General features: G+C 71.6%; 38 protein-coding genes. 21 read left to right on the top strand and 17 right to left on the bottom strand.

All coding sequences use genetic code 11. From position 1 onward, the window contains the following. Together ACFWPS_RS43160 and ACFWPS_RS43165 are read right to left on the bottom strand one after the other, a co-directional pair. The coding region (locus tag ACFWPS_RS43160; RefSeq protein WP_383716637.1) for a tetratricopeptide repeat protein at positions 1-3,230 on the bottom strand (3,230 nt) is incomplete at its 3' end. A 112-nt stretch (positions 3,231-3,342) separates the two neighbouring features. Next, a complete protein-coding gene (locus tag ACFWPS_RS43165) occupies positions 3,343-3,747 on the bottom strand; it encodes a hypothetical protein (protein WP_383716639.1) in 405 nt (134 codons plus the stop codon). A 230-nt stretch (positions 3,748-3,977) separates the two neighbouring features. Here ACFWPS_RS43165 and ACFWPS_RS43170 point away from each other — a divergent pair, with 230 nt between their 5' ends. The 6 genes from ACFWPS_RS43170 (at position 3,978) to ACFWPS_RS43195 (ending at position 13,079) form a co-directional block, all read left to right on the top strand. After that, positions 3,978-4,646: an ArsR/SmtB family transcription factor gene (locus ACFWPS_RS43170; protein ID WP_383716640.1), complete on the top strand. Its 669-nt coding sequence runs from the start codon at positions 3,978-3,980 to the stop codon at positions 4,644-4,646. Then, complete coding sequence (locus tag ACFWPS_RS43175) at positions 4,627-6,663, top strand: thioredoxin domain-containing protein (protein ID WP_383716643.1); 2,037 nt, start codon at positions 4,627-4,629, stop codon at positions 6,661-6,663. Before ACFWPS_RS43170 ends, ACFWPS_RS43175 begins: the two co-directional genes overlap by 20 nt. A gap of 384 nt (positions 6,664-7,047) precedes the next feature. After that, positions 7,048-8,343 (top strand): glycosyltransferase family 2 protein, encoded by a 1,296-nt coding sequence (locus ACFWPS_RS43180; protein ID WP_383716646.1) that lies wholly within the window; start codon positions 7,048-7,050, stop codon positions 8,341-8,343. Positions 8,344-8,347: 4 nt separating this feature from the next. Beyond that, positions 8,348-10,300 carry a right-handed parallel beta-helix repeat-containing protein gene (locus tag ACFWPS_RS43185; protein WP_383716648.1) on the top strand — a complete coding sequence of 651 codons (1,953 nt, stop codon included), beginning with the start codon at positions 8,348-8,350 and terminating at the stop codon, positions 10,298-10,300. Further along, on the top strand, positions 10,297-11,595 hold the full coding sequence (locus ACFWPS_RS43190; RefSeq protein WP_383716651.1) for a right-handed parallel beta-helix repeat-containing protein: 1,299 nt from the start codon (positions 10,297-10,299) through the stop codon (positions 11,593-11,595). Before ACFWPS_RS43185 ends, ACFWPS_RS43190 begins: the two co-directional genes overlap by 4 nt. 140 nt (positions 11,596-11,735) lie before the next feature. Beyond that, positions 11,736-13,079 carry a UDP-glucose dehydrogenase family protein gene (locus tag ACFWPS_RS43195; RefSeq protein ID WP_383716654.1) on the top strand — a complete coding sequence of 448 codons (1,344 nt, stop codon included), beginning with the start codon at positions 11,736-11,738 and terminating at the stop codon, positions 13,077-13,079. A 44-nt stretch (positions 13,080-13,123) separates the two neighbouring features. Here the strand turns inward: ACFWPS_RS43195 and ACFWPS_RS43200 are convergent, their stop codons facing one another. The 4 genes from ACFWPS_RS43200 to ACFWPS_RS43215 all read right to left on the bottom strand — a co-directional run bounded on the left by ACFWPS_RS43200 (position 13,124) and on the right by ACFWPS_RS43215 (position 16,952). After that, a complete protein-coding gene (locus tag ACFWPS_RS43200) occupies positions 13,124-13,846 on the bottom strand; it encodes a Mut7-C RNAse domain-containing protein (protein WP_383716656.1) in 723 nt (240 codons plus the stop codon). A 33-nt stretch (positions 13,847-13,879) separates the two neighbouring features. Further along, positions 13,880-14,521 carry a TetR/AcrR family transcriptional regulator gene (locus ACFWPS_RS43205; protein ID WP_383716659.1) on the bottom strand — a complete coding sequence of 214 codons (642 nt, stop codon included), beginning with the start codon at positions 14,519-14,521 and terminating at the stop codon, positions 13,880-13,882. Further along, the gene (locus ACFWPS_RS43210; RefSeq protein ID WP_383716661.1) at positions 14,518-16,086 is read right to left on the bottom strand and encodes an MFS transporter; all 1,569 of its coding nucleotides are present in this window, start codon (positions 16,084-16,086) and stop codon (positions 14,518-14,520) included. The genes ACFWPS_RS43205 and ACFWPS_RS43210 overlap by 4 nt, the downstream gene beginning before the upstream one ends. A 149-nt stretch (positions 16,087-16,235) precedes the next feature. After that, positions 16,236-16,952 (bottom strand): hemolysin III family protein, encoded by a 717-nt coding sequence (locus tag ACFWPS_RS43215; RefSeq protein WP_383716664.1) that lies wholly within the window; start codon positions 16,950-16,952, stop codon positions 16,236-16,238. A 356-nt stretch (positions 16,953-17,308) separates the two neighbouring features. Between ACFWPS_RS43215 and ACFWPS_RS43220 the strand changes: the two genes are divergently transcribed. Beyond that, positions 17,309-19,132: a phosphoenolpyruvate carboxykinase (GTP) gene (locus tag ACFWPS_RS43220; protein WP_383716667.1), complete on the top strand. Its 1,824-nt coding sequence runs from the start codon at positions 17,309-17,311 to the stop codon at positions 19,130-19,132. A gap of 388 nt (positions 19,133-19,520) precedes the next feature. Further along, positions 19,521-21,491 (top strand): calcium-binding protein, encoded by a 1,971-nt coding sequence (locus ACFWPS_RS43225; protein WP_383716669.1) that lies wholly within the window; start codon positions 19,521-19,523, stop codon positions 21,489-21,491. 48 nt (positions 21,492-21,539) lie between these two features. On the opposite strand, the gene ACFWPS_RS43230 is transcribed toward ACFWPS_RS43225, so the two are convergent. From ACFWPS_RS43230 to ACFWPS_RS43260, 7 genes are all read right to left on the bottom strand, one after another. Next, a complete protein-coding gene (locus ACFWPS_RS43230; RefSeq protein WP_383716670.1) occupies positions 21,540-22,142 on the bottom strand; it encodes a hypothetical protein in 603 nt (200 codons plus the stop codon). Beyond that, a complete protein-coding gene (locus ACFWPS_RS43235; RefSeq protein WP_383716673.1) occupies positions 22,129-23,667 on the bottom strand; it encodes a substrate-binding domain-containing protein in 1,539 nt (512 codons plus the stop codon). Before ACFWPS_RS43235 ends, ACFWPS_RS43230 begins: the two co-directional genes overlap by 14 nt. 26 nt (positions 23,668-23,693) lie before the next feature. Continuing rightward, entirely contained in the window at positions 23,694-24,893 is a 1,200-nt protein-coding gene (locus ACFWPS_RS43240; RefSeq protein WP_383716725.1) for a toxic anion resistance protein, read from the bottom strand. A 30-nt stretch (positions 24,894-24,923) separates the two neighbouring features. Continuing rightward, positions 24,924-26,000 (bottom strand): hypothetical protein, encoded by a 1,077-nt coding sequence (locus ACFWPS_RS43245; RefSeq protein WP_383716676.1) that lies wholly within the window; start codon positions 25,998-26,000, stop codon positions 24,924-24,926. A gap of 109 nt (positions 26,001-26,109) precedes the next feature. Beyond that, entirely contained in the window at positions 26,110-26,694 is a 585-nt protein-coding gene (locus ACFWPS_RS43250; RefSeq protein WP_383716728.1) for a Uma2 family endonuclease, read from the bottom strand. 86 nt (positions 26,695-26,780) lie between these two features. Then, positions 26,781-27,188: a hypothetical protein gene (locus ACFWPS_RS43255; RefSeq protein WP_383716678.1), complete on the bottom strand. Its 408-nt coding sequence runs from the start codon at positions 27,186-27,188 to the stop codon at positions 26,781-26,783. A 93-nt stretch (positions 27,189-27,281) separates the two neighbouring features. Continuing rightward, positions 27,282-28,493, bottom strand: coding sequence for a pyridoxal phosphate-dependent aminotransferase (locus ACFWPS_RS43260; RefSeq protein ID WP_383716681.1), 1,212 nt, complete (start codon positions 28,491-28,493; stop codon positions 27,282-27,284). A gap of 159 nt (positions 28,494-28,652) precedes the next feature. On the opposite strand from ACFWPS_RS43260, the gene ACFWPS_RS43265 reads away from it, so the two are divergent. Together ACFWPS_RS43265 and ACFWPS_RS43270 are read left to right on the top strand one after the other, a co-directional pair. Beyond that, positions 28,653-29,294 carry a hypothetical protein gene (locus ACFWPS_RS43265; protein WP_383716684.1) on the top strand — a complete coding sequence of 214 codons (642 nt, stop codon included), beginning with the start codon at positions 28,653-28,655 and terminating at the stop codon, positions 29,292-29,294. 378 nt (positions 29,295-29,672) lie between these two features. Further along, positions 29,673-30,506 (top strand): trypsin-like peptidase domain-containing protein, encoded by an 834-nt coding sequence (locus tag ACFWPS_RS43270; protein ID WP_383716686.1) that lies wholly within the window; start codon positions 29,673-29,675, stop codon positions 30,504-30,506. Positions 30,507-30,596: 90 nt separating this feature from the next. Here ACFWPS_RS43270 and ACFWPS_RS43275 read toward each other — a convergent pair whose 3' ends face one another. After that, the gene (locus tag ACFWPS_RS43275) at positions 30,597-32,213 is read right to left on the bottom strand and encodes an amidohydrolase family protein (RefSeq protein WP_383716688.1); all 1,617 of its coding nucleotides are present in this window, start codon (positions 32,211-32,213) and stop codon (positions 30,597-30,599) included. 10 nt (positions 32,214-32,223) lie between these two features. Beyond that, positions 32,224-33,507, bottom strand: coding sequence for an amino acid deaminase (locus tag ACFWPS_RS43280; RefSeq protein ID WP_383716691.1), 1,284 nt, complete (start codon positions 33,505-33,507; stop codon positions 32,224-32,226). A gap of 206 nt (positions 33,508-33,713) precedes the next feature. On the opposite strand from ACFWPS_RS43280, the gene ACFWPS_RS43285 reads away from it, so the two are divergent. The 5 genes from ACFWPS_RS43285 (at position 33,714) to ACFWPS_RS43305 (ending at position 38,407) form a co-directional block, all read left to right on the top strand. Beyond that, positions 33,714-34,886: a sugar kinase gene (locus tag ACFWPS_RS43285; protein ID WP_383716730.1), complete on the top strand. Its 1,173-nt coding sequence runs from the start codon at positions 33,714-33,716 to the stop codon at positions 34,884-34,886. After that, positions 34,883-35,650 (top strand): IclR family transcriptional regulator, encoded by a 768-nt coding sequence (locus ACFWPS_RS43290; RefSeq protein WP_383716694.1) that lies wholly within the window; start codon positions 34,883-34,885, stop codon positions 35,648-35,650. Before ACFWPS_RS43285 ends, ACFWPS_RS43290 begins: the two co-directional genes overlap by 4 nt. Then, a complete protein-coding gene (locus ACFWPS_RS43295; RefSeq protein WP_383716697.1) occupies positions 35,647-36,057 on the top strand; it encodes a RidA family protein in 411 nt (136 codons plus the stop codon). The genes ACFWPS_RS43290 and ACFWPS_RS43295 overlap by 4 nt, the downstream gene beginning before the upstream one ends. 120 nt (positions 36,058-36,177) lie before the next feature. Then, a complete protein-coding gene (locus tag ACFWPS_RS43300) occupies positions 36,178-37,659 on the top strand; it encodes a GntP family permease (RefSeq protein ID WP_383716700.1) in 1,482 nt (493 codons plus the stop codon). 88 nt (positions 37,660-37,747) lie between these two features. After that, positions 37,748-38,407: a hypothetical protein gene (locus ACFWPS_RS43305; RefSeq protein ID WP_383716702.1), complete on the top strand. Its 660-nt coding sequence runs from the start codon at positions 37,748-37,750 to the stop codon at positions 38,405-38,407. 84 nt (positions 38,408-38,491) lie between these two features. Here ACFWPS_RS43305 and ACFWPS_RS43310 read toward each other — a convergent pair whose 3' ends face one another. Continuing rightward, positions 38,492-39,847, bottom strand: coding sequence for a M14 family metallopeptidase (locus ACFWPS_RS43310; protein WP_383716706.1), 1,356 nt, complete (start codon positions 39,845-39,847; stop codon positions 38,492-38,494). A gap of 451 nt (positions 39,848-40,298) precedes the next feature. Here ACFWPS_RS43310 and ACFWPS_RS43315 point away from each other — a divergent pair, with 451 nt between their 5' ends. The 3 genes from ACFWPS_RS43315 (at position 40,299) to ACFWPS_RS43325 (ending at position 44,182) form a co-directional block, all read left to right on the top strand. Then, complete coding sequence (locus ACFWPS_RS43315) at positions 40,299-42,659, top strand: ATP-binding protein (protein WP_383716708.1); 2,361 nt, start codon at positions 40,299-40,301, stop codon at positions 42,657-42,659. Between the two features lie 15 nt (positions 42,660-42,674). Beyond that, positions 42,675-43,595: an anti-sigma factor RsbA family regulatory protein gene (locus ACFWPS_RS43320; RefSeq protein ID WP_383716710.1), complete on the top strand. Its 921-nt coding sequence runs from the start codon at positions 42,675-42,677 to the stop codon at positions 43,593-43,595. Positions 43,596-43,699: 104 nt separating this feature from the next. After that, positions 43,700-44,182: an ATP-binding protein gene (locus ACFWPS_RS43325; RefSeq protein WP_383716713.1), complete on the top strand. Its 483-nt coding sequence runs from the start codon at positions 43,700-43,702 to the stop codon at positions 44,180-44,182. Between the two features lie 55 nt (positions 44,183-44,237). Here the strand turns inward: ACFWPS_RS43325 and ACFWPS_RS43330 are convergent, their stop codons facing one another. After that, a complete protein-coding gene (locus ACFWPS_RS43330; protein ID WP_383716716.1) occupies positions 44,238-45,962 on the bottom strand; it encodes a chitinase in 1,725 nt (574 codons plus the stop codon). A gap of 314 nt (positions 45,963-46,276) precedes the next feature. On the opposite strand from ACFWPS_RS43330, the gene ACFWPS_RS43335 reads away from it, so the two are divergent. The 3 genes from ACFWPS_RS43335 (at position 46,277) to ACFWPS_RS43345 (ending at position 49,178) form a co-directional block, all read left to right on the top strand. Next, positions 46,277-47,104, top strand: coding sequence for a hypothetical protein (locus ACFWPS_RS43335; RefSeq protein WP_383716732.1), 828 nt, complete (start codon positions 46,277-46,279; stop codon positions 47,102-47,104). A 97-nt stretch (positions 47,105-47,201) separates the two neighbouring features. Beyond that, on the top strand, positions 47,202-47,903 hold the full coding sequence (cpaB, locus tag ACFWPS_RS43340) for a Flp pilus assembly protein CpaB (RefSeq protein WP_383716719.1): 702 nt from the start codon (positions 47,202-47,204) through the stop codon (positions 47,901-47,903). A gap of 12 nt (positions 47,904-47,915) precedes the next feature. Beyond that, on the top strand, positions 47,916-49,178 hold the full coding sequence (locus ACFWPS_RS43345) for a CpaE family protein (protein ID WP_383716722.1): 1,263 nt from the start codon (positions 47,916-47,918) through the stop codon (positions 49,176-49,178). Positions 49,179-49,273: the final 95 nt, after the last annotated feature.

The following is a 49,273-nucleotide window of genomic DNA, read 5'->3' on the forward strand; positions in this document are numbered from 1 at the left end:
CCCGGCCCCCCGCCCGGGCCCGCCGGCCGCACCCCCGGGGCCGTCCCCCCCCCCCCCCCCCCGGGGGGGGGGGGGGGGCCCCCCCCCCCCCCCCCCCCCCACGCCTGCCACCCCGACTCCAGGTGCACCCCGCGCTCCAGGAGCAGACCGTGCGCCGTGACGTACTCGGTCAGCTTCTCGTCGCGCAGCGGATGGGCGGTGCGGGCCAGCTGGGCCAGGTCCTCCTGGGCGACGGCGGTGCCCACCTCGACACCGCCGGGCGCGGCATAGGGGAGCAGGGTGCACCGCAGGAAGCGGGCCCAGTCCTCGCCGCGCCGGTCGCCGTACGACGTGAACAGGGTGACCGCCTCGTCGCACAGGGCGAGGGCCTGCTGGGTGCGGGTGTTGCCGGCGTCGACGACGGCCAGCTCCAGGCAGGTCCAGGCCTCGCCGTGGACCACGCCGATGCGCTGGAAGTCGGCGCGGGCGTCGACCAGGAGCTGGCGGGCGAAGCCCGAGTTGCGCAGCGAGCCGGTCTGGGACGCCCGCTGGTCACGGGTGACCCGGGCCGAGTGGTGGCGGGCACAGGCCAGGCCGTAGACGTCCCGCATCCGGGAGAACATCGTGCGCGAGCGCTCCAGTTCGCGGACCGCCTGGTCCAGGGCGCCGGTCTCCTCCAGGGCCTGGCCCAGGTAGTACACCGTCCAGGCCTCGCCGCGGGCGTCCTCGTTCTCCCGGTGCCGGGCCGCCGCCCGGCGCAGTCCGTCGACCGCGGGGGACGCGTCACCGTCCACCAGCCGGGCCCGGGCCAGCTGGGTCAGCGCCCAGGCCTCGCCACGGGCGTCGCGGGTACGGCCGTACCGGTCCAGCGCGGCCCCGAGCTCCCGCTCCGCCCGCGATACGTCGCCCATGCGCAGCGCCAGCTGGCCGAGCTGGAAGTGCGCCCAGGCCTCGCCGTGCACCGAACCGCCCTCCCGGTGCAGCACGAGTGAACGGGTGAGCAGGTCGAGGGCCTCCGGCAACCGGGCGCGGTCGCGCTGCACCGCCGCCAGCGCATGCATCGTCCACGCCCGGTCGGTCGCCAGCTCGGGGGGAGCCTGCAGGTCCAGCGCCTCCTGGAGCTTGGCCGCCGCCTCGGTGAGATTGCCCTGATGGTGCAGGGTGATCCCGAGCGAACACAGCGCGCGGGCCGCACCGGCGTCGTGATGCGCCTCCAGGTACAGGTCGACCACGGAGGTCAGGGTGGTGCGGGCCTTGTCCAGCTCGCCCAGCTGACGGGCCGCGATACCGGTACGCCACTGCACCGAGCGCACAAGGAGGCCCTGGTCCACCGCCTGGGCCAGCTCGCTGATCTCACCGAGCCGGTAGAGGTCGCCGCGCAGCAGGCAGTAGTCGCACAGCGCGCCCAGCAGGTTCTGCACGGCCGCCTGGTCGACGCCCTCCGCGTGCCGCAGGGCCGCCGTGATGAAGCTCGACTCGTCGTCCAGCCAGCGCAGCGCCTCGTCGAGCGAGGTGAAGCCGTGCGGGCTGAACCGGTCCGAGCGGGTCGACATGTTCCCGTCGACCAGGCGCAGCACCGAGTCGGCGAGCTCCGCGTAGTTCACGATCAGCCGCTGCTGCGCCGCCGTGCGGTCGGCCGGGGTCTCCTCGTCCAGGAGCCGGGACTGGGCGAAGGAGCGGACCAGGTCGTGCAGGCGGTAGCGGCTGCCGCGGACATGGTCGATCAGACCGGCCTGGGCGAGCGTGACCAGGTGACGGGTCGCCGCCGCCTCGTCTGCGCCCAGCAGGGCGGCCGCGGCCGCCGCCCCCATCGAGGCCCGGCCCGCCAGCGCCAGCCTTCTCAGCAGCCGGCGCCCGGTCTCCGACTGGTCGGTGTACCGCAGCCACAGCACCCGCTCCACCGGCCCGACCGGACCGTACGCGCCCAGATCCGTGGCGAGTTGGAGCGGCGAACGCGAGCCCAGCGACGAACCCGCCACCCGCAGCGCCAGCGGCAGCCCGCCGCACAACTCCCGGATCCGGTCCGCGGACTGCGCGTCGTACGGCCCCGACGTGTCCTGGGCCGCCGCGTCCAGCAGCTCCTCCGCGCCGGCCGCGTCCAGCGCTGTGACCGGCAGCTGGTGCACCCAGGCGGGCAGGTCGGCGGGCAGGTCGAGCTGGTCCCGGGCGGTGACCAGGACCAGGCTGTCGGAACGCTCCGGCACCAGGGTGCGCACCTGCTCGGGGTCCGAGGCGTCGTCCAGCACGATCGTCACCGGAAGACCCGTGAGGTGCTGGTGGTACAGCTCGCTCAGCCGCTTGACCTGCTGGTCGGCGGAGGAACGCTCACGGAACAGCAGCTGCTCGCGCGGGGCGCCCAGCCGGTTGAGCAGATGCAGCAGGGCGTCCCGGGTGGACAGCGGCGGCTCCTCCTGGCTGGCTCCGCGCAGATCCACCACGACCGCACCCCGGAAGAGGTCCCTCAGCTCGTGCGTGGCCCGGACCGCGAGCGCGGTACGGCCGGAGCCGGGCTCCCCGTGCAGCACCACGACCGTCGGACGGGTCTCCGTGGCCGCCCGGGCCGCCTGCGCCCACTGCCGGATCCGCGCCAGCTCCTGCTGCCGGCCTGCGAACGGGCCGTCCGGAGTGGGCAGTTGCCCGAACGACTGCTGCAGCACCGTACGCCTGCGGGCCGCCGCGCTCTTGTCCGCGCCGCGCAGCCCGGGACCCTGCTTCTTCGGCCCGGTGGAGGCACTGCGCACCCGCTGCTGATCGAGGAACGGCCGGATGCCCCGCACCTCCAGCGCGGTCAGCCACTGCAGCCGCAGCTGCTCGGGACCGCCGGGCTGACCGGCCGCGCCCGCGTGGTGATGAGCGGCGGGCAGATGCGAACCTGCGACCTTGACGACCGTGGCGGCCGCGCCGATCACCCCTACGGTCACCCCCGCGCCGAGGGCCGTGGCCGCCCCGGTGCCCAGGGAGAGGTCGGCGACGGTGGCGGCGACCGCCGCGACGGCCGCGACCAGCAGGGGAGTTCCGGAGCCCTCCTTGGCGTAGCGGCGGCCGAAGCTCGGCCGGCCCGCCTCCGTCTCGTCGAGGGCCAGGGTGTACGCCGCGTACTCCTCGGCGGCCGTCCGCTCCATCTCCTCCAGCCCGCCGCGCGCACGGGACAGCAGCACCTGTCCGTCGACACGGCCGCCCGAACGGCGGACCTCCTCCTCCACGGCCCGCACCAGCAGCCGATCGGCTTCCGCCCGATGGGCGTCCCGCATGTCCCGTCCCCCTCCAGCGGCAACTCCTTTGCCTGCAAGTGTCCTTGCGAAGGGTCGCGATGGCGAGGGGGCGACGATCAGGCGATCGGTGAGGGTTCGGTGGTGGTCCCGGCTACCGGGCGGCCCGGGCGGGCTGGGGGACCATCCGGCCCCACCCCTTGGACAGGGCCAGGTACACGCAGGCCGCCGCCAGCCCCGCCTCCGCCACGGCGCTCGCCAGCGCCTCCAGCAGCTCCGTGCCCACCGCCGACGTCGTTATGTCGAACCACGCGTCCAGGACCGCGACCGATGCCGTCGCCGACGCCGTGAGGCGGGCCCGGGCATCACCCCGCAACCCCAGCACGGCCGTCGCCGCGCACCCCGCCGCCATCAGGACGTCCAGCCCGATCCAGGCCACCGACCAGTTGTGGACCTCGGTCTTGGTGGGCAGCGTCAGCGCCAGCACCACCATCCACGGCACGAGCAGCACGGAGGACGATCCGAGAAGGATCAGTGCCCACCGCTTCAGCCGCCTCATCCGCTTCGCCCTTCGGGTCTGCATCGCCGTTAAACGGTTCAACACCTGGTCCCCCTCGTCTTGTTCCGGATCCGTGGCTGTGGAACCTGTGAATCGCCCGGCTCCTGCGCCATGCCCCCACGCTAGACCGCAGAGAAAATTCTGCAAAGAAAACTCGGCGGACATCGGGGAAGGGTCAGGGAGGCTCAGGGATGTCTCAGGGTTCTCGGGGTCGGAGTTACCGTGGCCGCATGACCGACGGCACGCCCCGGACGGCCGGAGCACCCGAGCCCGCCGCACACGCCGAGATGCCCGCTGCGCACGCCGAGATGCCCGCCGCAGATGCCGAGATGACCAGCCTGGAGCGCACCGCCCTCTACAAGTCCCTCGGCAACCCCCTGCGCCGCCGGATCCTCGACTACCTCGGCCGGCACGGCGAGGCGAACTCCACCGTGCTCGCCAGGGAACTGGGGGAGAGCTCCGGCACCACCAGCTACCACCTGCGCAAACTCGCCGAGCAGAAGCTCATCGAGGAGATCCCCGAGAAGTCGGGCGGCCGGGAACGCTGGTGGCGGAGCCTGCCCTTCAGCCACACCACACCCGACCCGGCCACGATGACGACCGAGGAGTACGCGGCGGCCGAGCACCTCGCCCTCCTCAGGATCGAGGTCGACACCAGGCTCTTCCGCCGCGCCCACGAGGAGTACCGCGGCCCGCAGGGCTGGGCCCAGGTGCAGCGCACCGGCACCTGGATGACGAAGACCGACCTCCACGACTTCGTACGCGCCTACCACGACCTCCTCGACCGCTACGGCCACCCCGACGACGCCGTCCCCGAGGGGGCACGCCGGGTGAATCTGCGCTTCTACGCGGCCCCCGACCCCGTGGGAGAGTGGGAGGGTGAACCGACTGGCCCATGAGACGTCCCCGTACCTCCTCCAGCACGCCGACAACCCCGTCGACTGGTGGCCCTGGTCGGCCGAAGCCTTCGAGGCCGCGCGGACCGCGAACAAGCCCGTCCTGCTGAGCGTCGGGTACAGCTCCTGCCACTGGTGCCATGTCATGGCCCACGAGTCCTTCGAGGACGAGGCCACCGCCGGCTACCTCAACGAGCACTTCGTCAGCGTCAAAGTCGACCGTGAGGAGCGGCCGGACGTCGACGCCGTCTACATGGAGGCCGTGCAGGCCGCCACCGGGCAGGGCGGCTGGCCCATGACCGTCTTCCTCACCCCCGACGCCGAACCCTTCTACTTCGGCACGTACTTCCCGCCCGCGCCCCGCCACGGCATGCCCTCGTTCCGGCAGGTCCTTGAGGGGGTCCGGGCCGCGTGGACCGACCGGCGGGACGAGGTCGCCGAGGTCGCAGGGAAGATCGTCCGCGATCTGGCCCAGCGGGAGCTCGGCCACCAGGGCGGCCGCCCGCCCGGCGAGCAGGAGCTCGCCCAGGCGCTGCTCGGGCTCACCCGCGAGTACGACCCGCAGCGCGGCGGATTCGGCGGCGCCCCCAAGTTCCCGCCGTCCATGGTGATCGAGTTCCTGCTTCGGCACCACGCCCGGACCGGTTCCGAGGGCGCGCTGCAGATGGCCGTGGACACCTGTGAGCGGATGGCCCGCGGCGGCCTCTACGACCAGCTCGGCGGCGGCTTCGCCCGTTACTCCGTCGACCGCGACTGGGTCGTGCCGCACTTCGAGAAGATGCTCTACGACAACGCCCTGCTGTGCCGGGTGTACGCCCACCTGTGGCGGGCCACCGGGTCCGAGCTGGCCCGCCGGGTCGCCCTGGAGACCGCCGACTTCATGGTCCGCGAACTGCGCACCGCCGAGGGCGGGTTCGCCTCCGCGCTGGACGCCGACAGCGACGACGGGAGCGGGCGGCACGTCGAGGGCGCGTACTACGCGTGGACGCCCGCACAGCTCCGCGAGGTCCTCGGCGACGACGCGGACCTCGCCGCCCAGTACTTCGGCGTCACCGCGGAGGGCACCTTCGAGCACGGCCAGTCCGTGCTCCAACTTCCGCAGCAGGAGGGCGTGTTCGACGCCGAGCGGATCGAGTCCGTCAAACGGCGGCTGCTGGCCGCACGGGCCGGCCGCCCGGCCCCGGGCCGTGACGACAAGGTCGTCGCCGCCTGGAACGGCCTGGCCGTCGCCGCACTCGCCGAGACCGGCGCCTACTTCGACCGCCCCGACCTGGTCGAGGCCGCCGTCGGCGCCGCCGATCTCCTCGTCCGGCTCCATCTCGACGACCACGCGCGGCTCGCCCGCACCAGCCGGGACGGCCGGGTCGGCGCCAACGCGGGCGTCCTGGAGGACTACGGCGACGTCGCCGAGGGCTTCCTCGCGCTCGCGTCCGTGACCGGCGAGGGCGTCTGGCTGGAGTTCGCCGGGCTCCTCCTCGACCATGTCCTGGCCCGCTTCACCGACCAGGAGAACCCGGAGAGCGGCGCCCTCTACGACACCGCCGCCGACGCCGAGCAGCTGATCCGCCGGCCGCAGGACCCGACCGACAACGCCACGCCCTCCGGCTGGACCGCCGCCGCCGGCGCCCTGCTCGGCTATGCGGCCCACACCGGTGCCGAACCTCATCGCACCGCCGCGGAAAGGGCGTTGGGGATCGTCGGCACGCTCGGACCGCGTGTGCCGCGCTTCATCGGGTGGGGGCTCGCTGTCGCCGAGGCGCTGCTCGACGGTCCGCGCGAGGTCGCGGTCGTGGGGCCGGATGCGGAGGATGCCGGTGCGACCGTCCTGCACCGCACGGCACTGCTGGGGACCGCACCCGGTGCGGTGGTGGCGATGGGAACTCCGGAGAGCGACGAGTTCCCGTTGCTCGCGGGGCGGCCGCTCGTCGGTGGGGAGGCTGCCGCGTACGTGTGCCGCAACTTCACGTGTGACGCGCCGACCACCGACCCGGAACGGCTGCGGGCGGCACTGGGGGGCTGACGTTCTCCGAAGCCCGTGGGCGCGTTGTCGGCTGCGGGTGCGTGGGGGTTGCTCGCGCCCACGCGGCGGCAGCCGCACATTTCGACACAGCCCCGCGCCCCTTACGGGGCGCCAGAGCGCGCTTTCCGGCCGTTGGGCCGAAACATGCCATTTATCAGCCGAGTTCACGCTCTTCACATCCCCCTCATAAGATCCACCCATCGCCGTGACAGGTGTGACACACCGTCACGGTTGGGGCGGGGTGCGCGTGAAGACTCTGTGAGTGAAGTTTGAGCTTTGTGTGATCGCTGTTCACCCAAGGGCCCCTAGCATCGCTGGAGCAGTGCCCGGTTCTGCCTTATTTCGGACCGCGGCAGTCGTGTCATGTGGGGGGAGAGCGCAACTTTGTCCGAGTTCTTCGACCAGGTCTGGTCGTGGATCGTCGAGGCTGTGGGGGAAACTTCGTGGCGGGAGCTGATGCCGCTGGGGCTTGCCGGACTGTTCGTCTGGGCGCTCTGGCTGTACCGAGCGGTGCTCTCGCGGTTCGCCAAGCCGGTCGTCAACAACTTCCGTACCAGCGTGTCCGTGGTGGTCCCGGCCTACAGGGAAGACCCGGAGATCTTGCTGGAGTGCCTGGAGACCTGGCTCGCCCAGGATCCCGCCGAGATCATCATCGTCCCCGACGTCGAGGACCACGAGGTACTGCACCGGCTGTCGCTGGTGGAGGACCCCCGGGTCCGGGTGCTCGCCTTCGAGCACCGAGGGAAACGTTCCGCCCTGGGGGTCGGCATACGGGCCGCCACCAGCGAGCTCCTCGTCCTGGTGGACTCCGACACCCGCTGGGAGCCGGGGCTCCTCGAAGCCGTGCAGATGCCGTTCGCCGATCCGACCGTCGGCGGGGTGGGCACCCAGCAGAACGTCTACCAACGCACCACCAGCGTCTGGCGCCGTATCGCCGACTGGCTGGTCAACCTCCGTTACTACGACTACGTTCCGGCCATGGGCCGGGCCGGTGCCGTGGCCTGTCTGTCCGGCCGTACCGCCGCCTACCGCCGCGCGGCGGTCCTGCCCGTGCTGGAGAACCTGGAGAACGAGTTCTTCCTCGGCCGCCGCTGTGTGGCGGGCGACGACGGCAGGCTGACCTGGCTGGTCCTCGCCTCCGGCTACAAGACCGTGCACCAGTCCTCGGCGCGGGCGATCTCCATGTTCCCGTCGTCCTTCCGGGCCTTCGTGAAGCAGCGCGTCCGGTGGAGCCGCAACTCCTACCGGTGCTACCTCACCGCGCTGTACAAGGGCTGGCTGTGGCGGGTCCCGCTGGTCACCAAGATCACCGTGCTGCAGATCCTGCTGACCCCGGTGACCATGGGCATGGCCCTCGGCTATCTGCTGCTGAGCCGACTGGACTTCAGCGGCCGCGGCATCGTCCTCACCCTGATCTGGCTGCTGCTGGGCCGTGCCGTCCGCGGCTACTCACACCTGCGCAGGCACCCGCAGGAGATCTTCCTGCTGCCGCTGACGGCCCTCGTGGTCATCATGATCTCGCTGCCGATCAAGCTGTACGCCTTCGTCACCATGAACAAGCAGGGCTGGCTCACCCGCAGCAGCACCAGCATCGGAGGCGAGGGCCAGAGCGCGGCCACGCTCTCCGGGTCCGCCGGCGGCGGCCAGAGCCACTCCGCCCTCCAGCCCGAGGTGATCTGACGCCATGGACACCCCTCTCACGACGAGTCTCATGACCAGGAGAAGACCCGGCCCCGGCAGCCGGCTGCGCCGGGCCGGTGCCGGAACGGCGGCCCTGCTGGGCGCCTTCGCGGTGGCGGCGACGCTGCTGCTGGGCACCTCGGCCACGGCCCACGCCGACGGGGACGGCGACAAGAAGCAGAAACTGGCCGCCGAGGACGCGGAGACCCAGGCCGCGCTGGTCGCCGACGAGGACCACCGGCTCAACCAGGTACGGGCGTTCACGTCGGTGGCGCCCCTGCAGAGCACCAAGTGGACCGTGCCGTACCGGCTGGACACCGACAACGGGTACACCCTGGTACTCACCGAGCGCAGCAACGCCTACACCATCGCCGACCTGCTGAAACTCGCCCCGCAGACCTTCCTGCGGCGCAAGGACGGCTCGTATCTGCTGACCGAGAACATCTACCTCAACGTCGGCGCCAAGCTGAAGCTGTCCAACCCGGGCGGCCTCACCCTGCGGATGGCCAGCAACCGCACCGGCTTCGTCTCCATCGTCTCCTTCGGCGGCGAACTGTCCCTCCAGGGCACCTCCCAGGCGCCGCTGACCATCACCAGCTGGGACCCGCAGGCCAACAAGGCCGACAGCGACGTCCGGGACGGCCGCGCCTACATCCGCACCATCGGCGGCCAGTTCGAGATGACGCACGCCAAACTCGCGAACCTGGGGTTCTGGAGCGGGCGCACCGGCGGCCTCAGCCTCACCGGCACCGACCGGCCGAACACCGGCTCGCTGGAGGACACCGGCCAGGTGCACGGCAAGACCGCACGCGAGCGGGCCCGCGCGCAGGACGGCGAGGGCGACCAGAACACCACCAGCGGTGACGTCACGGCCATGCCCTCGGGCGAACTGACGACTCCCGACGCCCGGTTCTCCACCGGTGGCCTCTCCTACGTCTCCGGGTCGATCACGCACTCGACCATCACCGGCAACGCCTTCGGAGTCTTCATCTCCAGCGCGACCGGGATCGAGATCAGCGACACGACCGTGGAGAACAGCCTGGAGGACGGGGTGGTGATGCACCGGTTCGTCTCCAGCTCGCTCGTGCAGCGCACGGTCGCCAAGGACAACGGCGGCGACGGCTTCATCCTCTCCCGGGCCACCCAGCAGGTGCGGGTCAGCGGTTGCACCGCCGAGGGCAACGGCGGCAACGGCTACACGCTCAGCGGCAGGCCGCTCGCCGAGGGGCCCTCCGCCTCCGGGCAGGCCGTCGACAGCTACGGCTCCAACTCGGTCGCCAACAGCGTGGCCAAGGACAACGGCCGCTACGGCGTCGAGGTACTCGGCGGTTTCGACGTCGGCGTGCAGAACAACCGCATCGAGGGCGGTGACATGGGCATCGTGGCCCGCCTGGCCGCGGACAAGGTGTCCATCACCGGCAACCGCCTGACCGGCCAGAACCGGCAGGGCATCTCGGTACGCGACGGGGTCACCGACGCCACCGTCACCGGCAACATCATCGACGGGCCCCAGACCGGCGTGTACGTCCGAGACTCGGCCGCCGAGATACGCGGCAACACCGTCCAGGACGCCACCAACCACGGAGTCAGCCTGGTCGGCGGCGTGGACGGCACGACGGTCTCGTTCAACGTGATCGGCGGGGTCGGCCCCAGCGCGCTGGACTCCAGCCGCTCGCACGGCGGTGCCGACATCAAGGAGAACCAGACCTTCGCCTGGTACGACACCAGCTCCTTCTGGGTCAAGGTCAAGCACTACGCGAGCCCGATGACCCTGCTGTGGACGGGCATCCTGCTGCTCATCCTGTTCTCGGCCGCCATGGGCCGGCGCAGGCGGCGGGCGAGCGGGCGGGGCGCCGGCATCGTCCACCCGTACTCCGACAAGGCGCCGCTGCCGGCCCCGCCGCCGGACGAGATCGCCGTGGCGGGCCGCCGGCGGGAGCCGGTGATGAGCGAATGAGCGACGACATCCCGGCGGCGCCCGGTGGTGACGGCGCACCCGGTGACGGCGGGCCGGGTGACGGTGGCGGCTCTCCGGCGGGCGAGCCCGCCGTGGAGCGGCTGCGCCGGATCTGGCTCTCCGGCGGGCCGCCGCTGTGGGTGGCCTCGGCCGCGCTGGTGATCTCGGTGGTGGCGCTGATCGTGGCGGGGGTCTCCGCCGGTGACGACCGGCCCGTCGTGTACGGCGCCGGTCCCACCACCGGTCCCACCATCCCGGTCGCCGAACCCACGGACGACGGGGACGCCACCGGCGACCCCGGCGCCACGGCCTCCGACCCCGCACCGAGCGGCACGGCCGCCACCGACGGGCCGGCCACGCCCACCGCGACCGGCTCGGCCGCGGCCGTGGCCTCCGGACCGGTGAAGTGCCCGGCCGCCACCGTCACCGTCAGCGACGCCAAGTCCCTGAAGGACGCGTTGGACCAGGCGCAGCCCGGCGATGTCATCAAGATGCAGGACGGGGTCTACTCGGACCGCTTCACCGCCGCCGACCCCGGTACGGCGGACCGCCCGATCTTCCTGTGCGGCGGCCCGGGCGCGGTGATCGACGCCGGGGACGTCGACGGCGGCTACGCCTTCCACCTGGACGGCGCCAGCCACTGGCGGCTGATCGGCTTCACCGTGCGCAACGGCCAGAAGGGGGTCATGGCCGACAAGGTCCAGGGCACCGTCATCCAGGGCCTGACCGTCGAGAACATCGGCGACGAGGGCATCCACCTGCGCGACTTCAGCTCCGGCAACGTGGTCGAGGACAACACCGTCCGCGCCACGGGCAAGCGCAAGGAGACGTTCGGCGAGGGGATCTACGTCGGGTCCGCGGAGTCCAACTGGTGCACCGTCACCGACTGCAAACCCGACAAGAGCGACGACAACGTGATCCGCGGCAACCACGTCAGCGACACCACCGCGGAGTCCGTCGACATCAAGGAGGGCACCACAGGGGGCTCTCTCATCGGCAACACCTTCGACGGCGCCGGCCTCAGCGGAGGTCACAACGACTCCTGGGTCGACGTCAAGGGCAACGACTGGCTGATCAAGGGCAACGTCGGCCGCCACTCGCGTGAGGACGGCTTCCAGACCCACCAGATCCTCGACGGCTGGGGCACCGGAAACGTGTTCCAGGCCAACACCGCACAGGTGGACGGCCCCGGCTACGGCTTCCACTTCGCGCCCGTCGAGAACAACAAGGTCACCTGCGACAACAAGGTCAGCGACGCGGCGAAGGGCCTCGCCAACGTCGCCTGTTCCTCCTGACGGCGAGGGGCCCGGTCCGCACCCGGGCCCCACGCGGCCGCAGTTCCCTCTCCTTCACCGACTTCACCGACTTCACCCACTTCACCCACGCGCTTCTTCGGCATGCGCACTTTCCGCTAGGACATCCCCTCGGAGGCATCATGGACACTCTTCCCGACAGCACCGGCGCTCCCCGTCTCACCGTCATCGGCACCGGCTATCTGGGCGCCACGCACGCCGTGTGCATGGCGGAGCTCGGCTACGAGGTGCTCGGCGTCGACGTCGATCCCGCCAAGATCGAGCTGCTGAGAGCCGGGCAGGTACCGTTCTTCGAGCCAGGGCTGCCCGAACTCCTGGTCAAGGCCCAGGAGTCAGGCCGGCTGCACTTCACGACCAGCCTGGCGGAGGCCGCGGAGTTCGGCGACATCCACTTCATCTGCGTGGGCACCCCGCAGCAGCCCGGTTCCTACGCCGCGGATCTCCGCTACGTGGAGGGCGCGGTGACCGAGCTGGCCCGGCACCTGAACCGCCGGGCCCTGGTGGTCGGGAAGTCGACGGTGCCGGTGGGCACCGCGGCCCGCCTTGCGGAGCTGGTCCGGAGCACCGCCCCGGCCGGGGACGCCGTGGAGCTGGCCTGGAACCCGGAGTTCCTGCGGGAGGGCTTCGCCGTGGACGACACCCTCCACCCCGACCGGCTGGTGTTCGGCACCGAGTCCGCGTGGGCGGAGCAGCAGCTGCGCGCGGCGTTCGCGCCCGTCATCGCCCAGGGCACCCCGGTGGTGGTCGCCGACCTGCCGACCGCCGAACTGGTCAAGGTCGCCGCCAACTCCTTCCTGGCCACGAAGATCTCGTACATCAACGCCATGGCGGAGGTCTGCGAGGCCACCGGCGCCGACGTGCACCGGCTGGCGGAGGCGCTGGCCTACGACGACCGGATCGGCGGCCGGTTCCTGAAGCCGGGTCTCGGCTTCGGCGGCGGCTGCCTGCCCAAGGACATCAGGGCGTTCATCCACCGCGCCGAGGAACTGGACGTCGCCCAGGCGGTGGCCTTCCTGCGCGAGGTGGACGCGATCAACCAGCGCCGCCGGGCCCGCACCGTGGACCTGGTCCGAGAACTGGTCGGCGGCGATCTCGCCGGCACGAAGGTGGCCGCGCTCGGAGCGGCCTTCAAGCCCAACTCCGACGACATCCGGGACGCCCCGGCGCTGGACGTCGCCGCCACCCTGCACCGGGCCGGCGCGCAGGTGACGGTCTACGACCCGGTGGCGATGGACAACGCCCGCCGTGTCCACCCGGAGCTGGTGTACGGGACCGACGCGCTGCAGGCCGCCGCGGGCGCCGATGTCGTGGTCCTGCTCACCGAGTGGACGCAGTTCCGGGAGATCGACCCGGAGGCCATGGGCTCCGTGGTGAACCGGCGCCGGGTCGTGGACGGCCGGCACGCCCTCGACCCCGCCCAGTGGCGCGCGGCCGGCTGGGAGTACCGGGCACTGGGCCGCAACTGACCGCGGGCCGGGGCCGGTTCAGGCGAACTCCGCAGGCGGGCTCTTCAGGCGAACTCGGCGAGGGCGCGCGCCACGATGGCCTCCAGCTGCTCGTGGTGCGCGCCCTTCCAGTACGCCCGGCCGCACTCCTCGCACTGCGCGAAGACGTCGTACGACTTCTGCGTCCCGCCCTTCAGCTGGTCCGCCACCTCTTCCTTCGTCGCCTCCTTCAGCAGGCCGTTGCAGGCCGTGCAGCGGGTCCAGGGGCGCAGGTCGGGGGCGAACCGGTCGAGGACGTCGTGGAGCTGGTCGTCGGGCCTGGTGCTGTAGACGTAGGCGCCCGCCCATAGTTCGCGGCGGCGCAGCAGGCCCCGGTCGCGGCTGAGCAGCACGCGCTTCTCGGCCGCCGAGCGGGCCGCGAGGGCCGGGTCGCCGATGTCCGTCGACTCGTACGCCGTGTCCACGCCGAGGAGGCGGAGGCGGCGGGCGAGGGTGCCGAGGTGGACGTCGAGGAGGAAGCGGAGCGGAGCGCCGGGGACCCGCTGCGGGCGCCGTACCGGGCGTACGGCCACCGACTCGCCGTGCGCCGGGATGTGGGCCGGCGGGACCTCCCGGCCGTCCACCACCAGGGCGCCGACCTCGGTGAGCGGGACGCCGAGGGATTCGATGACGTGGCCGAGGGTCGAGACGCCGTCGACGCTGAGGGGGTGGACGCCGGTGCGGCGGGCGTGCGGGACGAACAAGGCCAGCCCGGGGGCGACTTCGACCTGGATCTCGGGAGCGTTCACCTGGTCAGGATCGCATGGCCGACGGCCGTGACCTCAGTGGTTTTCCGGGGGCAGGCCGTGCTCGATGACGTTCAGCGCACGGTCGATGAGGGCGTCGTAGTCGGGCTCGTGCTCCTGCTCCGCCCAGTACATCGAGGTCTCCAGCAGGCCGCCGACGATGGACATCGCGTAGACCCGTACCTCCAGGCTGTCCGGGTCGAGGCCGGTGCGCTCGCCGATGGCCTGGCGGAGCATGCGGCCGGTGCTCGACATGCTCTCCATCATCCGCGAGCGCACCGCCGGCACCTCGACCATCAGCCGGGTGCGCAGCCGGGAGACCACGGGGTCCTCCTTCATGCCCATCCTGATCGCCCGGTGCATCACATGGCGGAGGGAGACCGGCCACGCCTCGTCGGCGGGGCGCGCCCGGAGCTCCTCCATGATGAGCGGGTCGTACTCGTCCGTGAGGACGATGTCCTCCTTGGTCGGGAAGTACCGGTAGACCGTCGACGGCGACACCTCGGCCCGCTCGGCGATCTGCTCGATCGTCGTCGCGTCGTACCCCTGCTCCGCGACCAGCGCGTACATCGCGGTGCGGATCGCCTCGCGGGTCTTGATCTTCTTCCGTTCGCGCAGGCCGAGCCGGGGGTTGTCGGCGGGGGAGAAGGAGGTGCGCGGTGCCGTCATGCCGGTCATTGTCCGGCATCGGCGGTGGCGGGGGCCACGGCCGGGGACTCGTTCCCCTCGGTACGGTGCTCGGTCGGGGTGTTGGGCAGGAGCGCGGCGGCCAGCAGGGCGGTGGCGAGCGCGGCGATGCCGCACACCGTCAGGACCAGGCCCATGCCGTGGACGTACGAGGCGTTCGCGGAGGCGACGAGGTGGGTGGAGCCCGTCTTCGCTGCGACCAGGTGGGCGGCGACCACCGACTCGCCGGCGGTGTGGCCGAGCGGGGCGGGCAGGCCGGTCACGTCCAGGCGGTCGCGGAAGGTGCCGGCCAGCAGGCTGCCGAGCAGGGCGATGCCGATCGCGCCGCCGACCTGGCGCGTGGTCATCAGCAGCCCGGAGCCGCTGCCGGCCCGGTCCGCGGGCAGGGCGCCGAGGGCGCCGTCCATGGAGGGGACCACCGAGAAGCCGAAGCCGAGGCCCGCGACGGACAGCCACAGCGCGGTGAAGCCGTAGCCGTCGCTCACCGAGGTGCGGCTGCCGAGCAGGGCGGCGAAGGCGAGGACCACCAGGCCGGCGGCGACCACGGCGCGGGCGCCGAAGCGGGCGACGACCGGCTGGGCGGCGCGCGCGGCGACGAGCAGGCCGCCCATCATGGGCAGCAGCCGCAGGCCGGTGCCGAAGGCGTCGTTGCCGAGGACCGCCTGGAGGTAGGGCGGCAGCACGAACATCAGGCCCGACAGCACGAACATCACCAGGGTCGCCGCGAGGGTGTTCAGCAGGAAGCCGCGGTGGGTGAGGAGCTCCATGTCGAGCATGGGGCGGTACGCCCGGCGTTCGCGCAGCACCAGGGCCGTGCCGAGGACGACGGCGACCGCGAACAGGGCAAGGACCAGCGGGTCGCCCCAGCCGCGGCCGGGGGCCTCGATGATCGCGTAGACCAGGGCGCCGAGGCCGATCGCGGTGAGCGCGGTGGAGAGGACGTCGACCCTGGGCGAGGCGGGGTCGCTGGTCTCGGGGAGCAGGAAGACGCAGGCGGCGACGCCGATGGCGGCCATCGGCACGTTGATCAGGAAGACCGAGCCCCACCAGAAGTGGTTGAGCAGGAAGCCGCCGATGATCGGGCCGAGCGGCAGGCCGAGCGCCGAGGCGGCCGAGACGATGCCGACGGCCCGGGTGCGCTCGCCCGGTCCGAACAGCGAGGGCAGCACGGACATCGCGAGCGGCATCACCAGCGCCGCGCCGACGCCCATGGCCGCGCGGGCGGCGATCACCCAGTTCACGTCGCCGGCCAGCGAGCCCAGGACGGACCCGGCCAGGAAGATCAGCAGGCCGACGACGAGCATCCGGCGGCGGCCGAAGCGGTCGCCGAGGAGCCCGGCGGGGAGCATCAGCGACGCGAAGACGATGACGTACGCGTCCGCCATCCACTGCTGCTGGCTGGTGGTGGCGCCGAGCTCCTCGGCCATCGTCGGGAGCGCCACGTTGAGGATCGTCGTGTCGAAGCCGAGCACCAGCATGCTCGCGACCAGGGCACCGAGGGCCCACCAGCGTCGGGGGTTCTGATGTGTCTCTTCAAGGTGAGTGACAGTAGCCATGAAATGAGAGTAACTCTCAAAATCTAGTTGCTGTCAATGGCGAGTCGATGTCGTAATATGGGGACGGGCCTGGGGGGCCATGGAGGAGGGCATGAAAAAAGTGGCCACGGCTCGGAAGCCGTGGCCACTCGGACGAGCGGTGCCGGGAGCTATGCGTGCTGGTACGCCACCAGGGAGATGCCGACGTAGTGGACGACGAAGGCGGCCAGTGTGAGGGAGTGGAACACCTCGTGGAACCCGAAGTAGCGCGGTGACGGGTTCGGGCGCTTGATGCCGTAGATCACGCCGCCCGCGCTGTAGAGGAGACCGCCCACGATCACCAGGACCAGGACCGCGATACCGCCGGTACGCATGAAGTCGGGCAGGAAGAAGACCGCCGCCCAGCCCATTGCTATGTAGCAGGGCGTGTACAGCCAGCGCGGTGCGCCGACCCAGAAGACCCGGAAGACGATGCCCGCGGCCGCCGCGCCCCAGATGCCCCACAGCAGCCACTGCCCCTTGGCTCCGGGCAGCAGCAGCATGGTCAGGGGTGTGTAGGTGCCCGCGATGATCAGGAAGATGTTGGCGTGGTCGAGCCTGCGCAGGATGCCGTCCATGCGCGGGGTCCAGTTGCCCCGGTGGTAGAGCGCGCTCACGCCGAACAGCAGACATGCCGTCAGGGCGAAGATCCCGCAGGCGATACGGCCGCGCGGTGAGTCGGCGAGGGCGGTGAGGACGAGGCCCGCGACGAGTACGGCCGGGAACATGCCCAGGTGCAGCCAGCCGCGCAGCTTGGGCTTGACCTGTTGCGACAGGGAAGAGAGCGCGGCGGGGCCGCGGCCGGCGGCCGGCGAGTCCGTGGGCGCGTCGGGGACGGGCGCAGTCATGAAGGGCATCGTACCTACGGAACCGTAAGTTACGGATCAGTCCCGCTCGATGACCGCCGGAGAGTGGCCATCGTCTCACGGAGCCCCGGTTGCGCTCACGCCGGTCTGCAAAAAGACCTTGAGGCGAACTCAATGTGGACGCAAAGAAACGCAGGTGGGCGCAGAAACCGTGGCCTTCCTCACGTCGCTCATCTGTGACTCCCTCTGGACAGATGGGTGATCGGGTCGGAGGATCAAATGAGTGCGGTCGGCACCGGATGAGCGGCTACGAAGCATCCGGGTCGCAGCCCCCACGGGGCAACAAGGCCTGAAAACACGGCCACAAGATCAAAAAAATCCCTCATTTAGGAGCAACCGTGGCGCGCGACATCGCGGCTCCCACCGTCATCCCCACCCACCATCAGGAACTGATCTCGTGGGTCAACGAGATCGCCGAACTGACGCAACCGGACAGCGTGGTCTGGTGTGACGGATCCGAGGCCGAGTACGAGCGACTGTGCGAAGAGCTCGTGGCGAAGGGCACCTTCAAGAAGCTCGACCCGATCAAGCGCCCCCACTCCTACTACGCGGCCTCCGACCCGACCGACGTCGCCCGGGTCGAGGACCGTACGTTCATCTGCTCCGAGCAGGAGCAGGACGCGGGCCCGACCAACCACTGGAAGGCCCCCGCCGAGATGCGGGAGATCTTTTCGGGTGAGAAGGGCCTGTTCCGCGGCTCGATGAAGGGCCGGACGATGTACGTCGTCCCGTTCTGCATGGGCCCCCTCGGCTCGCCGCTGTCCGCTCTCGGCGTGGAGATCACGGACTCGGCGTACGTCGCCGTCTCGATGCGCACGATGACGCGCATGGGCCGGCCCGTCCTCGACGAACTCGGCTCCGACGGCTTCTTCGTGAAGGCCGTCCACACCCTCGGCGCCCCCCTGGCCGAGGGCGAGGCAGACGTCCCCTGGCCGTGCAACCAGACCAAGTACATCTCGCACTTCCCCGAGTCGCGCGAGATCTGGTCCTACGGCTCCGGCTACGGCGGCAACGCCCTGCTCGGCAAGAAGTGCTACGCCCTGCGCATCGCGTCCGTCATGGCCCGCGACGAGGGCTGGCTCGCCGAGCACATGCTGATCCTCAAGCTCACGCCTCCGCAGGGCGAGTCCAAGTACGTCGCCGCGGCCTTCCCGAGCGCCTGCGGCAAGACCAACCTCGCCATGCTGGAGCCCACCGTCTCCGGGTGGACCGTGGAGACGATCGGCGACGACATCGCCTGGATGCGGTTCGGCGAGGACGGCCGTCTCTACGCCATCAACCCCGAGGCCGGCTTCTTCGGCGTCGCGCCCGGCACCGGTGAGCACACCAACGCCAACGCGATGAAGACGCTGTGGGGCAACGCCGTCTTCACCAACGTGGCGCTGACGGACGACGACGACATCTGGTGGGAGGGCATGACGGAGGAGACTCCGGCCCACCTGACGGACTGGAAGGGCAACGACTGGACGCCGGCGTCCGACGCCCCGGCCGCCCACCCCAACGCCCGCTTCACCGTGCCCGCCGCCCAGTGCCCGATCATCGCGCCGGAGTGGGAGGACCCCAGGGGCGTGCCCATCTCGGCGATCCTCTTCGGCGGCCGCCGCGCCACCGCCGTACCGCTGGTCACCGAGTCCTTCGACTGGAACCACGGTGTCTTCCTGGGTGCCAACGTGGCCTCCGAGAAGACCGCCGCCGCCGAGGGCAAGGTCGGCGAGCTGCGCCGCGACCCGTTCGCGATGCTGCCGTTCTGCGGCTACAACATGGGCGACTACATGGCCCACTGGATCGACGTGGCCAAGGACAAGGACCAGTCCAAGCTGCCGAAGATCTACTACGTCAACTGGTTCCGCAAGAACGACGAGGGCAAGTTCGTCTGGCCGGGCTTCGGCGAGAACTCCCGGGTCCTGAAGTGGATCGTGGAGCGGCTGGACGGCAAGGCCGAGGGCGTCGAGACGCCGATCGGTGTGCTGCCGACCCGGGACGCCCTCGACACCGAGGGGCTCGACCTCGCCGACAGCGACCTCGACTTCCTGCTGACCGTCGACAAGGAGATCTGGCGGGAGGAGGCGTCGCTCGTCCCCGACCACCTGAACACCTTCGGCGACCACACGCCGAAGGAGCTGTGGGCCGAGTACCGGGCGCTGGTGGAGCGGCTGGGCTGAGTCCCCTTCGGAAATCGGAAAGACTCCGCGGCCGGTACTGGGGGTACCTCCCACGCCCTTAAGGCAGTGGGGGAGTGTGCCCTGACCGGCGATCGTCACGACCGGCCGCGGTGTGAACCGGCGAGGCCGCGCACAACGGCGTGTGCGGCCGACAGGCCTGCCGTCAGCTGCGTCCGTCTGCCCCGGCGGATGCGGGGACGGCAGGCCTTCGCCTGTGCGGGTGGGGTCCCGGTCGCCCGCCGGGGTGATTTCCTGCGGCCGGTGAGGGCAAGGCGGCTCGTGGCGCGTCGACCTGTGGACCGGCGCCGGAACGCTGGCGGCCATGTTCACACCACATGTTCGATCGTTCACACCTGGTGTTCGATCACTCACGATCCGGGCCGGAACCATGGCAGCCACCCTCCTGGCGCTGCTTCTGGCCCTGCCGGGCACCGCGGTCGCCGCCCCCGGCGACCTGGACACCACCTTCGCCGGCGACGGCACGGTCCTCACCGACTTCGGAGGCAGCGATTCCGCGGCCGACGTGGCCCTGCAGCCCGACGGCAGGATCGTCTCCGTCGGTGTCACCTTCGACAGCTCCGCGTCGGAGGGCGACTTCGCGCTGACCCGGCACAACGCCGACGGTTCCCTGGACACCACCTTCGACGGCGACGGCAGGGTGACGACCGCCATCAACAACCTGCCGTCGAACGAGGGCCTCCAGTGGAGCGAGGCCCATGCCATGGCCCTGCAGCCCGACGACGGCAACATCGTGGTGGCGGGCAGTAGTTGGCGAGGGCCCGACAACTGCTGCTGGTTCACACTGGCCCGGTACAAAGCGGCCGACGGCTCGCTGGACCCGAGTTTCGGCAACGGTGACGGCCGGGTGTTCACCGACTTCGGCGTCCCCGAAGAGGCCACGGACGTCGTGGCGCTGCCCGGCGGCAAGATCGTCGCAGCGGGTTCCGTCGGCGGCGATGCCGCGGTGGCCCGTTACAACCCCGACGGCACCCTGGACCAGAGCTTCGGCGGTGACGGCAAGGTGACCACCGCTCTGGGGTCGTCCTCCCAGGAGGGCGGCGACGTGCGCGCCCTGGCCGTGCAGCCCGACGGCAAGGTCGTGGTCGCGGGTGAGGTCGGGACGACCCGGTTCGACTTCGTGCTCGTCCGCTACAACACCGACGGCAGCCTCGACACGGGGTTCGGCACCAACGGCATCCAGCGGACCGACTTCGGTGACTACGACTCCGCGGAGGCGCTCGCGGTCCAGCCCGACGGCAGGATCGTCGCGGCTGGTTCGAGCGGCGGCCGGACCGCTCTGGCCCGCTACAACCCCGACGGGACCCCGGACCCGGCCTTCGGCGGCAACGGCCAGGTCGTCACCCCCGGAGCCGGTGCCGAGGACATGAAGCTGCAGAGCGACGGGCGGATCGTCGTCGCCGGCACCGGGCCGGGCGGCTTCACCGTCCTGCGGTACAACACCGACGGCGGCCTGGACAGCGGCTTCGGCAACGGCGGCCGGGTGGCCACGAGCTTCGGCGGCAACGAGGCGGCCCACGGCGTGGCCGTCCAGCCCGACGGCAGGATCGTCGCCGTCGGTCAGGGCGGACCCGGCACCGACTTCGCCCTGGCCCGCTACCTGGGCGGCGCGGGCACACCCCCGCCCCCGCCCAGGGCGGACCTCTCGGTCACGAAGACGGGCCCGTCCTCCGTCACCATCGGCGACCGGGCGACCTACACCGTCCGTGTGACCAACGCGGCCGATTCCACCGCCTCCGCCACCGGCATCACGCTCACCGACACGCTCTCCGGAGCGGGCGCGACCCTGGCCTCGGCCACCCCCGTCCAGGGCAGCTGCACCACCACCGCGACCGGCGCCACCTGCGCCCTCGGCACGCTGGCGCCCGGCACGAGCACCACGGTCACGGTCGTCGCCGAACCCCGCGCCACCGGCACCCTCCGCAACACCGCCACGGTCACCGCCACCCCGGCCGACCCGGCGACCGGCAACAACACCGCCACGGCGACCGGCACCGTCAACAACTCCCGGGGCTGCACCGTCATCGGCACCAGCGGCACCGACACCCTCGACGGCACCAACGGCAACGACGTGATCTGCGGTCTGGGCGGCAACGACACCCTCCGCGGCAACGGCGGCACCGACACCGTCTACGGCGACTACGGCAACGACACCATCGACGGAGGCCTCGGCAACGACACCCTCTACGGCGGTCCGGGCAACGACATCGTGAACGGATCCTCCGGCAACGACCGGGTCGTCACCACCGACGGTGTGTCCGGCAACGACACGGCCAACGGCGGCGTCGGCACCGACACCTGCACCACCGACCCGGGCGACACCCGCATCAGCTGTCCCTGACCCCCGCGCCGGCCTCCCGCACGCGGGAGGCCGGCCCTTCCCGGAAGGTCAGTTGTTGCGGTCCTCCAGATAGCGGGTGTGCGTCTCCTGGCGCCGGGCCTCGGCGTCCCTGAGGTCGGCCGCCAGGCGCTCCGCCTCCTCCTTCAGGAGGGCCAGCTGGCGCTCCAGGTGCCGCTCCGGAGGCTCCTGGCCGGGTGCCAGACGCGTCCACCACCGGGTGCGTACGAAACTGTCGACCGCCTCCGGGATGTCCTGCCGTACCGTCCGCGAGAGGACGTGCACGCCCTCCGGGTCCTGGGCGAGCAGCTCGGCGGGCCGGCCCGGGTCCAGCAACGCGGTCAGCAGGTCCGTCAGTTCGCCGAGCCGCGCCTCGGTCGGGGCCGGCAGCCCCACCTCCGCCAGGTAGGTCTCCAGTTTGCGGAAGTCGGCCCGCACCTCTCCCAGCTGGGCCGACGGGGTCGGGAACGCCGGCAGCGGCGGGCGTTCCGGCGGTGCGATCAGTGCGCCCGCGCCGTACAGGCCCGCCACCACCACCGGCCAGTACGTGCCCGCCACCCCCGTGAAGGTCAGGACCAGGCCGACGAGACCGGCCCCGCTGCCCGTGAGGTTCTTGCGGGATTCGAGGTAGGCGAGGACCTTACTGGTAGCCACGGATCTCCTCGAAGGCGCCGTCCAGCGAGCCCTGCTGGGCGTCGAAGAGACGGCCGCCGGTCAGGTCGGCGATGTGCTGGAGTTCGGTGCGTGAGGAGTCGCCGAACAGGATGGGGAAGACCGGGATGTTCCGCTGCGCGAGGGGCAGGGCGCGGTAGAAGCCGTCGAAGTCGCCGGCCTTGGCGCCCGCGGTGTTCTCGCCGTCCGTCATCAGCACGATCGAGGTGAAGGTGTCCCGTTCGACGCGCAGGTTGTCGTACGCCTTCTCCAGCGAGGTGTAGATGGCGGTGCTGCCGTCGGCGCTGAGGGCCGCGGTGTCCTGGCGGATGCCGTCCAGGCCCGCCCGCTTGTCCTTCGGGTCGACCACATGGGTGCGGACGCTCTTCACACCCGACGCGAACGGCATCAGGGTGATCTCCTCACGGTTGCGGAAGTCGCTGGTGAGGTCGGTGAGGGCCGACTTCAGACGGGAGAGCCGATCGCCCTTCATCGAGCCCGAGGTGTCCAGGACGTAGACCGTGCGGGAGGGGCGGCGCAGGTCGTTCTCGAAGGCCGAGACGAGCCCGTCGGCCACCGACCTGGTGCCGGGGAAGGGGAGTTCGCGGCGCCTGGTGGTGTCCAGGCCGGCGGCCGGCGGGACGGAGGCCACCACCGGGCGGCGGCGGGTGGTGTCCGTGATGAGCTTCTGCACGGCCGTGGTCCGCAGGTCCTCCGTCACCCTGCGGACGTCCTCGCGGGTGGCGGAGGAGGTCGAGGCCAGGGAGGAGAACGGGTAGTCGGCGGTGAGCACGCCGTCGCTCGGGCGGATCACGGTGAGGTCCGGGATGCCCTTGAGGACGGACTCGTAGTTGAGCAGGGCGTCGACGTCGGTGCGCCGCTGGTAGGCGGTGGCCAGCCAGCCGGAGGAGCCCGAGGTCAGGGTCTGGCCCTTGAAGAACTTGCGCAGCCGCGGGGTCGCCTTCGACACGTCGTCGTCCGTGAGCGCCGACTGGGCGCCGGAGAGCGCGGAGGCCACCGAGACCAGGGTGGAGAAGCCGGAGTTGGAACGGGCCGGGTCGGTCATGCCGTACGTCAGCTTCCCGGCTTCGACGGCCTGCTCGATCTGGGACCAGGTGACATCGGCCGGCTTCCAGCCGAGCGCCTTGACGGTGGCCGGCCTGACGCCGATCGCGACCGGGCTGGACATGATCGAGGTCTCGGAGACGACCTTCTTCGCCGCCTCCGGACGCAGCCGCAGATAGTCGTCGGAGGACAGCCAGAGCGCGTCGTACTTCCCGTCGACCTTGCCCTTGGCCAGCAGGTCGATGGCGTCCAGGGTGCCCATGTAGGTCGGACGGATCGTGACCCCGGTGTCCTTGCGGACGCGGTCGAAGACGGCCGTCATGTCGCTGAGTTCGGAGGAGGCGAGGACCCGGAGGGTGCCGGGCCTCGGCGCCGTGGAGTCGTCGCCGTGGTCCCCGGAGGTGCAGCCGGCCAGGACCACGGCCGCCGCCGCGAGGAGGGCGAGGAGAGCGCGTCTGTTCATGCGGCGTCTGTTCATGTGGCGTCTGTTCATGCGAGGCCGCCCTCCAGCGCACCCTTCGCACGGCTGCGCTCCAGGTAGGCGCTCGCCTGCTGGAGTTCGTCCGTGAGGGACTGCACGGTGTTCGCCATCGCCTCGGTCGCCTGCACCTTGTAGGTGTCGATGGCGTCCAGGGTGCGGTAGATCTGCTGGAACGCGGCCCGCAGCGTCTCGGCGCCCACGGCCGGGTCGGCGGCGATGCGCTGGATCTCGCCGCTCTGGCTCGCGAGCATCTCTGCGTTGCCCCGGATCAGGTCCTCGGTCGTCCCGCGCAACGCGTTGACCTGATCGATCACCTTCTTCTGGGTGTCGAGCGCGGAGGCCAGCATCACGGAGATGCGCAGGGCGGACACGGTGGTGGTGGCGGCGCGTTCGACACCCTTGATCAGCTCGTCGTTGTTGCGCCGTACGACGTCCATCGCGAGGTAGCCCTGCGCGGACACCGCGAGCTGGGTGAGCAGGTCCTGGTGCTTCTGCCGGACCGGGAACAGCACGTCCGCCCGTACGGCGTCGGCCTCCTGGGGGTCCGGGATCCGGGCGACGTGCTGCTCGACGGCGGTGTCCAGGGCCTGGGTGAGCACGACGTACTCCTGGAGCTTGCCCATGGTCTCCCAGAGCCGCACCCGCTCGGTCTGCAACGCCGCGTTGTCCCGCCGTAGTTCGTCCTGCCCGCCGCGCAGCGAACCGACGATCTTGTTGAGAGTCCCCTGTGCGGAGGCGTACTTGGCGACATGGTCGCGGAGCTTGTTGCCGCCGGGCAGCCGGGAGAGGAACTTGCGGCCCTTGCCCGCGGGCAGGTCGCGCGGGTCCAGGTCCTCGACGACCCGGCGGAGTTCGACGAGCGAGCCGGCCACCTTGGCCTGGGCGTCGCCGCCCTTGTCGGGCAGGCTGCGGACGGCACGTTCCAGCATGCGGTTGGACTGCGAGGCGGCGGTGCGCATCTCGCCGGCGCCGAGGCCGGTGATCTCGCCTACCTTGCTCGCGAACTCCGGCGACCGGGCGTCCAGGGCGGCAAGGTCCCGGACGTAGTCGGAGGCCTTCCGCGCCATGTCCGTACGGACACCGTCGTCGACGGGCACCAGCCCGCCGGCCTTCTCCCGTGGCACGGGCGCGACCGCCTCCGGCGGGGTCAGCGTGAAGACGTCGTCACCGCTGAGCGTGGGCGTGGGCTCACCGCCGCTCGGCACCATCTTGTCGAAGTTGCTCACAGGGTCCCCCCGTCAGCCGCGCGCCCGGCGGGCCATCTCGTGCAGCACCGCGGAGGTGGGCACGGGCGCCTGCCGGACGCCGGTCAGTGTCTGGTTGAGGTAGGCGGCGCGGTCGGCGGTGGCCCTGACGAACTCGGCGGAGTCGCCCTGGGGCCGGAAGCCGTGTCTGACGGCGAGCTTGCGCAGGGTCGGGTCGGTGCTGAGGAGTTCGCCGAGTGCCCGGCCGGCGTCGTCGAGCGGCACGACGGTGTGGTCGCTGTTGACCGTGGTGTCCGGGTAGAGGACGACGAGGTCGTCGGAGCCGTGCTGCTCCGCGAGCAGCGACACGACCTGTGACTCGTACAGGCACACCAGCGGGTTGCCGGCGCCGCTGATGAAGTCCCGGAACACCGAGTCGCTGCTGGGCTGTTGGGCACCCTGCACGCTGACGAGCTTGTGCAGCAGCGGCGCCGTCCTCCTGACGTCGGCATCACTCGCCACCACCCGTCCGCCATTGGCGACATAGGAGGCGGCGGCGAGGTAGAGGGCGCCGGAGTTGGAGGTCTCCGGGTCGGTGCTGGTGACGTAGAGCGTCCCGGTCAACTCCCCGTGTGCCTTGGCCCCCTTGAGCTGCTGCCAGGTCCGGTCGTGCTCGGCCGCGTCCAGATAGGCGGCCATCTTCAGGGTGCCCTTGCCCTTCCCGTCGAGCACGGCGAGGCCGTTGGCGGCCAGCACCTGGGCCGCGCCGCGGTGGGCCACCACCACGAGGGGTGAGTAGAAGGGCCGGGGGAGGGGCTGGCGGGCGTGGTACTTCTCGGCCAGCGTGTCGGCGGGCGCCGAACTGGACGGGAAGGCGAAGTCGTAGCCCTTCAGGTTCAGATCCTCCATGGCCCAGGATCCGGACGCCTCAGTCTTCACGGTGTAGCCCTTGGCGGCGAGGGCCTTCACCACATCGGGATCGGCGAAGAAGTCCGACTTCTCCGAACCGATCACACCACGCACGGTCTTCGTTGCCGTGCCCTTGTCGTCCCCTTGCCGGCCTGCGACGACGGCAGCCACCACGCCACCGATCAGCAGCACCGCCAGGACGATTCCCGCGATACGTCTCACGAGGGGGAGAGTGCTCCCGGAATCCCTCACTCCTGGGTGGAACGGGTGAACGAGGGGTGAAGGGGGCGCCCCGGAACGAAACCGGAGCGCAGAGCTCCGCCGGGTACCGTCAGGCGGGGTCGTTCCCGGCCTTGCCGTAACGGCGGAAGCCGGAGGTCTCCACCTGCCAGGGGCCGAAGGGCACCACATCGCCGTAGATGTACGGGTCCATGCGCCGGTAGCGGTCCCCGCACGGGTCGGCATGCACCTCGATCGTGCCCTTCCGGGGGTTGACGATCATGTAGTGGGCGATGCCCATCGCCGGGTATTCGCTGATCTTTTCGACGTAGTCGTTGTCCGGGTTGGACGGGGACACGATCTCGACGACGGCCAGCACTTGGGAGGCGTCAACGGCGAGCCCCTCCTCGTCGAGCACGTCCTCGATGATGACGACGGCGTTGGGGCGGCGCATGCGAGCGAGGGCCGGGTGTTCGACCTCGGGGCCGGGGACGCAGCCGTAGCCGGGGTGAGTGGTGAGGAGCTGTTGGTCCAGTTGCTTACAGATGCGGCGGATGGTGCCCTCACGGCGCTTCGACGGGCACATCATCGCCAGTCTCGGGCCGGAGGGACCGATCTCGACGCTCCAGGTCCCTTCGAGCTGCTCCGCGTAGGCCCCGAGTTGCTCGGCGATCGCGCGCATCTTCGGGTAGTCCATGCCCATGACCTCAGCGTACTGACATGTGGCAACCCGGTCCGCGCGTCGCTGCGGGAGCGCGCGGACCGGGGCCGTCGGGGGCGGCGTCAGCCGGCCGTCGTGAGGGCGGTGGCTGCCGCGTGGGCGTCCATGCGTTCCGCCGCGAGGATCGCGGCCGCGGTGTCCGCCCGGGACGCCGCGACCACCAGCGCGCGGCCGGCGAGTGCGTGTGCGCGCCCGTGGAGCGCGGCCGGCTCCTGGACCGCCGTCAGCGACGCGCGGACCGGCGTCCGTCCGCCCCGCAGCCGGGCCACCTGCTCGGCCAGCCGGGTCGCGGCGGCGTCGAGGTCGGTGGACGGCGTGAGTGCGCGCAGCTCGTCGGTGACGGCCAGCAGCGCCGCGAGGTGTCCCGCGAGCTGGATGTCCAGCTCCTCCTCGCGCGTCCGGTGGGGGAAGTCGGAAGGCGTGCCGGCCATCGTGCTGTGGACCGACTTGGTGCGGATCGGTTCGTACATGGGAGATGGCCTCCTGTGCTCTGACAGGAAACCATCCTAGCTTAGATTTCGTCTAAAGTTGACGCGGTTCACGGACCGTGATGCGGCGGCTACCTACGGCTGGCCGTACCCGTCCAGGAACCGCCCGATCCGCGTGATCGCGTCCCGCAGATCCCCGACCGTCGGCAGGGTCACCACCCGGAAGTGGTCCGGCTCCGGCCAGTTGAAGCCGCTGCCCTGGACGACCATGATCTTCTCCTGCCGCAGCAGGTCCAGGACCATCTGCCGGTCGTCCTTGATCTTGAAGACCTGGGGGTCGAGGCGCGGGAAGAGGTACAGCGCGCCCTTGGGGCGCACGCAGCTCACGCCGGGGATCTGGGTGAGCAGGTCGTAGGCGAGATCCACCTGCTCCTTCAGCCGCCCGCCCGGCAGGACGAGGTCGTTGATCGTCTGGCGTCCGCTGAGCGCGGCGACGACACCGTGCTGACCCGGCATGTTCGCGCACAGCCGCATGTTCGCGAGGATCGTCAGGCCCTCGATGTAGGAGTCGGCGTGCGCGCGGGGCCCGGAGATGGACATCCAGCCCACCCGGTAGCCGGCCACCCGGTACGCCTTGGACATCCCGTTGAAGGTGAGCGTGAGCAGATCAGGGGCGACGGCGGCGGTCGGCGTGTGCGTGGCGTCGTCGTAGAGGATCTTGTCGTAGATCTCGTCCGAGCAGACGAGCAGGTTGTGGCGGCGGGCGATGTCGGTCAGCCCGCGCAGCATCGCCTCGTCGTACACCGCGCCCGTCGGGTTGTTCGGGTTGATGATGACGATCGCCTTGGTGCGGTCGGAGACCTTGCGCTCGATGTCGGCGAGGTCGGGCATCCAGTCCGACTGCTCGTCGCACCGGTAGTGCACGGCCGTACCGCCGGAGAGGGAGACGGCCGCGGTCCACAGGGGGTAGTCCGGCGCCGGGACCAGCACCTCGTCCCCGTCGTCCAGGAGCCCCTGCATCGCCATCACGATCAGCTCGGAGACGCCGTTGCCGATGAAGACGTGCTCGACGTCGGTCTCGATGCCGATGGTCTGGTTGTGCATGACGACCGCGCGCCGGGCGGCCAGCAGCCCTTTCGCGTCGCCGTAGCCGTGCGCCGTCGAGACGTTCCGGAGGATGTCCTCCAGGATCTCCGGCGGGCACTCGAAACCGAAGGCGGCCGGGTTGCCGGTGTTGAGCTTGAGGATGCGGTGCCCCGCCGCCTCAAGCCGCATCGCCTCCTCGAGAACCGGGCCCCGGATCTCGTAACAGACATTGGCGAGCTTGGTCGACTGGATCACCTGCATGTCGGTGAGCTTACGGGGCGGTAACGCCCGCCGGGTCGTGTTTTCCACCACGTGAGACACGTGTGGGGGACAGCCGGGACCGGGGCGGGGCTCGGCGATTTGGCCTGTTATCGCCGGTAGCTGTCTCAAAGGCCCCTCCTCTCCCTACAATCCGCGTCCATGCCGAGACCTGCCGAGGACGAGACCGGGGCGCCCAGCGTCTACCGACCCGAGGGCGCACCGGCCCCCGCGTACGAGGAGTACCGGGACCCGGCGACCGCGCACGGCTGGCTCAACGCATACGACGAGACGCGCGAACTGCCCCGGATCACCCCCGCCCCCGCCCCTGCCCCTGCCCCCGCGGGACCGGGCCGCGCCGACCGGCGGCGGGCGGCCCGCGGTGCGAGCGACGTGCGCGGCCGGCGCGGCAGGTACGTGGTGGCCGCGGTGGGCGCGGTGGGCGCCGCGTCCGCGCTCGCGCTGATCGTGGGCCTTCCCTTCTCCTCGTCCACCGACGCCCCACCGGGCGGGCAGGGCGATGCGAAGCGCACGGCCGGCGAGTCGTCGGCCGCGGCGGCGCCCGGACAGAGCCCGCGCACCGAGTCCGTCGCCTCCTCGCCGAAGTCGGCGGCACCGGCCACGGCGTCACCGTCGGCCCGGCCCGACGCGTCGGCGAGCGCCTCCCCGAGCGCCACCGCGACCGGCGGGACGGGCACGACACCTTCGCCGACCGCCACCGCCGGCACGACGCCCACGGCGACCTACCCGGACGGGGGCCACGGCTGGGGGCACGGACGGGGTGGCGGCGGCAAGTCCCACTAGGGGGCGAGCCTCGCGGGCCGTGCGGTGTCCGTACCTCAAGTGGCGTCCGGGGCGGGTGGGTTGACCCATCACCGGACGGAAGGGAGCGGGTGGATTTCTCGCCGCTCGAAGACGAGCCCGTGACCGCGCCGGAGGCCGATCTGCCCGACACCGGGCGGGCCGCCCGGCAACTGGTCACTCCCGTGTACGACTCCCGGTCCGCGACCCCGCCGGCGCTCCGGCGACGGCACCTGCGGCGCCGCCTGTACGGAAATCCGCCAACGCCGGTCCTGAAACAACTCCTTGCCCGCATGGGTCCTTGTGATGAGAATGTGCATGACAAAACAGCGGGTGGCCGGAAGATCTCCGGTCACCTCGTCGTATAGAGGGGACCCCCACATGAACAAGCCTCTCGTCGCCGCGCTCGCCTCCCTGGCCATCACCGGGATCGGCGTGGTTCCGGCCGTCGCCTCGCCGCGGACGGCAAAGGCCGCGGCGGTAACCGTCAACTTCGCGGGCACCGTCTCGCTCAGCAACTGCTCCGGCTCCGTCATCCGCTTCCCGAACTCCGCGGACAGCGACCCCGCCCTGGTCCTCACCAACGGCCACTGCCTGGAGACCGGCTTCCCTGAGCCCGGCGAGGTCATCACCGGCCAGTCCTCCAGCCGTACCTTCGGCCTGCTGAACTCCGCCGGCACCAGGGTCGCCACGCTCCGTGCCAACCAGGTCGTCTACTCCACGATGACCGACACCGACATCACGATCTACCGCACCACCACGACGTACGCGGCGATCAAGAGCTCCTACGGCATCAGCCCGCTGACCGTCAGCGCCACCCACCCCGTCGCCGGCACCGCCATCAAGGTCGTCTCCGGCTACTGGAAGACGATCTACAGCTGCAACATCGACGGGTTCGTGTACCGGCTGAAGGAGGGTGACTGGACCTGGAAGGACTCGGTCCGTTACACCTCCGCCTGCAACACGATCGGCGGGACGTCGGGGTCGCCGGTGATCGACACCAGCACGGGCCAGGTCGTCGCCGTCAACAACACGGGCAACGAGGACGGGGAGACCTGCACCGTCGACAACCCGTGCGAGGTGGACGAGAACGGGAACGTGACGGTCCGGCAGGGGATCAACTACGCGGAGGAGACGTACATCATTCCGGCGTGCTTCACGACGGGGAACGTGCTGAGCCTGAGTGCGAGTGGTTGCACCCTGCCCAAGCCGTAGGGGGTGGCGGGCGCCGTTGTCGGGTGCGGGTTCGTGGGGGCTGGTCGCGCCCACGCGGCGGCAGCCGCACATCGATACAGCCCCGCGCCCCTAAAGACCTTGCGGTGAACGTCGGATGGCTCGTCCCGCCAGTTCGTCAGTTCTCCGGCCGTTCTCGATCACGAAGCGGCCGTCGATCAGGACGTGCGGGATGCCCGTCGGCAGTCGGCGCGGGTTCTCGAACGTCGAGCCTGCCGCCACCGTTCGCGGGTCGAAGAGGACGACGTCGGCCCGGTAGCCCTCGCGCACGAGGCCGCGGTCCGGCAGGCGCAGCCGGGCCGCGGGGCGGGACGTGAGGTGGGCGACGCAGTCCTCCAGGGAGAGGACTCCCAACTCCCGTACGTAGTGGCCGAGGTAGTGCGGGAAGGTGCCGTAGGCGCGGGGGTGGGGTTTCGTGCCCTGGAGGATGCCGTCCGAGCCGCCGGTGTGGACCGGGTGGCGCATGATCGTGCGGACGTTCTCCTCGTGGCCCACGTGCTGGAGGATCGTGCTGCCCAGGCGGTCGGCGACGAGGAGACGGCGGGCCGTCGTCCAGGGGGACTCCCCGCGGGCGTCCGCCGACTCCTGGACCGTACGGCCGACGAAGTCCGTGAGGGCCGGGTCGGCCACGCCCGAGATCTCGATCGTGTCCCACTCGATGGGGACGCCGTGGCAGCCGTCGGAGCCGACGGTCTCCAAGTGGTGGCGGACGCGTTCGGCCGTCGTGTCGTCCGCCAGCCGGGCCAGGGCCGCCGCCGGGCCGCCCTCGTTCGCCCAGCTCGGCAGCATCGCCGCGAGGGTCGTGCTGCCGGGGGTGTAGGGGTAGGTGTCGAGGGTGATGTCCGCGCCGGCGGCGAGGGCCTCGTCCAGCAACGACAGCAGTTCCGGCGCCCGGCCCCAGTTCACGCCGAAGTTCATGGTGGCGTGGGCCAGGTGGAGCGGGCAGCCCGCCTCCCGGGCGAGGGCCACCATCTCCGCGTACGCCTCCAGGGCGCCCGCGCCGTAGGAGCGGTGGTGCGGGCAGTAGTAGCCGCCGTACTCCGCCACCACCCGGCACAGCTCGGTCAGTTCGGCGTCCGGCGCGTACATGCCGGGGGTGTAGGTGAGGCCGGAGGACAGACCGACCGCGCCCTGTGCCATGCCCTCCGCCACCAGCCGGCGCATGTGGTCCAGTTCGGCCGGGGTCGCTCCGCGGTCCTCCCAGCCGACGGCGAGCGCACGGACCGTGCCCTGGGGGATGAGATAGGCCGCGTTGACGGCGATGCCCCGGTCGAGGCGGTCCAGGTACTCGCCCACCGACCGCCAGTCGAAGTCGATGTCGTCACCGGAGCCGTTCCAGCCGGTGACGGCCCGGCGGACCTCCGCCAGCGTGCGGTCGTCGACCGGGGCGTACGAAAGGCCGTCCTGGCCCAGCACCTCCAGGGTCACCCCCTGCGCGGCCTTGGCGCTGTGGTCGGGGTCGCGCAGCAGGGCCAGGTCGCTGTGGGCGTGCATGTCGATGAAGCCGGGGGAGAGGACCAGGCCCTCCGCGTCCAGCTCGCGCGCCGCGCGCGGGCGCCGGCAGCCCGCCGCCGCGGCCTCCTTGACGATCGACACGATCCGGCCGCCGTCGACGACCACGTCCGCGCGGTAGGAGGGCGCGCCGCTGCCGTCCACGACGTCGGTGTCCCGGATGACCAGATCCTCCACGACGGGCTCCCTAGAAGTAGGTGCGGATGTAGTCGACGACCGTGCCGTCCGCCTCGGCGACCGGGATCAGCTGCCACTTGTCGAACGACGTGCACGGGTGGGAGAGACCGAGGCCGATCCAGTCCCCGACCTCAAGGTCGGCCCCGGGGTCCGTGCGCAGCCAGGCGTGCTGGTCGGACAGGCCGGTGACCGAGATTCCGGTCGCCGGGCGCTCCGTGCCCGCCCGGCGGATCACCTGGGCGAAGGGGAGGTCGAGGTCGTAGGCCGCGTCCCGCTTGCCCGCGTTGGCGAAGGCCTGTTCGGGGGAGGGGCGGGAGACGATCTGCGCCCAGAGCCGGAAGGCCGGCTCCAGGGCGCCCTCCTCGGGGACGCGGTTGAAGGGGGTGACCTCGCGGTAGCGGCCGTCGTCATGCGAGACGTACGCGCCCGAGCGCAGCAACTTCAGTACGGGGGCGGACAGTTCGGGGATCCCGGCGAAGACGTCCGCCACCGCGTCGAACCACGCGCTGCCGCCGGCGCTCACGACGATCTCCGCGAGGCCCGCGAACCGGCCCGCCTTGTCGAACTCGACGGCGAGGGCGACCAGCCGGCGCAGATAGGCGTGCACCCGGTCCGGGTCGGCCTGCGGGACCTCCCCCTCGTACCCGGCCACCCCGACCAGCCGCAGGGTCTCCGTCCCGGCCACCGCGTCCGCCACCGCCGCGCACTCCGCCTCCGTACGGACACCGGTGCGGGCGCCCTCCCCGGCGGCGAGCTCGACGACGACGTCCACGGGGCGCGAGGTCCCCGTCGGCTTCAGCGCCGCGTCCATCAGCTCGACCCCGCGCACGGAGTCGACGTAACAGACGAACCGGAAGTCCGCGTCGCGCTCCAGCTCCGCGGCGGTCCAGCGGAGCGCCGCCGCGTCCACGAGCTCGTTCGCGAGGAAGACCCGCCGGGTGCCGAACGCCCGCGCCACCCGCACCTGATGCGGCACGGCGAGGGTGATGCCCCACGCCCCGCGCTCGGTCTGCCGGTGGAAGAGCTGCGGGGCCATCGAGGTCTTGCCGTGCGGGGCGAAGGCGAGGCCGTGCCGTTCGGTGTACGTCTCCATCAGCGCGAGGTTGTGCTCCAGGCGCTCGGCGGAGAGGGCCAGCACCGGGGTCGCGAAGCCGTCGGAGAACAGGTTGCGGCGCTGGGCGGCCAGTTCGCCGACGGTGAGGCCCTCGGCGTCCGGCGGGAGGCCCTTGAAACGGTGGTCGACGCGTTCCTCCGCGAGCCGGGCGAGCGCTTCGGTGCCGGTGTCGAGGGACACGGGGCCTCCCTGATCTGGTGAGTTGCACTCTGTGCAACATCCATTGCGTATATCGCTTACCGCTGTCTAACATCCACGCCAACGCCGGGTCAATGGAGCCCGCAGCGACCCGGACGACGAGACGACGAGGAGCCACCACCATCGTGAAGGCCACGGACGCCGCCCACGTCGTTGACGCCCCGGACGTCGTCGCGCTCGGCGAGTCCATGGTCACGTTCCTGCCCACCCGGCCGGGGCGCCTCGCGGACGTACCGTCCTTCGACCGCGCGATCGGCGGCGCGGAGTCCAACGTGGCCTGTGCGCTGGCCGCCGCCGGGCACGCCGTGCGGTGGGTCAGCCGGGTCGGCACGGACGGGTTCGGCGATCACCTGGTGGAGACCGTCGCGTCGTACGGCGTCGACGTCTCGTCCGTCGGCCGTGATCCCGTGCGTCCTACGGGGGTGTACTTCCGTACGGCCGGGGACCGGGCGACGGACGCGCACGAGGTCGCCTACTACCGGGCGGGGTCGGCCGCCTCCGCCATGTCGGTGGCGAACGTGGACGTCGGCGCGGTGCGCGCGGGCCGGGTCCTGCACCTGTCGGGGATCACGGCGGCGTTGTCGCAGGGGTGCCTGGGGCTGCTGCGGGAGCTGACGGCTTCCGCCGGGGAGCGGCCACTGGTGTCGTTCGACGTGAACTACCGGGCGGGGCTGTGGGGTTCGGGTGACGGCCCGCACGTCCTGCTGGAGCTGGCACGCCGGGCCGACATCGTCTTCGTCGGGGAGGACGAGGCGGAGCAGGCGTGGGGCGTGACGGGAGGGCCGTCGGTGATCCGGGAGTTGCTGCCGGAGCCGGAGGCGCTGCTGGTGAAGCAAGGCGCCCGGGGGGCGACGGCTTTCGTTTCGGCCGCGGGCCGGTGGGGGCTGGTCGCGCCCACGCGGCGGCAGCCGCAAATCAAATACAGCCCCGCGCCCCTGACGGGGCGCCACGGCCGGCCCCCCTTCTCAGCCGCGGGCAGTCGTGCCGCTGGGGCGGCACGGGTGGGCGCGGGCGGCACCCTGCCAGCGCCGCTAAGCGTCCCCGCCCCCCGGCCCCAGCTCACCGGCACCTTCGAACCCGCCCCCACCGTGGACGTCGTGGCCCCCGTCGGCGCCGGTGACGCCTTCGCCGCCGGCTTCCTCTCCGGCACCCTGCGCGGACTGCCGGTCAGGCAGACGCTCAGGCTCGGCCACCTCTTCGCCGCCGCCGCCCTCACCACCCCCGCCGACCTCGCCCCGCCCCCTGCCCGCGACACCACCGACCGCCTGACCGCCCTCGACGACAGCGGGTGGGAGAGACTTCGACTCGGCCCCGGCTGGACGCAAGCCGACGCGGCCGAAGAGGAGGAACGCACCCCATGAGCCAGACCGTCGACCGAGCGCTCAGCATCCTGCCCCTGCTCGCCGAGGGCCCCGCCGACCTCGGCCAGGTCGCCGACCGCCTCGGTGTGCACAAGTCGACCGCACTGCGGCTGCTGCGCACCCTCCATGAACACGGCCTCGTCTACCGCCAGTCCGACCAGCGCTACCGCCTCGGCGCCCGCCTCTTCGCCCTCGCCCAGGAGGCGATGGAGAACCTCGACGTCCGCGAGATCGCCCACCCCCACCTGGCCCGCCTCAACACGGCCTGCGGACACACCGTGCACCTCGCCGTGCTGGAGGAGGGCGAGGTCCTCTACATCGACAAGGTCGAGAGCCGCTATCCGGTGCGCATGTACTCACGGATCGGCAAGCCCGTCGCCATCACCGTCGCCGCCGTCGCCAAGCTGCTCCTCGCCGACCTGCCCGAGCCCGAACGGCGGGCCCTCGCCGACAAGCTCGACTACCCCATGTACACGGCCCGTTCGACGCCGAACGCGGAGGCGTTCCTCAGGGAACTGGCCAAGGTGCGCGAACAGGGCTGGGCCACCGACCTCGGCGGCCACGAGGAGTCCATCAACTGTGTCGCGGCCCCCATCCGCGGCGCCGACGGCCGGGTCGTCGCCGCGATGTCGGTCTCCGCGCCCAACGTCGTCGTCACCGCCGACGAACTCCTCACCCTGCTCCCGCAGGTGCGCCGTACGGCGGACGCGATCAGCGGCGAGTACTCAGGCAGAACCCCGATCAAGGAAGCCGGCAACCGATGACCGAGAAGATCGCCCTCACCCCCACGACCCACACCACCCCGCCCGCCAGGTTCTCGCACGGCGTGCGGAAGGGCAACATCCTCCAGGTCGCCGGCCAGGTCGGCTTCCTGCCGGCCGAGGAGGGCAGGCCCCCGACCCCGGCCGGCCCCACCCTGCGCGAGCAGACCCTCCAGACCCTCGCGAACGTCAAGGCGATCCTCGAAGAGGGCGGCGCCTCCTGGGACGACGTCATGATGATCCGCGTCTATCTCACGGACGTGGACCACTTCGCCGAGATGAACGGCATCTACAACCGCTACTTCGAGGAGCAGGCGCTCACCGCCCCGCCCGCCGCCCGCACGACCGTGTACGTCGGTCTGCCCGCCGGCCTCCTCATCGAGATCGACGCCCTCGCCGTCCTCGGCTGAGGCCGCCACCCCGCCAACTCCCGCACACCGTACGTCTGTCACGGCGCGGCGCCCGCCCGGGTGCCGTACCGCGATGCCCCCTGCCCGAAAGCCTCATGAACTTACGCAGAGGACCCCCACATGTCCCTACCGCTCGCCGCGTCCGCCCCCACCCCCGTAACCCCACCCCACACCGGAGGCCTGCTCCTCCTCCTCGACGGCACCGCCGGGCTCCTCACCGTCGCCGCCATCGGCATCGCCCTGCTCCTCTTCCTCATCATCAAGGCGAGGCTCCAGCCCTTCGTGGCCCTCCTCGCCGTCTCCATAGCCGTCGGCCTGCTGGCCGGGCTCTCGGTCACCGAACTCTTCGGCACCGTCCAGCGCTCGGACGCCGTCTCCACCGTCGAGTCCGGCATGGGCGGCATCCTCGGCCACGTCGCGATCATCATCGGCCTCGGCACCATGCTCGGCGCGATCCTCGAAGTCAGCGGCGGCGCCGAGGTGCTGGCGACGCGCCTCCTCAACCTCTTCGGGGAGAAGCGGGCGCCGCTCGCGATGGGCCTCACCGGCCTGATCTTCGGCATCCCCGTCTTCTTCGACGTCGGCATCTTCGTCCTGGCCCCGCTCGTCTACGCGGCGGCCAAGCGCGGTGGCAAGTCGATCCTCCTGTACTGCCTCCCCCTCCTCGCCGGTCTCTCCATGACCCACGCCTTCCTGCCGCCGCACCCCGGCCCGGTGGCCGCCGCCGCGCTGCTGCACGTCCAGCTCGGCTGGGTCATCCTCATGGGCATCGTCTGCGGCATCCCGGCGGTGCTGGCCGCGTGGGCGTTCTCGGCGTGGATCGGCAAGCGGATCTTCGTCGCCGTACCGCAGGACATGGTCGAGGCGGCCGAGGAGGCCAAGCAGGCGGTCCTGGCGGAGCAGCGGGCCGCCGGGGTGGCACCCCAGGAGAAGCCGGTCCCCCTCGCGACGGTCCTGGCCATCATCGGCACGCCCCTCGTCCTCATCCTCGCCGCGACCTTCTCCTCGATCGCCCTGGACCCCTCCACCGGCCGCTCGGTGCTCGAGTTCTTCGGCACGCCGATGGTCGCCCTCACCATCGCCCTGGTCCTCGCCTACTACCTGCTCGGCATCCGGCGCGGCTGGTCCCGCAAGTCCCTGGAGACCGTGTCGACGGCGTCCCTCAAGCCGGTCGGCAACATCCTGCTGGTGGTCGGCGCGGGCGGGATCTTCGGCGCCGTACTGAAGGCCAGCGGGGTCGCCCAGGCCCTCTCCGACACCTTCAACGGCGTCGGCCTCCCGGTGATCGTCCTGTCGTACCTGATCTCGGTGGTCCTGCGGGTCGCCCAGGGCTCGGCGACGGTGGCGATCGTGACGACGGCCGGCATCGTCGCCCCACTTCTCACCGGGGAACACCACTCCCAGGCCTTCGTGGCCCTCGTCATCATGGCCATCTCGGCGGGTTCGATCTTCGCCTCGCACGTCAATGACGGCGGATTCTGGATGGTCGCCAAGTACTTCGGCATCAGCGAGCGCGACACCCTCAGGACATGGACCGTGCTGGAGACGGTGCTGTCGGTGGTGGGGTTCGGGGTGGCGGGTGTGCTGAGTGCGTTCGTGTAGGGGGTCTCGGCGTCTTCGTGTAGGCGTCTGATAACGAAGTCCGGGGCTGGCTGTGTCCGGCACAGGTTCTTGGACCATACTGCCCGCTGTGGAGCAGCGCATAGGAGCCAACAGCCAGCCCCTGGAAGGCGCCGGATTCGACCCGGCCTTCATCCCCGGGCTCACCTCACCCGCGCCCGCCGAGCCGGCGGACGCGAAGCCGGAGGACGCCCGGCCGGAGGCGGCCGAGGAGGCCGAGGACGTGAAGGCGGCGGCGGAGCCGGTGGCCGAGGCCACGGCGGACGCCGACGACGCCGCGGACTCCGCGGACGACGAGGAGACCCCCGAGGGGCCCGCCTTCGAGGCCGCCGACCGTCGCGCCCGGATAGTGGCCGACCACCAGGGCGTGCGCCTCAGCCTCGACGAGGAGAAGTGCGAGTTCCGCTGGGACGAGATCGGCGCGATCGAGACCGAGGCCCCGCGCTTCGGCAAGCGCTTCACGATCACCGTCCACACCCCGGACCGCCGCTGGTTCCCGATCGAGATCGAGGCGACGTCCCGCTCCCGCTTCAAGGAGTGGGAGGAGCAGCTGGACGAGGTCCTCGACGCGTACTTCGACGAAGGCGCGGAAGAGGAAGAGGAAGACGCCCTGGAGGCGGAGGCGGAGGCGGAGACCGAGGCGGAGGACAACGCCGCGGACGACGCCGAAGTCGACGAGAAGGCCGTCGGCAAGGCCGTGGACAAGGACAAGGCCCTCCGCGAGGAGTAGCCCCGTCCCGTCCACGACCGAGCCGCTCCGGCCCCGGTGGCTGCCCCACCGCCGGAGGGGCTCACCCGTCGGAGTCCCGGTCGGCTAGCTGCAGTACTGCGCTTCCTTCCCGATCGACCGGTACATGCAGTCCGCGTTCTCAAGCAGTTGGAACACCGCGTCCCGGTTCCGGGAGGTCTCCCGCTCGATCACCTCGTCGGGCGGGTAGAAGCCACCCCCGGAACTGGACGTCGGATACATCTCGAAGGTGTAGTCGAAGATCTTCTGGCTGCCCCACAGATAGTCGTCGATCGAGCCGTCGGTGATGTACAGATCGCTCGACTGCTCCGGCGTGTAGCCGTTGCTCGCCGCCATCTTCTGCCCGACCGCCTTGAACGCGGCAGCGTCGTCCGCGGTCATCCCGGTGGCCGTGTCGGCGGTCGTGTAGCCGAACGGCCACAGCACCAGCTCGCTGTAGGTGTGGAAGTCGATCCCCGCCTTGATCTGCTGCTTGCCGCCGACGACCCGGCTGCGCACGAAGTCGGCGACCACCTTCACCTCCGGCGCCGACTCGGCGGCCGCGCCCCGGTAGGTCTCCGAGGACGTCGAGCCCGACGAGCCGCCGCAGCAGCCCCACTTGTAGTTCCAGTTCCGGTTCAGGTCCGTACCGACGTACGAGGAACCGGAGTTGGGCTGCCGGTTCTTGCGCCACGAGCGGTACGAGCCGGTGGCGATGTCGTACTCCCCGCCGTCGGGGTTGAGGTCCGGGACGATCCAGATCTCCCGGCTGTTGACGATGTTCGTGATCCGGGAGTCCGATCCGTATCCCGCGCCCAGCTCCCGCAGCAGATACAGCGCCATCTCCACCGTGAGGTGCTCGCGCGCGTGCTGGTGGAAGGTGAGGAGGACCTCGGGCTCGTTCTCGTCCGTCGCCACGTTGTCGCTGACCTTGATCGCGACGATGTCCCGGCCCTGGTACGACTTGCCGATCACCTGCTTGCTCATGATCGAGGGGTAGGCGGCGAGCCGCTGGTCGATCTCGGCGTTCGCCTCGGCGTAGTTGTGGTACTTCGAGTCGGCCGTCGGGAAGTCGAACAGGCGCAGTTGGTCGGCGGCGGACGACCGGTCCGGGGCCGCGCCGAGGGGCGTGACCTCATAGCCGAGGCGCTTCAGCGCGGCGATCTGCGCGGGCCGTCCGGAGACGACCACCGTCTCCTCGTCGGCCTCGTCCACGGAGACGCCCGCCTGCTGGATCGCCGCGCGGGTCACCGGGGTGGTGCTCTGGTGGATCTCGTACTGCCGGACGTCGTCGGCCGACGGGGCGGCCGGGCGGGCGCTGTCGGCGGTCGCGTGTGTCGCCGTCGCCGACACGGGGGCCGTGAGGGCGAGGGCGAGCAGGGCGCCGAGTGCGGCGGTCCGTCTGCCGCTGCGGGCACCGGAGCCGCGGGTGCGAAGTCGCATGAAGTCTCCTGGGGGAGAGGTGGGGGTTGTTCAGTGCGACGTGCCTGTGCAGGTGCTGTGCGTGGACTGTGCGGGCTGTGCGGTGCCGCCCATCGTCCAAGTAATGGCATGAACAGGTCAAGACCGTAAAACCAGCCGCGCGGATCGGCCGCATGCGGCGGCTGCGTACGGCGGCCACGTGCGGCGGCTGCGTAGGTCGGCCGCGCACACCACCGGCGCACACCACCGGCGCACACCACTGGCGCACACCACCCCGTGCGTCACCCGCGTACGTCACCCGCGTACGACAGCCGTGTTCGCCAGTCCTGTGAACCGGCCGCGCAGTGTACGCGCGTACCCGACGCCGCAAGCGGCCCCCGCCGAAGTGCACCCACCCGCGTGACGTCGGTGTGCGTTCTCCCGGTCCGCCGGGAGACCGTGGTCGGACGGCCAAGAGGAGGGCTGGCTGATCATGGGCGGATCGGCGCCGCGTGGGGGCTGCCATCTGCCGGTCGAGACGACCAGCTTCGTCGACCGGAGAGACGAACAGGCCGCGGGCCGCGAGCTGTTGGCCAAGGCCCGCCTCGTCACGTTCACCGGCCCCGGCGGGGTCGGCAAGACCCGGCTCGCCGCACATGTCGCGGCCCGCGTGGAACGCGCCTTCCCCGACGGCGTCCGCTATGTGGCCCTCGCCGGCCTGCACGATCCGGCGCTCGTCCCGCTGGCCGCCGCCGACGCCCTCGGCCTGCACGACCACTCCGACCGGCCGCCCCTGGACGCGCTGGTGGAGCAGCTCCGCGACCGGCGCCTGCTCCTCGTCGTCGACAACTGCGAGCACCTGCTCGCCGCCTGCGCTGGCCTCGCGGCCGCCCTGCTGCGCGGCACCACCGGCGTCCGCATCCTCGCCACCAGCCGGCACCGTCTCGGCCTCACCGAGGAACACCTCATGGAGGTACGGCCGTTGCCGGTCCCCGACCCGGACGGCGACCTCTCCGCCGCCGAGTCCCAGCCGGCCCTCGCCCTCTTCGCCGACCGCGCCGCCGCCGTACTCCCCGGTTTCCGGCTCACCCCCGCCAACCGCGCCGCCGTGGCCCGCCTGTGCCGCCGTCTCGACGGGCTCCCGCTCGCCATCGAGCTCGCCGCCGTCCGGATGCGCGTCCTCGGCCTCGACCAGCTCCTCGCCCGCCTCGACGACCGCTACCGCCTCCTCACCGCCGGCAGCCCGGCGGCCCTGCCCCGCCACCGGACGCTCCGCGCGGCCGTCGACTGGAGCCATGAACTCTGCACGGCGCGGGAGCAGTCGGCGTGGGCCTGGCTGTCGGTGCTGCCCGGCAGCTTCGACCTGGAGACGGCCGAGGCGGTGTGCCACGAACCCAGCCCGCGCGAAGAGGGCGGGGCCGAGCAGGGGAACCGCCCGCCCGACGTCCTGGAAGCCGTCGCCGGGCTCGTCGACAAGTCCGTGCTCGTGCGGGAGGAGCCCCCGGACGGTGGTGGCGGTGGGGCCCGGTACCGGCTCCTCGACACCCTCCGCCACTACGGCCTCGACCGGCTCCGGGCGCGGCCCGGGGCGGAGGCCGCCGCGCGACGCCGGCACCGGGACCATGTGCAGAGGCACGCGGCGGCCTGCGAAGCCGTCTGGTTCGGGCCCGGCCAGCGGGAGATCGTCGCCCGGCTCCGCGCCGACCAGGACAACCTGCGCGCCGCCCTCGACTTCAGCCTCACCACCCCCGGCGAGGCCGGCGCAGGGCTGCGGCTCGCGGGCACCCTCTGGTTCCACTGGCACGCCTGCGGCGCCCCGCGCGAGGGCCGCTACTGGCTCGACCGAGCCCTCGACGCCAACCCCGAGCCGACCGCCGGCCGCGCCCGCGCCCTCTGGGTCTCCGGCCTGCTCGCCGGCAGCCCCGAGGACCTCACCCGGGGCCTGCGCCGCGCCCGCGAGGCCCGCGCCCTCGCCGAGCGGCTCGGCGACCCGGCGGAGGCCGCGCACGCCGACTACGTCATCGGCGTCGTCCAGCTCTTCGCCGACGACCTGGGCGCCGCCCGCGCCCACTACGAGACCACCGTCGCCCGCGGCCCCGTACCCGGCCAGCATCTCAGTCTGCACGGCCTGGACCTGGTCGAACTGGCCTGCGCGTACGCCTTCCTGGGGCAGGCCGACCGGGCCACCGCCGTCTGCGAGCGGGCCCTCGGCCTGTGCGAGGCGCACGGCGAGGAATGGGTCCGCTCCTACGTCCTGCGCATCCTCGCCCTCGCGCACGCCGTCCGCGCCGACTGGCGCCGCGCCGAGCCCCGAGCCCGCGAGGCGCTGCGCCGCAAACGCGAGGTCCACGACGTCATCGGCATCGGGCTCACCCTCGACCTGCTGGCGAGGATCGCCGACGGCCTCGGCGCGGCCGAGCGCACCGCCGTCCTGCTCGGCGGCGCCGACCGCGTCTGGTCCGACATCGACCGCGACCGCTGGGGCTCCGCGGCCCTCAACTCGGCCCGCCGTGACTGCGAGACCCACGCCCGCGCGGCCCTGGGGCCGGGGGCGTACGAGCGGGCGTACGGCCGGGGCGGCGCACTCGGCCTGGCGGACGTGGTGGCCTACGCCCTCGGTGAGGAACCACAACCCCCGCCCCGTCAACCCGAGTTGCGGACGGCGCCGGTCCGGCTCACCCGTCGCGAGACCGAGGTCGCCGAGCTCGTCGCCGAGGGGCTGGGCAACCAGCAGATCGCCGACCGCCTGGTCATCGCCCGCCGCACCGCCGAGGGTCATGTGGAACGCATCCTCGGCAAGCTCGGCTTCAGCAACCGCAGCCAGATCGCCGCCTGGGTGACCGCCCGGCGCTGACGCACAGGAGACCCGATGAGTACCAGTACGGGCGCGCGCCCCGCCGCCGCCCAGGGGCAGTTCGACCACCGGATGGCCGTGTTCGGCTCGGACGACGCGTTCGTCGCAGCCGCCCTGCCCTTCCTCGCCGAGGGCCTCGCCGCCCCCGACGAGCCCCCGCCCGTCGCCATCGCCGCCCCCGGCCTGCTGGCCGCCCTGCGTGACGCGCTCGGCGCCGACGCGCGGGACGTCGGCTTCATCGACCACACCGACTGGTACACCGGCACGGCCGCCAACGCCGTGGCCCAGGGCGCCGGTTACCTCGCGGCGAACGCGGGGCCCGGCGGCCGTGTCCATCTCCTCATGGAGCCCGACTGGGCCGGGCGCGCGGGCCGTTCGGCGCGGGAGAGCGCCGAGTGGATCCGCTACGAGTCCCTCGCCAACCTCCTGTTCGCCCCCTTCGCCACCACCGCCCTGTGCGCGTACGACACCCGGACGGCGGGCCCGGCGGTCGTCGACGCGGCCCGCCGCGCCCACCCGGGTACCGGGGTGTACGAGCAGCCACCCGTCCTGGTGCGCGAGCTGGACGCCGTGCCGCTGGCCCCGCCGCCGCAGTCGGCGGCCCGGCTGCCCGCGCCGGAGGCGGTCCGCGCCTGGGCCGCCGGGCGCGGGCTCCCGGCGGTGGACGCCGGGCGGTTCGGCCGTGCCGTCGAGGAGGCGGCGGCCGCGCACGGGCCGGTGGTCGAGGTCCTCGCCTGGGGCGAGGCCCCGGCCTGTGTCTGCGAGCTGCGGCTGTGCCGGGCGGTGGCGGATCCGCTGGCCGGGTTCGTGCCGCCGCCCGGCGGGAAACCGGAGCCGGGACAGGGGCTGTGGTTCACGCGCCAGGTGTGCGCGTACGTCGATGTCCGGGACGGGGCGGCGGGGGACGGGGCGAAGATCCGCGTCCAGTACGCGTGAGCGAGATGCCGTACGCGCGTACCCCCGCGGCGGCGCATACGCGGGTACGGGATCAGGTATTCCTCCCCGTGTGCGGGGAGACGGGCACGGGCACGCTGGAGGGCATGCTGCAGCCCTCCGGGAGCCGGCTCCCGGATCCCGACCCTCAGTACGCCGCGTACCCGCAGCCCCCGACCCGGGCCGGCCATCTGAGCGTCGAGTACGACCCCCGTCCGACGGCGGCCCGCGAGGCGCGCGCGGCGGTGCGGCGGCAGCTGGAGGAATGGGGACTCGCGGAGCAGGACGAGGTGGCGTACGTGTGCGAGCTGCTGGTCGGCGAGCTGGCCGCGAACGCCCTGTGCCATGCGGCGACCCGGTTCCGGCTCACCCTGGCGGCCTCGCACGGGGTGCTGCGCTGTGAGGTCGCCGACGAGGACCGCCGCCCGCCGCGGGTGCTGGAGGCGGGCCTCGCGGAGGGCGGCAGAGGGATGTACCTGGTGGATGCGCTTGCCCGGCGCTGGGGCTGCCACCAGGAGGGGCCGGGCAAGACCGTGTGGTTCGAGCTCGGTACCTGCGGGTGCGACGGCTGCGGTCGGCGACAGCCGTAGCACCCCACAGCCCGGGTCCCGGCGGCCTGCCCAGCCGCCGGGACCCACTCACGGGTTACGGCAGTGCGTGCACGTGGGCGCCCACCGAGGACGACCACGCGTTGCCGGCCGCCGCGTCCCAGTTCGTCGACCAGGTCATCGCGCCCCGCAGGTCGGGGTAGGCCGTCGACGGCTTGAAGGAGCCGCAGTTGGTGAGCTTGGTCAGGCAGTCAAGGGCGTTGTTGACCACGGTCGGGGAGACGTAGCCGCTGCCCGCCGCGCTGGTCGACGCCGGCAGGCCGAGGCCCACCTGGGACGGCGACAGACCGCCCTGGAGCTGGATGCAGGCGAGCGCGGTGAGGAAGTCCACCGAGCCCTGGCTGTACACCTTGCCGTCGCAGCCCAGCATGGAACCGCTGTTGTAGTACTGCATGTTGACGACGGTGAGGATGTCCTTGATGTTCAGGGCCGTCTGGAAGTACCCGTTGGACGTCGACTGCATGTCGATGGTCTGCGGGGCCATGGTGATGATCAGCGAGGAGCCCGCCTTCGACGACAGGGAGCGCAGCGCCTGGCTCATGTAGGTGGCGTTGATGCCGTTCTCCAGGTCGATGTCGACGCCGTCGAAGCCGTACGTCTGCATCAGCGAATACACGGAGTTGGCGAAGTTCGTCGCGGACGCCGAGTCGCTCACCGAGATCGTGCCGTTCTGGCCGCCGATCGAGATGATGACCTTCTTGCCGGCCGCCTTCTTGGCCTGGATGTCGGCCTTGAACTGGTCGACCGTGTACCCGCCGAGCCCGGCGGAGTCGAGGGTGAAGCTCACCGCGCCCGGTGTGCTGGTCGCGTCCGCGAAGGCGACGGCGATGATGTCGTACGAGGACGGCACGTCCGAGATCTTCTGGACGGTGGCGCCGTTGTTGAAGTTCTGCCAGTAGCCCGTCACCGCGTGCTTGGGCAGCGAGCCGCCGCCGCTGCCGCCGGACGCGGTCGTCGTCGCCGTCACCGCCGTCGACTTCGCCGACTCACCCGCCGAGTTGGTCGCGGTGACCTGGAAGGAGTACGAGGTCGAGGCCGCGAGTCCGGTGATCGCGGCCGAGGCGCCGGTGACCGCCGTGACCTTGGTGCCGTTCTGGTAGACGTTGTAGCCGGTCGCGCCCGACACCGCGCTCCAGGACAGCGACGCGGAGGACGACGTCGTACCGGAGACCGCGAGGCCGGTGGGGGTCGCGGGGACGGTCGGGGCCGGGTCGGTGCCGCCCCCGCCGTCGGGGCCGTAGACCGAGACGTCGTCGGCGTAGTAGGCGGCCTGGCCGTACCAGCCGTGCGTCCAGACCGTGACCGAGGTGGTCGAGGCGCCGGTGGTGAAGGTCGTCGACAGCTGTGTCCAGGTCGTGTTCGGGGTCCAGGTCGACACGTCCGTGGTGCCGGTGCCGGTCACGCCGAGGTAGGTGTAGGAGCCCTGCACCCATGCGCTGAGCGTGTAGGTCGAGCTGGCCTTGACCGCCACCGTCTGGCTGCACTGGGCGTAGTCCTGCCCGGCCGGGGTCGCCTTCAGCGCGGCGGCACCGGAGTGGACGGGGGAGGAGACCGTCGTACCGCTGCTCGCGGAACAGGTCCAGTTGGACAGGCCCGACTCGAAGCCGGGGTTCTTCGCGTTGTTGACGTCGGCGGCGGAGGCCGGCACGGAGGCCAGGCCCGCCATCGCGAGTGCCGTGGCGAGGGTGGCCACGGCCGACCAGGTGCGGATGCGTCGCTGTCCGGCATGCCGGGACACGAGCCGGGGGATGAGTCTGGGCATGACAATCAAGGTGGTCCAGACCAATTCGCGTGTCAATAGGTCCAGACCAAATTCAAAGGTCCGCGGAGGTCTCCGTGGGGCTGAACAAGCCCCGGTCATATGCTCAACCTGTCCCGGTTTGGCGTTACTTGTGCGGTCACGGATCCCAGACAGCTACACAAACGCTGTTCTCCGGTCACAGGTGCGTGGTTACAGTGCTGAGGAAGTCACGCAATGAAGTCGTCCCGGCTCATTGGAGTAACACCGGTGGGCCGCCGGGTGTGAAGAGCGGGGAGCTGCGCGTGCCAACTGCCATTGCCGTGACCAGTGCCGACATGGCGCTGCCGGTCCAGGACGAGCGGACCATGCCCGCGGTCGTGCTCCGGGACCTCGACCGGCGCCCGCTCGAACATACCCTCGCCGAGTTCGTGGCCCTCATCGAGCAGTACGGACATGTGGTCGTCCTGTACTCGGACGCCGTCCCGGAGTCCGTGACCAGGCGGCTGCACACCCTCCGCTCCCTCCTGGAGAGCGACCGGATCGCGCTGTTCCGCCCCGACCTGCCGCCGCTCGGCATCGCCGTCCTGGCCCGGCAGTTGCGCCAGCTGGCCTCCTGCGACCTCAGCCCCGGCGTGCTCGCGTCGGCCGGCCGGCTGCTCACCCACTACATCCACTCCGGCGCCGTCCTCGGCTCCGTCGCCAAGCTGGACCGCGTCCCGGTCGGCCTCAAGGCGCACGCCAAGTCCTGGATGCCCGGCACCCAGTTCGGGATCGTCGCCCACCCCGAACCGCAACTGGTCCGGATCGCCCCGGAGGCCGTGCTGAACGGCCCCGAGTTCAGCACCTGGATGCTGGTCGCCAAGGGCCAGCTGCAATCGGACTGGATCGGCGGCCTCGCCAAGGCCTGGGGCGCGCACGGCCTGCGCGAGACCCCGCTGCCCGCCGAGTCGTCCGTGTGGTGGGGCACCGGCCGGATGATCGAGTTCACCAGCTACCTCGCCGACCTGTCGGTCCTCTACCAACTGGTCACCTCGGTACGGCAGACCAGCTGCCACTGGTGCGGCATCGACGTCATCGGCGACCGCTGCGTCTTCTGCTCCGCCACCCCGCCCGTCTACGACCCGCCGCCGCCCCGCGCGCTGGAACAGCGGACGCCCGCCTGACCCGTACCGCCCAGCGCCACCGCCCGGTCTTCCCCGGTTCCTGCGCTTCCCTCGCTTCCCCCACATTCACCGCTTCCCCGATGAGGTCGCACGGTCCATGAACTCCCGTCAGCGCCGCGGCGTGATACTCCTGATCCTGTCGGTGCTCTGCGCGCTCGCCGCGTTCGCCGGCGTGCTCTCGGTCATCGACAACGCGAAGTCCGAGGTCGGCCCCAAGGTCACCGCGTACGAACTCCGCTCGAACGTGGAGCCCTACACGACGCTGACCCCGAGCCAGTTCCGCAAGATCTCGATGCCCGAGCGGTGGCTGTCCGCCAACGCCGTCACCAGCCTCAGCCAGATCCAGGGCAAGATCGCGATCACCACGCTCAAGAAGGGCTCGCTGCTCCAGACCGACATGATCGTCGACCAGCCCGAACTGAAGCCGGGCGAGCAGGAGGTCGCGATCATGATCGACGCGGCCACCGGGGTCGCCGGCAAGATCACCCCGGGTTCGCTGGTCAACGTCTACGCCACCTTCGAGGGCAAGCAGCAGAGCGACCCCGACCAGTCGAAGATCATCGTGACCAACGCCCGGGTCCTGGACGTCGGCCAACTCACCTCGCTGGAACCGGACAACAAGAACCAGCAGCCCACCGACGCCGTCCCCATCACCTTCGCGCTGTCCACGCTCGACGCCCAGCGCCTCACCTACGCGGAGTCCTTCGCCCAGCGGGTCCGGCTCGCCCTGGTCGCCCCCGGCACCACGACCACCGTGCCGGACAAGGACCGTACCTACGAACTCGCGACGGACAAGTGAGAGGCGCCCTCCATGCCCATCAGGATCCTCCCCGCCGTCGGTGACGCGGACGCCGTCCGCTCCCTGGTCTCCCTGCTCAGCCAGCTCCCGGACGCCGAACCGCTGGCCCCCGTCGTCGACTCCACGCAGCTCGTCGACACCCTCGCCCGGTCCGCCGCCGAGTCCGTCGACGAACTCCCCGAGGTCGTCGTCGTCCACGAACGCATCGGCCCCGTCCCGGCCCTCGAACTGATCCGCGAGGTCGCCCTGCGCTTCCCCGCCGTGGGCGTCGTCCTCGTCACCACCGACACCAGCCCCGGCCTGTTCGCCGCCGCGATGGACTCCGGCGCCCGCGGCCTGGTCGGGCTCCCGCTCAGCTACGAGGAGCTGGCCGGCCGGGTCCAGGCCGTCGCCCAGTGGTCCACGGGCGTACGACGCCATCTCGGCCACGGCGCCGACGTGTTCGCCGGCGTCGGCGGCACCGTCGTCACCGTCAGCGGTGCGAAGGGCGGGACCGGCGCGACCCTCGTCGCGGTCCAGATCGCCCTCGCCGCGCAGGCCTCCGGCCACTCCACCGCCCTCGTCGACCTCGACCTCCAGACCGGGGACGTCGCCTCCTACCTGGACGTCCAGTTCCGCCGCTCGGTCGCCGACCTCGCCGCGGTCAACGACATCTCCCCGCGGGTGATGGCCGAGGCCGTCTTCCGCCACGACTCCGGGCTGGCACTGCTGCTGGCTCCGGCCGAGGGCGAACGCGGCGAGGAGGTCACCGACCGCGCCGCCCGCCAGATCCTCAGCGCCCTGCGCTCCCGCTACGAGGTGGTGATCGTCGACTGCGGCGCGCAGCTCGGCGGGGCGGGTGCGGCGGCCGTGGAGACCGCCGACCTCGCCCTGCTGGTCACCACGCCGGACGTGGTCGCCGTACGGGCGGCGAAGCGGACGGTGCGGATGTGGGACCGGCTGCAGATCCGCAAGGCCGAGGAGACGACGGTGGTGGTCAACCGGTACACGCGCGGTACGGAGATCCAGCCGGCGCTGATCCAGCGGATCACCGGGACCGCGCTGGCGGGGACTCCGATCCCGGCGAACTTCAAGGAGCTCCAGGGGGCGGTGGACGCGGGCCGGATGCACGAACTGGACTCGCGGAGCACGGTGAAGCAGGCGATCTGGGGGCTGGCCGGGGAGCTGGGGCTGGTGCGGTCGGGGGAGGGGGCGCCGCCACGCCGGTCCGGGGCACGGGCCCGGGGCGGGGAGCGGGCGGCGGTGGGGTTCCGGCGGCGGAAGGAGCTGCCGTGAGAGGCCGTCGGCCGGGTGCGGGCCGGTGGGGGCGGGCCGCGCAGTTCCCCGCACCCCTTCGGGGCGCTCAGCGCCCCTTCAGGGGCGCGGGGAAC

It is taken from the genome of Streptomyces sp. NPDC058457, assembly GCF_042720695.1.
GTDB lineage: Bacteria > Actinomycetota > Actinomycetes > Streptomycetales > Streptomycetaceae > Streptomyces.

Bases quoted from the DNA above. Each gene is read 5' to 3' on its own strand.
- ACFWPS_RS43250 (WP_383716728.1), bottom strand. From the start codon at position 26,694: ATGGACTACCCGAAGATGCGCGCGATCGCCGAGCAACTCGGGGCCTAC.
- ACFWPS_RS43210 (WP_383716661.1), bottom strand. From the start codon at position 16,086: ATGGCTACTGTCACTCACCTTGAAGAGACACATCAGAACCCCCGACGC.
- ACFWPS_RS43285 (WP_383716730.1), top strand. From the start codon at position 33,714: ATGGTCACGTTCCTGCCCACCCGGCCGGGGCGCCTCGCGGACGTACCG.
- ACFWPS_RS43265 (WP_383716684.1), top strand. From the start codon at position 28,653: ATGCCGAGACCTGCCGAGGACGAGACCGGGGCGCCCAGCGTCTACCGA.
- ACFWPS_RS43225 (WP_383716669.1), top strand. From the start codon at position 19,521: ATGGCAGCCACCCTCCTGGCGCTGCTTCTGGCCCTGCCGGGCACCGCG.
- cpaB (WP_383716719.1), top strand. From the start codon at position 47,202: ATGAACTCCCGTCAGCGCCGCGGCGTGATACTCCTGATCCTGTCGGTG.
- ACFWPS_RS43335 (WP_383716732.1), top strand. From the start codon at position 46,277: ATGGCGCTGCCGGTCCAGGACGAGCGGACCATGCCCGCGGTCGTGCTC.
- ACFWPS_RS43165 (WP_383716639.1), bottom strand. From the start codon at position 3,747: ATGAGGCGGCTGAAGCGGTGGGCACTGATCCTTCTCGGATCGTCCTCC.
- ACFWPS_RS43345 (WP_383716722.1), top strand. From the start codon at position 47,916: ATGCCCATCAGGATCCTCCCCGCCGTCGGTGACGCGGACGCCGTCCGC.
- ACFWPS_RS43215 (WP_383716664.1), bottom strand. From the start codon at position 16,952: ATGACTGCGCCCGTCCCCGACGCGCCCACGGACTCGCCGGCCGCCGGC.
- ACFWPS_RS43190 (WP_383716651.1), top strand. From the start codon at position 10,297: ATGAGCGACGACATCCCGGCGGCGCCCGGTGGTGACGGCGCACCCGGT.
- ACFWPS_RS43300 (WP_383716700.1), top strand. From the start codon at position 36,178: ATGTCCCTACCGCTCGCCGCGTCCGCCCCCACCCCCGTAACCCCACCC.
- ACFWPS_RS43310 (WP_383716706.1), bottom strand. From the start codon at position 39,847: ATGCGACTTCGCACCCGCGGCTCCGGTGCCCGCAGCGGCAGACGGACC.
- ACFWPS_RS43270 (WP_383716686.1), top strand. From the start codon at position 29,673: ATGAACAAGCCTCTCGTCGCCGCGCTCGCCTCCCTGGCCATCACCGGG.
- ACFWPS_RS43290 (WP_383716694.1), top strand. From the start codon at position 34,883: ATGAGCCAGACCGTCGACCGAGCGCTCAGCATCCTGCCCCTGCTCGCC.
- ACFWPS_RS43295 (WP_383716697.1), top strand. From the start codon at position 35,647: ATGACCGAGAAGATCGCCCTCACCCCCACGACCCACACCACCCCGCCC.
- ACFWPS_RS43255 (WP_383716678.1), bottom strand. From the start codon at position 27,188: ATGTACGAACCGATCCGCACCAAGTCGGTCCACAGCACGATGGCCGGC.
- ACFWPS_RS43320 (WP_383716710.1), top strand. From the start codon at position 42,675: ATGAGTACCAGTACGGGCGCGCGCCCCGCCGCCGCCCAGGGGCAGTTC.
- ACFWPS_RS43240 (WP_383716725.1), bottom strand. From the start codon at position 24,893: ATGGTGCCGAGCGGCGGTGAGCCCACGCCCACGCTCAGCGGTGACGAC.
- ACFWPS_RS43185 (WP_383716648.1), top strand. From the start codon at position 8,348: ATGGACACCCCTCTCACGACGAGTCTCATGACCAGGAGAAGACCCGGC.
- ACFWPS_RS43330 (WP_383716716.1), bottom strand. From the start codon at position 45,962: ATGCCCAGACTCATCCCCCGGCTCGTGTCCCGGCATGCCGGACAGCGA.
- ACFWPS_RS43260 (WP_383716681.1), bottom strand. From the start codon at position 28,493: ATGCAGGTGATCCAGTCGACCAAGCTCGCCAATGTCTGTTACGAGATC.
- ACFWPS_RS43235 (WP_383716673.1), bottom strand. From the start codon at position 23,667: ATGAACAGACGCGCTCTCCTCGCCCTCCTCGCGGCGGCGGCCGTGGTC.
- ACFWPS_RS43195 (WP_383716654.1), top strand. From the start codon at position 11,736: ATGGACACTCTTCCCGACAGCACCGGCGCTCCCCGTCTCACCGTCATC.
- ACFWPS_RS43325 (WP_383716713.1), top strand. From the start codon at position 43,700: ATGCTGCAGCCCTCCGGGAGCCGGCTCCCGGATCCCGACCCTCAGTAC.
- ACFWPS_RS43205 (WP_383716659.1), bottom strand. From the start codon at position 14,521: ATGACCGGCATGACGGCACCGCGCACCTCCTTCTCCCCCGCCGACAAC.
- ACFWPS_RS43315 (WP_383716708.1), top strand. From the start codon at position 40,299: ATGGGCGGATCGGCGCCGCGTGGGGGCTGCCATCTGCCGGTCGAGACG.
- ACFWPS_RS43170 (WP_383716640.1), top strand. From the start codon at position 3,978: ATGACCGACGGCACGCCCCGGACGGCCGGAGCACCCGAGCCCGCCGCA.